Genomic DNA, 57,332 nt, shown 5'->3' with positions numbered 1-57,332 from the left:
CTTGGCGAACGCGGGGGTGGCGATGGTGCTGGCGAGGAGCAGGGCGGCGAACAGGGTGCGGGTCATGACGGGTCTCCGGGAACGGCCCAGCCCTATCGCGGCCCAAAGCGACATGAAAGTGAAAGCTGGAATTGTGGTGCGCAGCCAACTAAGTCCGCCTCCATGCTGTCTGTTGCCACCTGGAACATCAACTCGGCGCGCCTGCGCGTGGGCCTCATCGAAAAACTGCTCACCGAGGCCGCGCCCGACATCCTGTGCCTGCAGGAAATCAAGTGCGAGAGCCACCTCTTCCCGGCCGAGGCGCTTGCCAGCCTGGGCTACACCCATCAGGCGGTGAGCGGGCAGAAGGGCTATCACGGGGTCGCCACGGTGAGCCGCGTGCCGATCCGCGAAGTGACCCGCCACGACTGGCAGGACAATGGCGAGGCGCGGCATATCGGGGTCGAGGTGCTGGGCCGCGATCTGCTGGTCGAGAATGTCTATGTCCCCGCCGGCGGCGATGTGCCGGACCGCGAAGTGAACACAAAGTTCGGCCAGAAGCTCGATTTCCTCGGGCGGATGACGCGCTGGGCCGACACGCTTGATCGTCCCACGCTGATCGTCGGCGATTTCAACATCGCCCCGCTCGAAAGCGATGTGTGGAGCCACAAGCAGCTTCTGAAGGTCGTCAGCCATACGCCGATCGAGGTCGAAACGCTGGGCCGTTTTCAGGACGCCCACGGCTGGGTCGATCTCGGCCGCCAGTACATCCCCGCGCCGCAGCGCTACTATTCGTGGTGGAGCTATCGCAATCCCGCCTGGCAGGAGAACGACAAGGGCCGCCGCCTCGATCACATGTGGGCCTCGCCCGCAGTGGCGAAGCAGTCCCGCGCGCACCGCGTGCTGGAGGATGCCCGCGCGTGGGAGCAGCCGTCGGATCACGTGCCGCTGATCACGGAGTTTGACCTCTGACGCAGCCGCCATCCCCGTCACGCCGCGCCGCGCAGGCGGTGGATGCGCTGCGCCACGGCTGGCCGCTGGCGTTTGATGGCGGCCCGGTTCTGCTCCCGGTCGAGACCGCGATTGCGCAAGGAGCGGAAGCTGAGCGGATGCTGATCTCCGCCGCGCGCGCCGCCACGCTGAAGCTCGCCAACCAGCGCGAGGCGGCTGTTCCCCACGCTCCCGTCCTGATCGCAGGGGGCGAGGCCTTCACCCTGCGCGATGCGCTGCCGGTGGCCGACCCCGCGCTCGATCTCGGCAATCCGCTCAAAGGCCCGTTCAAGGCGGTGAGCCTCGAATGGGCCGAGACAGCTGCCGCCGCGCTCGAACTGGCGCGGATCGCGGGGATCCTGCCCGCGTTTCTGGTCGATCCGGTGGATGCGGGCGAGGCAGTGCCGGTCGCGGCGAGCGATCTCGCCGCCTATGCCGACGCGGGCGCCTTGCGCATCGTCACCCGCGCGCGCCTGCCGGTCTCGGCTTGCGAGGATGCCGAAATCGTCGCCTTCCGCTCGGCGGCGGACCTGCGCGAACATGTCGCGCTGATCATCGGCACGCAGTCAGGCGACCGCCAGCCGCTGGTGCGGCTCCATTCGGAGTGTCTGACGGGCGACATCCTCGGCAGCCTCAAATGCGACTGCGGCCCGCAACTCGACGCCGCGCTCCACGCCATGGCGCACGAGGCGCGGGACAGCGGCGGATGGGGCGTGCTGCTCTACATGCGGCAGGAGGGGCGCGGGATCGGTCTCGTCAACAAGTTGCGCGCCTACCGCCTGCAGGATCAGGGGTTCGATACAGTCGAGGCCAACCAGCGCTTGGGCCTGCCCGATGAAGCGCGCGATTTCCCGGTGGCGGCGCGGATGCTGGAGCTATTGGGGGCGGGCACGATCCGCCTGCTGACGAACAACCCGGCCAAGGTCTCGGCGCTGGAGGCGGCGGGGATCACGGTCAGCGAGCGCGTGCCGCACCAGCTCCCGGAGAACCCCCACAACGCCCGCTATCTGGCGACCAAGCGCGATCGGTCAGGGCATCTACTGTTGTGACCGCCGTCACCTTCCGCGAGGAACGCCCCGGCGACGAGGCGGCGATCCACGACATGGTGCGGCGCGCCTTTATCGGCCGCCCCTATGCCGACGGCGACGAGCAGGAGGTTGTCGACCGGCTGCGCGCCGACGGTGATCTGCTGCTATCGTTGGTGGCCGAACAGGACGGGGCGATCATCGGCCAGATCACCTATTCGCCCGCCTTGCTGGTGAACGGTGATCAAGGCTGGGTGGTGCTCGGGCCGGTCGCGGTCGATCCGGCCCATCAGGGGCGAGGGATTGGTCGCGCGCTGATCGACGCGGGCGAAGAGATCATGCGCGGGCGCGGCGCTGCGGGGATCACGGTGCTCGGCAATCCCGCGATCTACGGGCGCTTCGGGTTTGAACAGAACACGCCAATGTGGCTCGCCGGGGAGCTGGGCTGGGCGTTTCAGGTCAAGAGCTTGAACGGAACGATCCCCGCGACCGAACAGCGCTATGTCCGCGCTTTTGATCCCCCCGAGGCCTAACGCTTCTCGAACTGCGTGATCCCGCCCGCCAGCCGGTTGCCCTGCATCACCACGCGCTCGCCGGTCCAGTCGGCGAGGAAGGCGCTCTGGCGGCTGAGGCCGGGGACGAAGCGGGCTTCGTTGCTCTCGATCCTGAGGCCCGCCGAGGGGTGGAGGATGTCCTCCGCCCCCAGCGCGATAAAGGCGGCGTAGTTCTCCTTGTCGCGGCCCTGCACGAACCAGTTGTCGGCAATCCGGCCGCGCGATCCGGCGGGCAGATCGATCATGTAATTGGTGGTGCGCCCGTTCGCGTCGTCGAAGCTGTTGTTCTCGATGGTGACCTCGGCGGCGCGGGCCTTGAGGTAATGGCCGCCGGTGCCGCGCTCAAACCGGCTCTCGCGCACGGTGAGCGAGGCGATGTCGCCGATATAGAGCGAATGCGCGCAGCCCGCGTCGTTCTCGCAGGTGCCCAGCCCCGAGAAGGTCGAGCGGAGGATATAGACGCGGATCGAAGGATCGGCGGCGGTGAGGATGCCCTGCTGGCTGTTGGTGAAGCGCGCATAGGCGACATTGAGCATGCCCGCCTCCAGCCGGATGCCGGCACCATTGCCGTCATCGACATTGATGCCGGTGAAGCCGAGCCCGCGAATCTCCGCCCCCGTGCCGCGCAGCACCAGCGCCGCTTTGCCCTCGCAGGCGCGGCCCGCCAGCGTGGCACTGCCGGGTTCGGCGGCCTCGTAAACGATCACCCCCTGCTCCTGCACCGCACATTCGCGGTAGGTGCCGGGCGCGATGCGGATCGTGGCGCGGCTGTTGCCGACCGCGTCGATCGCGTCCTGCAGGCTCGAATACTCCCGCCCGGTTTCGACGACGGTGAAGGCAGCCGCAGCAGGCGCGGCAGGCTGGGCGACGAGGCTGGCCGAAGGCAGGGCGGTGGCCGCAATGAGGCCAAGGGCGGCGGCGGAAGTCAGGCGCTTGTTCATCATGGCTGCAATCATACCCGCGCCCGCCATGCCTCACCACCGCTTGTGGAGGAGGTGTGCCCATTTGACACTTGGCGTTGCCCCATCGGCTTGGTTATGGCTTGCAGGGAGCGGTTCGAACACCCGCCCGAGGAGAGAGTTTGCGATGACAAAGATTGCCCCCCTGGCTCTGGCTATCCCTGCGATGCTGTTGCTGGCCGCTTGCGGCAGCGCCGATGACGCATCGACCGAGGCGAGCGCCGACACGGTCGAAATGCCCGCCGATGAAGCGCTGGCTCCGGTGAACGAGACGCCCGCGGCCGATGCCGATGCGACCGCCACCGATGCGCCGGGTGCCGAAGAGACGCCGTCCGCCACCGCCTCGGATGCGGCCGATGCCGCCGCCGATGTCGCCGCAGAGGCAGCCGCGGCTGCCGAAACCGCCGGACAGTAAGCTTGCGCCGCGCCGCGCCCGTCCTGGTGATGCTTGCCGCCAGCGTTCTGCTGGCCGCTTGCAGCGATGGCGGCGCTGAAGCACCGGGCGGGGTAAGCGAGGGCGAGGCCAAGGCATTGGACGAGGCAGCCGAGATGCTCGACAAGCGCAGCCTGCCGCCCGAAGCGCTTCCGCCCGAAGCCGGCCCACCGCCTGCGCCTGCTGCCGAAATGACAGGCGACACGCCCGCCCCGTCCGGCCAGTGAACCGACCGACCCCCTAACGACCAGCGGCCCGCCGTGCCGGCAGGGTTGCACCCGCCAAGGACACCACACACATGAACGCCGCATCCGCGATTGCCGCGAGCCGTAACCCGGGAATGGACGAGGACAGTTTCGAGCAGTTCGCCGAGCAGCTCACCCGCTACGTCCGCGAACGCCTGATCCCTGCCGAAGCGCAGGTGATCGCCGATGATCGCATCCCCGAGGATATCATCGCGGAAATGCGCGAGATGGGCCTGTTCGGCCTCTCCGTGCCCGAGGAATATGGCGGCGCGGGGCTCAACATGACGCAATATGCCCGCGTCGTGAACATCATGGCCTATGCCGCTCCCGCCTATCGCTCGATCTTCTCGATCAATGTCGGCATGTTCGCGAGCGCGCTCAAGAACGGCGCGACCGAGGCCCAGAAGGCCGAATGGTATCCTAAGATCGCCGAGGGGCGCATCGCCTGCTTCGGCCTCACCGAGCCGGGTTCGGGCAGCGACAGCGCGGGCCTTGCGACCACCGCCGTGCCCGATCCGGACGGCAATGGCTGGATCCTCAACGGCACCAAGCGTTACATCACCAACGCCCCCCACGCCGATGTCGCGCTGATCATGGCGCGCACCAGCAAGGAGGCGCTGCCCAAGAACGCGCACGTCTCCGCTTTCCTCGTGCCGATGGACAGCGCAGGCGTCTCGCGCGGATCGCCGGACAAGAAGATGGGCCAGTCAGGCAGCCACATCTCCGACATCATGCTCGACGATGTGCGCGTGCCGGGCGATGCGCTGCTTGGCGGGGAGACCGGCAAGGGCTTTGTCTTCGCGATGAAGAGCCTCGACAACGGGCGCATTTCGGTGGGCGCAGCGGCGACCGGCTATGCCCGCCGCGCGCTCGATTCCGCGCTGCGCTATGCCAACGAGCGCAAAGCCTTTGGCGAACCCATCGCCAACTTCCAGCTGATCCAGCAGATGCTCGCCGACAGCGAGATCGAGATCTATGCTGCCGAAGCGATGATGAAGGACGTCACCGCCCGCGCCGATGCGGGGGAGAACATCCTCGTCAAGGCCGCCGCCTTCAAGGTCTTCGCCAGCGAGATGTGCGGCCGCGTGGTGGACCGCGTGGTGCAGATCTACGGCGGTGCCGGATATCTGGCCGAATATGACGCCGAACGCTTCTTCCGCGATGCGCGCATCTACCGCATCTACGAAGGCACGACGCAGATCCTCCAGCTCCAGATCGCCAAGCACATGCTGCGTGAGTGGAGGGATTCTTGATTTTCCGCACGCCCTCCGGCGCGCGAAATCCTCGCTCATGCGACCTGAAGGTCGCGTCGCTGCGGGCGCGCGTTCGCGCTTGCGGCCCGCAAGCGAGCCGGTTCCTGCGGCAAGCACGATAGGTTTCCAATTAGATGTACAACCTCCTCAATGACCTGAGCATCGTCGAAGTCTCCAGCTTCGTCGCATCGCCCACCGCAGGGCTCTATTGCGCGCAGATGGGGGCCGAGGTGATCCGCGTCGATCACAAGGCGGGCGGGCTCGATTACAACCGCTACATGCTGACGCGCGAGGGCCGCTCGCTCTCGTGGGAGAACTTGAACCGCGCCAAGAAATCGGTCGCGCTCGATCTGCAATCGGGCGAGGGGCGCGAGCTGCTGGTCGAGCTGGCGAGCGCGGTGGGCCAGTGCATCACCAACCTTCCGGAGCAGAGCTTCCTTAGCCATGCCGCGATGGCCGCCAGGCGCGCGGACATGATCAGCCTGCGTGTCATGGGCTGGCATGACGGGCGGCAGGCGATGGACTTCACTGTCAACGCTGCTGCTGGCTATCCGCTGATGACGGGGCCGGAGGACTGGGACGCGGCTACCGCGCCGCCCGTCAATCAGGTGCTGCCCGCGTGGGACTTCATCACCGGAGCCTATGGCGCCTTCGCCATGCTCGCTGCGCTCCACCACCGCACTCGCGCGGGCGAGGGCAGCGAGGTGCGCCTGCCCTTGGGAGACGTCGCGATCGGGACGATGGCGAACGCGGGGCTGATGGCCGAAGTGCTCTATCGCGGCGGCGACCGCGAGCGGCTCGGCAACGCGATCTGGGGCGCTTTCGGGCGCGACTTCAGGGCGAAGGACGGGGTGCGCTTCATGGTTGCCGCGCTCACGCCCAAGCAGTGGGGCGGGCTGGTCAAGGCTTTCGGCGTCGAAGCGGGCATCGCCGCGCTGGAAGCCGAGCATGGCGTGCGCTTTGCCGATGGGGATACCCCGCGCTTCAATCACCGCGCCGCGCTGTTCGATCTGTTCCAGCGCGCCGCCGAGACGATGGACTATGCCGCCCTCGAAGCGCGCATGGCGGCCGAGGCCTGCACTTTCGAGCGCTATCGCACCGCCTACGAGGCGGCGAATGACGCGCAGCTGGTGGCGAACAACCCGCTGTTCGGCCCCGCGCCCGCCAACCCTTCGGGCTTTGACTACCCCGCCACCCGCTCTTTCGCGAACCTGCCCGGTCGCGAGGCCGGCGATCCCGCGCCCGCACCCTATCTCGGCGAACATTCCGAGGAAGTGCTGGCCGAGAAGCTGGGCCTGTCATCCGGCGCGATCGGCAAGCTGGTCGACGCGGGGACTGTGGCGTTGAGCGACAAGTGACACCACATCCGTTCGTGTCGAGCGCAGTCGAGACACCTGCGCGAGGCCTCTCGACTACGCTCGAGGCGAACGGAGGTTTTGAAGGATTGAGAGAATGACCAGACGCGCCGCCATCTGCACCCCCTTGCGCACCCCGGTGGGCAAGTTCCTCGGCGGGCTTTCCAGCATGAACGCGGGCCAATTGGGCGCGGTGATCCTGAAGGCGCTGATGGAGCGTTCGGGCATCGACCCGGCGCGGGTGGACGACGTGGTGTTCTCCCAAGGCTACGGCAATGGCGAAGCGCCAGCGATCGGCCACTGGAGCTGGCTGGCGGCGGGCCTGCCCATCGAAGTCCCCGGCTTCCAGCTTGATCGCCGCTGCGGCTCGGGCGTGCAGGCGGTGGCGACGGCGGCGATGATGGTCGAGACCGGGATGGCCGATGTCGTCGTGGCAGGCGGCGTCGAGTCCATGTCGAACGTCGAACATTACACCCTCGCCGCGCGCGGGGGCGTGCGGATGGGCGACATGGTGCTGCATGACCGCCTTTCGCGCGGGCGCGTGATGAGCCAGCCGGTCGAGCGCTTCGGGGTCATCACCGGCATGATCGAGACCGCCGAGAACCTCGCCAAGGATTACGACATTTCTCGCGAAGACGCCGACGCCTTCGCGGTGCGCTCGCACCAGAACGCGGCAAAGGCCTGGGCCGAGAACCGCTTTGCCGAGCAGCTCGTCCCCGTCGCGATCCCGCAGCGGAAGGGCGATCCGGTGATCTTCGATCATGACGAGGGCTATCGCACGGATGCCTCGATGGAGACGCTGGGCAAACTCTCGCCGATCGATCTGAAGCGCGATCCAGCAGCCATCGTCACAGCGGGCAATGCCAGCCAGCAGAACGACGCGGCGGCGGCTTGTCTGGTGGTGGCGGAGGACAAGCTCGAGGAACTGGGCCTTGAGCCCATGCTGTGGTTCGGCGGCTGGGCGGCGGCGGGCTGCGATCCCTCGCGCATGGGCATCGGCCCGGTGCCCGCCGTGGAGCGCCTGTTCGAACGGCGCGGATATTCGTGGGACGATATCGGCATGGTCGAACTCAACGAAGCCTTCGCCCCGCAGGTGCTCGCGGTGCTCAAGGGCTGGGGCTGGTCGGCAGACGATAGCCGCCGCGAGATCCTCAACGTCAACGGATCGGGCATCAGCCTCGGCCACCCCATCGGCGCAACCGGCGGGCGCATCCTTGCCGACATGGCGCACGAGATGCACCGGCGCGGTGTGCGCTACGGGCTCGAGACCATGTGCATCGGTGGTGGTCAGGGCATCGCGGCGGTGTTCGAGCGGGCCGCATGACCGATTTCACCGCGTGGATCGGGCGCGAAGCCCGCGCCGCAGACCGGCTGGACGAAGCGCTCGCGGCCCGCTGGCTCGCCACCTTCGATCTGCCGCCCCCTCCGTCACGGATCATGCCGCAGGGCGTGCATCTGGCGCTGTGCACCCCGCAAGCACCCTCGGCTAGCCTCGGCGAGGACGGCCACCCTCAGCGAGACACCTCGCCGCAGAGCTTCCTGCCGCCCTTTCCCATGCCGCGCCGGATGTGGGCCTCATCGAGAATGCAGTTCGTCGCCCCGATCGCCATCGGGGCCGTGATCGAGCGCCGCAGCAAGGTTGCTTCGGTGAGCGAGAAGGAGGGCGGTTCGGGCCGGCTCGCTTTCGTCGACGTCGAACACACCACCACCGCCAATGGCACACCCTCGGTGATCGAGACACAGACGCTGGTCTACCGCGATGCCGCCGCGCCCGACGCCCCGCTCAGCCCGCCGCCGCGGGGCGAGGGTCGCTTCGATCCCGCAGGCTGGGAGGCGACCCGCACCATCACTCCCGATGCGCGGCTGCTGTTCCGCTATTCGGCGCTGACCTTCAACACCCACCGCATCCATTACGACGCGCCCTATGCCCGCGATGTCGAGCGCTATCGCGGGCTGGTGGTCCACGGCCCGCTCACGGCGAGCCTGCTGCTGCAACTGGCGGCGCAGGAGTTGGGCGAGAACCGGTTGCGCTCTTTTGCCTTCCGCGGCCTTTCCCCCGCCATCGCGGACGAACCGCTGCATCTGGTGATGAAGAAGGGCGAGAAGGGATATGACCTCGCCGCCTTCGCCGATGATGGCAGGCAGGTGACGCAGGCGAGCGCGGGGCTTTAATCGATCGGAAAATCGGGGATCGGCTTCAGCACCCCGAACCTTTCCTTCACCGGCTCCCGGCCCAGATCGGGGAAGTCGATCGCCTCGGGCTCGGCGTGGGTATCGGGGATGCGGCTCAGGAGATCGCGCAACAGCGTCAACCGCCCGCGCCGCTGATCATTGAAATCGACCAGCGTCCACGGCGCGTGCTTGGTGTGGGTCGCCTCCAGCATCGCCTCGCGCGCCTTGGTGTAGTCATCATATTTTGCCCGTGCGGCGAGATCGATGGGGGAAAGCTTCCAGCGCTTCAGCGGGTCCTCCAGCCGCTCGCGCAGGCGCTCTTCCTGCTCGGTCTGGTCGGCGGCGAGCCAGTATTTGAACAGCAGGATGCCATCATCCACCAGCAGCTTCTCGAAGGCGGGAACGGCCTTGAGGAAGGCCTTCACCTGCGCCTCGTCGGCATAGCCCATCACCTTTTCGACGCCTGCACGGTTGTACCATGAGCGGTCGAACAGCACGATCTCGCCGGCGGTCGGCAAGTGGGCGATGTAGCGCTGGAAATACCATTGCCCCATCTCCGCCTCGGTCGGCTTGAACAGGGCCACGGTGCGGCACTGGCGCGGGTTCAGCGCCTCGCGCACCGCGCCGATCGCTCCCCCCTTGCCCGCCGTGTCGCGTCCCTCGAACAGCACCACCACCCGCGCGTCCGTTGCCTTGACCCAGCGCGCCAAGCTGACCAGTTCGAGCGTCAGCGGCTTTAGCGCCTCTTCATAGGCTTCGCGCTTCATTCCCATGATTGCCTCCCCTTCGGTTGCCGCAGCCTGCGGGAGATAGTATCATCTGCAACGACATGGCGACACTTGCAGACCCCCAGCCCGACTTTGCCACCTTGCCAGACATGGCCGCAGATGTCTTCACCGCGCCGCTCGCGCGCCCCGCGCATGTCGGCGAGGATTGGCTCGAGCCCGCGCAGACCAATTACAGCGCCGATGATCACCGCGTATGGGACGATCTCTTCGCGCGCCAGATGGAGGTGCTCCCGGGGCGCGCGTGCTCGGCCTTCATGGCGGGGCTGGAGAAGCTCGATCTGTCGCGCGGGGGCATCCCCGAATTCGGCAAGCTGTCGGAAGAACTGGGCAGCCTCACCGGATGGAGCGTGGTGCCGGTGCCGATGCTGATCCCCGATCACGTGTTCTTCTGGCACCTTGCCAACCGCCGCTTTCCGGCGGGCAATTTCATCCGCACGCGCGAGACCTTCGACTATATCCAGGAGCCCGACGTCTTCCACGATGTGTTCGGCCACGTGCCGATGCTGACCGATCCGGTCTATGCCGATTACATGCAGGAATATGGCCGCGCCGGGTGGAAGGCGATGCGGTATAACCGGCTGAAGGCGCTCGGCGCGCTCTACTGGTACACGGTGGAATTCGGGCTGATCGAGGAGGCCCCGGGAGACGTGCGGGCCTATGGCGCCGGGATCCTGTCAGGCCCCACCGAGGCGCGCTTTGCGGTGGAGGCGGAGAGCCCCAACCGCATCATGCTCAATGTCGACCGCGTGATGCGCACCGATTACGTGATCAGCGATCTGCAGCCGACATATTTCGTGATCGAGAGCTTTGCAGATCTCTACCGCCAGACGGTGGAGCGCGATTTTGACCGGCTCTATCGCAGCCTTCCGGCGGGCTTCACCTATGCCAATTCGGCGGTGATCGATGTCGACAATGTGCTGCACCGGGGCACGCAGGAATATCATCTGCGCGGCGGCCGGGGCAGCGGAGCGGTGCCGGTCTAGGCCCTGACCCGGCGGCGGGCGACGGCATTGTAGAGCACCAGCGCGGCGCCCGTGGCCGCCAGCGCCACGCCGAGACTGAGGAAGGACAGGCTGCCGATCATCGTGCCGTCGTTGGCGATTTCACCGGCCACCACCGACACGGCAACGCCAAGGGCGATCTGGCGCAGAATCGTCCCCGGTGCCTCGCTGCGCGCGAGGATCGAGGCCATCCAGCCCATGGTTGCCCCCAACACAATCAGCACCAGTAACGCCATTATTTCCTGCAACTCCAGCTTTGCCGGCTGCGGCCGGTCCGACTCCCAAACCAGCGTGGAGGCAGGTGGTTCCGCGCGGGCGACGCTTATCGCAGCGAGAGCCACGCCAGCGCCGCGCCGCCGACAATGATGCGGTACCAGGCAAAGGGTGCAAAGCCGATGCGGGTCACCACCGCGACGAACAGCTTGACCACCACCAGCGCGGTCACGAAGCCGACCACCGAGCCAATCGCGATCAGCTCGAAATCGCGGGTGGTGAGCGCGGTTGCGTGCTTGGCCATCTGGTAGACCGTCGCCCCGCTCAAGGTCGGCACGGCGAGGAAGAAGCTGAATTCGGCGGCGGTCTTGCGGTCGACCCCGAAGGCCATCGCGCCGAGGATCGTCGCGCCCGAGCGGCTGACCCCGGGGATCATCGCAAGGCACTGCACCAGGCCGATCAGAACCGCAGTGCGCAGCGGCACCCCGGCAACCCCCGGGCCTTCGGCCGGCGGATTGGCCCAGCGTTCGATGGCCAGAATCGCAAAGCCGCCGATGATCAACGACCAGCACACCAGCACCGCATTGCCGAGCATCGCCTGAATGACATCGCCGAACGCGAGGCCCAGCAGCACCGCCGGGAAGAAGGCGACCAGCAGGTTGCCCACGAAGGACAGCGCGCCCTTCTCGAAGCCCAGCAGGCCTTTTGCCACATCCCAGAAGGTGCGCCAGTAAAGCACCACGATCGCGAGGATCGCGGCGGGCTGGATGGCGATGTTGAATACCTCCCAGTCATCCTGATTGAACCCGAGCAGTTCGGTGGCAAGGATCAGGTGCCCGGTCGAGGACACGGGCAGGAATTCGGTCAGCCCTTCAAGGATGCCGAGCAGGATCGCGGCTAAGGTATCGGTCATGGGCGCAGGGCTTTGACGAGTGAGGCGGCCAAGTCAAACCAAAAGGCCCGCTCCGGCAGGGGAGCGGGTCTTCCGAGAGATGTGCCGCCCGGCCCCGCCACAGGACGGGCCGCGAGCGCACGCGCGCGAGCCGCAGGTGCCCGGAGCGTAGCGGGAGAAACCCGGCCTCAAGCAGCGAAGCGGTAGGCCAACAAGGACTCACCGAGGACGGGGCCGCGGAGGCGGCCCCGCAATCAAAGGCTCCCTTACCAGATGCGCACGCGCTTTTCCGGCGGCAGGTAGAGCTTGTCGCCCGGCTGCACGTTGAAGGCCTTGTACCATTCGTCGAGGTTCCGCACGACGCCGTTGACCCGGTATTCCTCGGGGCTGTGGCTGTCGGTACGCAGGCGGTTGCGGTAGTTCTCCTCGCGCTGGGTCGAACGCCATACCTGCGCCCAGGCGAGGAAGAAGCGCTGATCACCGGTGAGGCCGTCGATCACCGGCACGTCCTTGCCCTTGGTGGCAAGCTTGTAGGCGCGGTAGGCCATCGAAAGCCCGCCGACGTCGCCGATATTCTCGCCCAGTGTCAGGCGGCCATTGACGCAGGTCTTGCCTTCATCAAGCGGGCAGAAGGCATTATACTGCGCCACCAGCGCATTGCCGAGCCCGTCAAAGGCCGCACGGTCGGCTTCAGTCCACCAGTTGCGCAGCGCGCCGCTGGCGTCGGACTTGGAGCCCTGATCGTCGAAGCCGTGGCCCATTTCATGGCCGATCACGCCGCCAATCGCGCCATAATTGACCGCGATGTCGTTGGTCAGCGCGAAGAACGGCTGCTGGAGGATCCCCGCCGGGAAGACGATCTCGTTCTTCACCGAGTTGTAATAGGCGTTCACCGTCTGCGGCAGCATGCCCCATTCGGTGCGGTCGATCGGCTGGCCAAGCTTGGCGACATTGTCGGCCTGACCCCACTTGGCCGCCGCCATGCGGTTGACAATCGGGTTGCCGGCGATGACTTCGAGGCCTTCATAGGTCTCGAGGTTCGGGCGATAGCCGATCTTGGGATCGAAGCTGGCGAGCTTGGCATGGGCCTGGGTCTTGGTCTCGGCGCCCATCCAGGTGATCTCGTCGATCGACTGGCCCAGAGCTACGCGCAGGTTCGCGACCAGCTCGTCCATCGCCACCTTGTTTTCGGGCGGGAAGTAGCGCGCGACATAGGCCTTGCCGATGAGCTCGCCCAAGAGGCCTTCGGACTCGCCGATGGCACGCTTCCAGCGCGGGCGCTGTTCGGGGGTGCCGCGCAGGGTCTTGCCGAAGAATTCGAAGCTCGCATCGTCGAACCGCTTGGGCAGCACCGCCGCGTTGGACGAGAGCATTTCCTTGACCATCCACGCCTTCAGCGTTTCCACCGGGGTTTCACCCAGCAGCGCGAGCATGCCCGGCACGCCGGTGCCGATCTTGGCGAGGGTGGCGGCATCGAGCTTGAGCGCAGCCACTTCCTCGGCCGTGGGCGGCATCAGGCTGACGACGAAGCCGGGGCTGCCGGCAATCCCGATCTTCTCCAGCATCGCGGTGACCGGCACCTTGCCGCTGATCGCAGCCAGTTCCTCTGCGGTGAGCAAGTTGTAGGTGAGATCACGGTTGCGGCGCACGGCGCGGTCCCACGCCACGGTGCGGGCGACCTTGTCCTCGAAGGCATAGATTTCCGCGGCCTGCGCCTCGGGATCTGCATAGCCCGCTTCGCCCAGCAGGAAGGCGAGATAGGACTTGTACTTGTTCTGGATCGCGACGCCCTTTTCCGAGGTGTCGAGATAGTAATCGCGGTCGGGCAGGCCGAGCCCGCCGAAGCCGACGCTGGCGATGTGGCGATCGGGCTGCTTGGCGTCGATCCCCACGCCGCCGCCGATCGGGCTGGCATAGCCGGGCTCGGCCCACAGCATGGCGAGATCATCGAGGCTCTTCGCGGCCATGATCCGGTCGAGATAGGGCTTGGCCGGGGCAAGGCCCGCAGCCTCGATGGCCGCGGTATCGAGATAGGCACTGTAAGCGTCGAGGATGCGACGCTCGTCGGCAGAGAGGGTGGCGGCGTCCTTTGCAGCCAGCTCGTCCATCAGCGCCTTGACGTCATAGGTGCTCTTTTCGCCGAGCAGCACGAAGGCGCCGATGCGGCTGAATTCGGGCGGCAGCGGGTTGGCATCGATCCAGCGCTGGTTGGCATAGGCGTTGAAATCGTCCCCCGGCTTCACATCGGCGGCCAGCAGAGCGGGATCGAAGCCCCAGCTGCCAAAGCTCATGGTCGGCAGGGACGAAGCGGCAGGCTCACCTTGGGCCAGCTGCGTCTCGGCAGCGTGATCATGGGCGTCGTCATTGGCGAAGGCAGGCGCAGCCAGCGCAAGCGCGAACAGGCTGGCGCCGATCAAGGCGGTCTTGTGGATCATGTGGTGTGTCCCCGAGAGCTGGTGCAGAAATCTGCGAGCAGCACTCCTAACGCCTCGTCCCACGAAAGGTTGCGCTTCGTCGAGCGTGGGTGCGGTTCGTCGATTAGGGGCGCAGGGAGGCGGGGCGGGAGGTCTGCGGTTCGCGCATGCGAACCCAGAAACTACGCCGCGTCGGCAGCGAACTGGAGGCGCGCCAGCCGCGCATAGAGACCGCCCGCCTTGCTCAGCACCTCATGCGTGCCCTGTTCGACGATCCGGCCTTCATCGAGCACCACGATCCGGTCAGCCGCGCGCACCGTGGCAAGGCGGTGGGCGATCACCAGCGTCGTGCGGTTCTGCATCAGGCCTTCGAGCGCCTGCTGGACAAGCTGCTCGCTCTCGGCATCCAAGGCGCTGGTCGCCTCGTCGAGCAGCAGGATCGGCGCATCGCGCAGCAGCGCGCGGGCAATCGCGACGCGCTGTTGCTGGCCGCCGGACAGCTGCGTCCCGCCCTCGCCCAGATAGGTGTCGAGACCCTGCGGCAGGGCGCGCAGGAAGCTCTCGGCATTGGCGGCGCGGGCGGCCTGCCAGATATCCTCGTCGCTGGCGTTCCACTGGCCGTAGCGCAGATTGTCGCGGGCATTGGCGCTGAACAGCACTCCGTCCTGTGGCACCAGCGCCAGACGGGCGCGGATATCGGCCGGATCGGCGCTGGTCAGCGGCACGCCGTCGAGACGGATGGTGCCGGCCTGCGGATCATAGAACCGCTCGACCAGCTGGAAGATCGTCGATTTGCCTGCCCCCGACGGGCCGACAATCGCGATGGTCTCGCCCGGCTCGATCTCCAGCGTGAAGTCCTTGAGCGCGGCGGTTTCAGGCCGCGCCGGATAGCGGAAGGTGACATTGCGGAAGGACAGGCTGCCGCGCGCGGGCTCGGGCAGGCGTTCGGGCCGAGCCGGGGGCGCAATCTCGGGCCTGGCTTCGAGCAGCTCGGCCAGTCGGCTCGCCGCGCCTGCACCGCGAAGCAAATCGCCATAGACTTCCGTCAATGCGCCCAGCGCGCCTGCCACCAGCACGCCGGTAAAGACGAAGAAGCCCATGTCGCCCGGGGTAATCGTGCCCTCGTTAACGGCCAGCGCGCCGCGCCACATCGCCAGCGTGATCGCACCGAACACAAGCACGATCACCACCGACGTCATCGCCGCGCGCAGGATGATGCGCCGCCGGGCGATGGCGAAGGTCTCCTCGACCACGCCTGCAAACCGCTCGCCCTCGCGCGTCTCCTGCCCGAAGCTCTGTACGATCTTCATCGCCGAGAGCACTTCGGTGACATAGGCGCCCACGTCCGCGATCCGGTCCTGGCTGGAGCGCGAGACTGCGCGGATCTTGCGGCCGAAAAACACGATCGGGGCAATCACGATCGGAATGCCGATCAGCAGCCCCAGCGTCAGCGAGGGCGCGAGAAAGATCAGCAGCCCGATGCCGCCGAGCGCGGTCAGCGAATTGCGCAGCGCCACCGAGACCGTGGTGCCCACCACATTCTCGATGATCGCGGTGTCGCTGGTCATCCGGCTGGAGATTTCCTTGGGGCTGTTGACCTCGTAGAACCCGGGCGAGAGGCGCAGCAGGTTCTCCTGCACCTTCAGGCGGATGTCGGCCACCACGCGCTCGCCCAGCCAGCTGACGAAATAGAACCTGAGCGCGGTGCCGAAGCCGAGGATCAGCACGATCATCAGCAGGTACTGGAAGGCATGGGCGATATCATCGGCGGTGGCGGACCCGCCGAAAGCCTCGTCGATGATGACCTTGAACCGGTAAGGGATCGCCAGCGTCGCCGCCGAGGTGATCACCAGCGCCAGCAGGGCAAAGGCTATCTCGCGCGGGTATTGCAGCGCCGTGCCGAACACCATGCGCAAGGGCGCAAGGCTACGCGACTTGGGCGCGGCGTCAGCCTCGCTTTCGCTCACGTCCGGAGTGTCGGCCAAAGCGCCTGCCGGTTCGTTCACCGGTTCGGGGCCATCGCCCGCCGGGCGCGTGTTTTCTGGGGTGTCGCCGTGCATGGTTGCGCCGCATTAGCCACGGTGCGCACGAATTTCACGTGCAAAAAGCAACAGAACGCTCCGCCGCGTGTGTGCCGCGCAATATTGTGCATTGCACAACGTAGCGCAAAGGCGCATCTGTCGCCTCAAGGTGCCCGCGGGATGAGGCGCCGGACATGTTCGTCGCTTCGAGGTCTTGTTGATGCTTTACCATGCCTACGAGCTGCAGCGCAGCTGGATGAACAGCGCCAGCGCGCTCGCTTCGATAAGCGCCAACATGCTGTCCAACCCCGCCAATCCGCTGAGCGCCTTCGGCATGGGCATGGGTCCGCTCGCCGCCAGCGCGCTCGATGTCTTCGCTCACGCAACCGCGCATTATGGCAAGCCCGAATTCGGCATCGACAGCGTCGAGATCGACGGCAAGCCCCATGCCGTCACCCAGAGCGTGGTGATGAAGCGCCCCTTCGGCGATCTCCTGCGCTTCCGCGTGGAAGGCACTCCGGCTGACCGCCCCCGCCTGCTGATCGTCGCTCCGATGAGCGGCCACTACGCCACGCTGCTGCGCGGTACGGTGGAGCGGATGCTCGAAAGCGCGGAGGTGTTCATCACCGACTGGGCCGATGCCAAGATGGTGCCGGCGAGCGCGGGGAAGTTCGATCTCGACGATTACATCGACTACCTGATGGACTTCGCAGAGCACATTCATGCGGAAGCCGGCGGCCAGCGCATCCACATGATGGCTGTGTGCCAGCCGAGCGTGCCCGCCTTTGCCGCGACCGCGCTGATGAACCTTCACAAGTCGCCCGCGACGCCCGCCACCCTCACCATGATGGGCGGCCCGATCGACACGCGTGAATGCCCGACGGTCGTCAACAACATGGCGATGCAGCGTCCGATCGCCTGGTTCCGCCAATCCGTGATCGCCACGGTGCCGATGAAATATGCCGGTGCCGGTCGCCGCGTCTATCCCGGCTTCATGCAGCTTTCGGCCTTCATGAGCATGAACCTTTCGAGCCACATGATGAGCCACTACGAGATGTTCAAACACCTCACCGTGGGCGATGATGCGAGCGCGCAGGCGACCAAGACCTTCTACGACGAATATCGCGCGGTGTGCGACATGACGGCGGAGTTCTATCTCCAGACCGTGGAAGAGGTGTTCCAGAAGCACTCGATCCCCAAGGGCGAGTTCCGCCACAAGGGCGAGGTGGTCGACCTGACCGCGATCACCGACACCGCGCTGCTGGCGATCGAAGGCGAGCGCGACGATATCTCAGGCCTCGGCCAGACCAAGGCGGCGCTCAAGCTGACCCCGAACCTCGCCGAGGACAAGAAGCGCTACTACATGGCCGAAGGCGCAGGCCACTACGGCATCTTCAACGGCAGCCGCTGGCGCACCAAGGTCGCCCCGGTGGTGGAGGAATGGATCGCCGCGAACGCCGGCTAAGGCAGGCGCGCCTCAGCCCTCTGCCGCGCCCTCACGCTTTTCAAGCCACGGGCGCAGCGGGAACAGCCACTGCTCCTTGATCGACAGCCGCTTGCGATCATCCTGTCCCACGACCTCGCTCTCGCCTTCCTTGAAGGTGCCGAACAGGCGGTCCCAGACAATCACCGAGTTGCCGTAATTGCAGCGCGTGTCTTCATAGCTCAGCGCGGTGTGGTGCAGGCTGTGGTGGCGGATGGTGGTGAAGAAGAAGCTGTACCAGATCGGCGGGTTGGCGCGGACATTGGCATGGGCATAGGTCGCGATCACACCGCCGCCGGTGATCGCGGCGAACAGGGCGTTCAGATCGACATCGAGCAGGGCGTTGATGCCGATGCTGATCAGGAACAGCTCGATCGGATTGCCGATGAAGCCCTTCATCGCGTTCAGCTGCGTCACGTGATGGCGCGGCGCATGGGTCAGCCACAGCGGCGTCCAGTTGTGCATCGCGCGGTGCATCCAGTACTGGCCGAGCTCGAAGGTGAACATCACCACCGCCACCTGCACAAGGAAGGGGCTGGCTTCGAGCCACGGGGTGGCGATCCCCCAGCTATCCTTCAGCGCGCGCAGCGGCGAATGGACCAGCGCCTCGCTGGCAAAGCCGACGGCGGTGTAGCCAAAGGCGACGTAGAACACGTCGGTCACCAGTTCCTGCCGGTTGATGCGCCAGCCCTCGTGGCGTTCGAACACCAGTTCGAGCAATTGCACGAAGGCGATCACCGCCAGCCCGACGATGGCGATGGTCCAGGGCGCCTCGACCCAGGCTGCCGGGGCAAGACCCCAGAACGCCACCACGGCTGCAAGCGTGGCGGGCGGAAGCAGATTGATCAGCGACTGTTTCACCGGACGATCCCCAGAGCGGTTGGCATGGCCATTCTCCCTGAATGGCGCGCGCGGCGCAAGAAATACGCCATCTTGCGCAGATCGTCGAGATCGCCTCAGCCAATGTCGGCGAGGAGGAAGGACAGGGCCACCGCCAGCATGATCACCGCAAACACCCGCCGCGCCCATACAGTCCGCCGGGGATTGGACAGCCAAGCATAGGCGCGGGCCCCTGCCAGCACGAGGGCGATGTGGATCACGGTCGCGATGGCCGTGCTCACCACCGCAAGCGTGACGGCATTGGCAAGGCTCAGCACCTCGCCGCCGAGGAATTGCGGGGCAACCACAAGGAAGAAGATATAGGCCTTGGGATTGAGCAGGTTGATCAGCGCGCCGGTGAGGAATGCGCGGCGGTGAAGGCCGTCCTGCGCCAGCCGGGGCTCCTTCCGCGGCGAACCCCGCCATGCCTCGATCGCCAGGAACACCATCATCACCGCCCCCGCCCATTGCAGGCCGCTCCACAATTGCGGCACCGCCTTGAGCAGCGCGGCAAGGCCGAGCGCGGCGAGCACGCCGTTGACCAGCAGGCCGAGCGCCACGCCTGCCACGGCCGACATTCCGGCCCGGCGGCCCTCGGTGGCGGCAAGGCCCGCGAGCCACGCCATATTGGGCCCGGGCGTCAGCTCGATCAGCAAAACGGCAAGAGCAAAGCCGACAAGATCCAAGGCGGCCTCCTACGGTTGCGCTTCACCCCCTGCCTAGCGCGGGCGGCGCATAAAGCAAACGGCGCGGGAGCCCGCCCCCGCGCCGCTGCATAACCAATGGGGTATTCCGGCTTAGAACACTTCGAACAGGCCGGCCGCGCCCATGCCGCCGCCCACGCACATGGTGACGACGACATACTTCGCCCCGCGGCGCTTGCCTTCGATCAGCGCGTGGCCGGTGCAGCGCGCGCCGGTCATGCCGTAGGGGTGGCCGATCGAGATCGAGCCGCCGTTGACGTTGAGGATGTCATTGTCGATGCCGAGCGTGTCGCGGCAATAGAGCACCTGCACCGCGAAAGCCTCGTTCAGCTCCCACAGGCCGATGTCGTCCATCTTGAGGCCGGTCTGCTTGAGCAGCTTCGGGATCGCGAAGACCGGGCCGATGCCCATTTCGTCGGGCTCGGTGCCGGCGACCGCCATGCCGACATAGCGGCCGAGCGGCTGGAGCCCGCGCTGTTCGGCGAGCTTGGCTTCCATCAGCACCGCAGCCGAGGATCCGTCCGACAGCTGCGAGGCGTTGCCGGCGGTGATGTTCATGCCCGGCCCCATCACCGGCTGGAGGCCCTGGAGGCCGGCAAGCGTGGTTTCGGGGCGGTTGCCTTCATCCTTGGTGAGGGTGAATTCGACCTGCGAAACTTCCTTCGTCTCCTTGTCCATCACGTTCATGGTGGTGGTGACGGGGACGATTTCGGCATCGAAAAGCCCGGCGGCCTGCGCGGCAGCGGTGCGCATCTGCGACTGGTAGGCGTATTCGTCCTGCGCCTCGCGGCTGACATTGTAGCGCTTGGCGACCGTCTCGGCGGTGCCGAGCATCGGCATGTAGACGTCCTTGTGCATCGCGATCAGCGAACGATCAGGGGCGACGCGCATCTCGGGGGTCTGCACCATCGAGATCGAGTCCTGCCCGCCGCCGACGACGATATCCATGTTGTCGACGATGATCTGCTTGGCCGCGGTGGCGATCGCCATCAGGCCCGAAGAGCACTGGCGGTCGATGGTCTGGGCCGAAACGCCCACCGGGCAGCCCGCGCGCAGCGCGACCTGACGGCCGATATTGCCCGACTGGGTGCCCTGGGTCAGCACCGCGCCCCACACCACGTCGTCGATCTGGCCGGCTTCGATACCGGCGCGCTCGATCGCGGGGGCAAGGCTCAGCGCGCCCAGCGTGGCGCCGGGGGTGGCATTGAAAGCGCCCTTGTATGCGCGCCCGATCGGCGTGCGGGCGGTGGAGACGATGACGGCGTCACGTGCCATGATGGGGGTATCCTTGTTATTGTGTTGCAGCCGTCATCCCGGCGAAAGCCGGGATCCAGTGACGACAAAAGCGGAGCTTGCGGCTCTGGGCCCCGGCCTGCGCCGGGATGACGATCAATCTAAAATCGCAATCAGATGAAGAACTGCGTGATCCACTCGCAGATCAGCGCGGGCTTTTCCTCGCCCTCGATCTCCATGGTGATTTCGCAGGTCTGCTGCCACTGGCCGGGGCGCTTCTCGACCATCTCGATCAGCTTCCAGTGGCCGCGGATGCGCTTGCCGGCGCGGACGGGCGCGATGAAGCGCGTCTTGTTGCCGCCGTAGTTGACGCCCATCTTCACGCCGTCGACCCGCGGTGCGCCGCCCTGGGCGCCGAGATAGGGGATCATCGACAAGGTCAGGAAGCCGTGCGCGATGGTCCCGCCGAACGGGGTCATCTTGGCCATCTCTTCGTTGATGTGGATGAACTGGTGGTCACCGGTCGCCTCGGCGAACTGGTTGATGCGTTCCTGGCTCATTTCGACCCAGTCGCTGGTGCCGATCACTTCGCCGACCTTGGCGGCCAATTCCTGTGCGTTCATGGGGCTCCTCCTCTTCATGCAGCCGGCGGGATCCCGTGCCCTCCGTGCGTCTGTGCGGGGCGCTTCATGGCGCATCATCAGGGGGAGCGCAACGGGCCAGAATCGCGGCGCGCTATGCCGCTACGGCACCGCCCATCTTGGTGGCGATCGCCTCGCGCCGCTTGCGGCTGCGCTCGCGCCCGGCGCGCACCGAATCGATCCGCGCGCAATAGGTGGCGAGCCCGATCTGCAGACCCACCAGCATCAGCATCACCGGTTGATAGCCGATCCCCTGGAACAGCGCGCCGACGAGATAGATCAGCGCGCCCATCTCCAGCGCGGCGGCCAGCGGCGAGATCCACGCTTCGGCCTCGTCCTTGGCACCCTTCCAGCGGCGGTAGATCCGTTCCATCTGCCACAGCCCGAGGCCATGCAGCGCCAGCCAGATGATCAGCCCCGGCCAGCCCTGTTCGCCCAGCAATTCGAAGATCGAGGAGTGGAAGGCGCGGCCCTTGTCCTCGACCTCCTGATAGGTGACCGTGGTGGTGTTCCCGTTCACCTGCTTGACCGGCATGACATAGGTGAAGCGGTTGGAGCGATAGGCATCGAACCCTCCGCCAAGGGGCTTCTGCGCGACGTAATCGAGCGTCCATTCCCACACCGCGACGCGGGTCGAGGCGCTTTCATCCCCGCCCGGTTCGGCAAGGGTGGCCATGCGCTGGTAATAGGACTGCGGCAGGAAGGGCAGAGCGGTGAGGCCCAGCACCCCTGCGCCGATCACGAACACCAACCGCCGCTTGGTATAGCGCAGCAGCAGCACGGCGAGCGCGGCGATGCACAAGAGGCCGGTGCGCGCCTCGGTGCCGATCGGCACCATCAGGCAGGCAAAGGTCAGAGCGACCGCAAAGGCGGTAACCGTCCAGTGCGGACGGAAGATCGTGCCGTGGCGCACGAGCCACCAGATCGTCGGGATCAGCCCGATCGCAACCGTCGCCAGCGTGGAGCTTTCATAGACGCCGCTATTGTCGTTCACGAAGAACTTGAGGTTCTGATAGCCGCCACCGCCCAGCACGGTCTTCATGCCGGTGCCGATCACGATCGTAGCAATCGCCAGCACCAGCATCAGCGCCAGCCCTTCGATCCGGGCGCGGGTGGTGAGTGTGAAGGGCAGGAAAATCGCGAAGAGCAGCGCCTTCCACACCCAGTCCCACTTGGTCGCCGCATCGGCCGGGAAATCGGCGTGGCCGGTGGTCCACCAGCAATAGACCAGCAGCGCCAGCATCAGCCCCTGCCGCACCGTGAAGCGCCCGCCCTCCTTGCGATCCAGCGCCAGCCAGCCGCCAAAGGCCGCAGCAAAGGCGATCAGCGAAACCGGCAGAGTGGCGATCAGCGAATAGCCGATCCGCTGGGGCGCGAGAATGTCGATATAGACATAGAGCAGCACCCACAGGAACGGACGCTTCAATCCGAGCAGCAGGACGTAGCCGATGAAGGCAAGGAAGACGAGATCGAGCATTTTTGTGCGCTACCGCTTCGCCACTTGAGCGCGGGGATCGCTCTCGTCTTCGTTTTCCGCTTCCTGCGTCCGCGCCCGGCGCGCGGCGTTGCGGCCGGCGGTGCTGGTGGCCATGCGGTCGGCGGCGATATCGGCTTTGAGCGTTTCGATCAGCGGATCGGCATCGCAATCCTCGCGCAGCACCAGCCGCAGCAGTGCGATGGCCATCAGGCCATGGCCGAGAGCAAGCGCGAAATAGTCGATCATCGAAACGGGGCTCCAAGGGGGCGCAGGCTGGCGTCATACGCCGCAGGCAGTTGACGCGGCGTTAAGCACGGCTGCGTTACAGCCTTGGCCCATGACCCGCGTTCTCCACGTCCTTGATCATTCGCTCCCGCTCCACAGCGGCTACACCTTCCGCACCCGCGCGATCCTGAAGGCGCAGGCGGGCCACGGGCTGGAGGTGCGCGGCATCACAGGCCAGCGGCACAACCTCGAAGCCCCCGCCGGTCCCTCGCCCGAGGAGGCCGACGGGCTTGTCTTCCACCGCACCCCCGGCCTGCCCGAAGGCCCCCCGCCTTTGCGCGAACTGGGCGAGATCGAGGCGCTGGATGCGGCGATCCACGCCCTCGCCCGCGAATGGCGGCCGGACATCATCCACGCCCACTCCCCCGCCCTGTGCGGCGCCGCCGCCAGCCGCGCCGCCCGCGCGCTGGGCGTGCCTTTCGTCTACGAGATCCGCGCCTTCTGGGAGGATGCGGCGGTCGGCAATCTGTCCGGCACGGAAGGCAGTCTCAAATACCGCCTGACCCGCGCGCTGGAGACGCGGGTGGTGCGGCAGGCCGATGCGGTGTTCACCATCTGCCACGGCCTCAAGGATGATCTGGTCGCCCGCGGCATTCCTGCCGATCGCATCGCAATCATGCCCAACGGCGTCGATCTGGAGCTGTTCGGCGAGCCGGTGAGCCGCGACGAGAACCTCGCACGCGACCTCGGCCTTGCCCATGGCGCTCCGGTGATCGGCTATATCGGCAGTTTCTATGCCTATGAGGGCATTGATGATCTGATCGCCGCCATGCCGCTCCTGCGCCAGTCGCACCCGGGGGCAAGGCTGCTGCTGGTGGGCGCGGGGCCGATGGACGCCGCCTGGCGCGCCGCCGCTGCCGCCCTGCCCGAGCCCGAGGCCGTGATCTTCACCGGCCGCGTGCCGCACACGCAGGTCGAGCGCTACTATTCGCTGGTGGATGTGCTCGCCTATCCGCGCAAAGGGCAGCGCCTTACCGATCTCGTCACGCCGCTGAAGCCGCTGGAAGCGATGGCCCACCGCCGCCTCGTCGCGGCATCGAGCGTCGGCGGACACCGCGAACTCATCACCGATGGCGAGACGGGCACGCTGTTCGCGCCTGATGATCCCGCCGCCTGCGCTGCCGCCCTTGGCCAGCTGATCGCCGCGCGCGAGGGCTGGGACGCGATGAAGGACCGCGCCGTGGCCCATGTCCGCACCCGCCATGACTGGGCAGCAAATGCGCGCGATTATCTGTCTGTTTACCATCTCTTGCTAGCCGGTGAGCATCGACGCAAAGCAGGATAGTGAGCCGATGGCATTCGGGCGGCAGAACAAGGAAGCACAGCAGAAGCGCGCCAAGGCGCCCGCACGTGTGCGCCAGCCGCTGCGCGCCCATCCGCTGTTCGGCACGGTTCTGGCCCTGTGGGGCGCAATGCTGGGCTTCTTCGTGACGATGGCGCTCCCGGTTGATCTGGTGCTCGATGCGGCCGCACGGATCGGCATGGGCAAACTTGGCGGCACGGGCCGCTTCGCGCTTGCAGGCCTCGCCGCCATGGTGGGGGGCATCGTCATGCTGGTGCTCGCCGGAACGATCAGCGTCAGTCGCCGCAACCCCAAGAACACGCCGTCGATCGCTGCCCGCGCGGTGCGCAAGGTGCGCACCATCGACCCTCTTACCGATCTCGGCAGCGCGAGCCTTGATGCGCCGGTCGAGACCATCCCCTTTGCCGCGTCCGAACCGCGCTTCCGCCCAGAATACGAAGCCGAAGCGGCATATGAGCGCGCAGCCGACGCCCCGCTTGAACTCGATCTCGCCGAATTCGGCGCGCTTCCGGGCCGCAATGCGGTGTGGGTGGAAGAGCCGGCCGAGGATGAGCCCGAGGCCGAGCTTGCTGCCCCGCCCGCGCAAGCCCCCGCTCCGGCTTTTGCCGTGGCACCCGCACCCGAGCCCGAGCCCGCGCCCCGGCCCGCCCCGCCTCCAGTGGCCGACCTGCGCCGCCCTGCGCCGCGTCCGCTCAACCCCAGCGCGATCGAGCGCCTGCGCGCCGTGCCGACCAGCGAACTCAGCATGATCCAGATGGTCGAGCGCTTCGCCGCCGCGCTGCACGAACACCAGTCGGCTGCGCCGGGCCAGACCGCCCAGCCGGTCGACCTCGCCGGCCGCGACGCCGCACTGGCCGAGGCGCTGAAGGCGCTCGCCGCCTTGAGCCGCGAGGGCGCAGGCGAAGGCCAGAGCGAACCGCTGCGCGCGGCGCTCAGCCGCTTGGCTGAACTGCGCGGGGCCGCCTGAGGCCCGCCTGATTCCCGCAAAACCTGCAAGTGGCTGGTTTAATTGATGCGGTGAGCGCAATCAATTGATAGTTTGAATACCTCTGCGAGAAATAATACTTCACCCAAACCCATTGCCAAAACCGCTTCCTGTCGGCATGAGGGGGCCGAAACCGGGCAAGGCAGGCCGCCTGCGGCGAGGCTTGTCCGGAATAATCGCCGCCTTGCGCCCGTTAGGCACGCGCCAGCATCGCGCTTGTCGGCATCTGACAGATCGGACTTTTGCCATGGGATACCCCGTCTCCCAGGGTCTTTATGACCCCCGTAACGAACACGATGCCTGCGGCGTCGGGATGGTCGCGCATATCAAGGGGGACAAAAGTCACGCGATCATCGCGCAGGCGCTCGAGATTCTCGACCGGCTCGATCACCGCGGCGCTGTCGGTTCCGATCCGCTGCTGGGCGATGGCGCCGGGATTCTCATCCAGATTCCCGATCCGCTGATCCGCCGCTGGGCGAAGGACGCGGGCCATGATCTGCCGCAGCCGGGCGACTATGCCGTGGCGATGTGCTTCCTGCCGCAGGACGAGGCCGCGCGCGTCTTCGTCAAGGAGCGGATGGAGACCTTCACCGCCAAGGAAGGCCAGCGCTTCATCGGCTGGCGCCTTGTGCCGACCACCAGCGAAGGCCTCGGCGCGGCGGTGATCGCCTCGATGCCGGTGATCGAGATGGCGGTGATCGCGCGCGGGACAAACTGCGCCGATCAGGACGCCTTCGAGCGCAAGATCCTCACCATCCGCAAGCAGGTGCAGAACCCGCTCGCGCAGCTGGCCGAAAAGCACGGCCTGCCGGGAGTGACGGAAACCTACATCCCCAGCTTCTCGACCCGCACGCTGGTCTACAAGGGCTTGCTGCTGGCGACACAGGTGGGCAGCTTCTACGACGATCTGCGCGATCCCGAATGCGTCTCGGCCCTGGGCCTCGTGCACCAGCGCTTCTCGACCAACACCTTCCCCAGCTGGAAGCTCGCCCACCCGTTCCGCTTCATCGCCCATAATGGCGAGATCAACACGGTGCGCGGCAACGTCAACTGGATGAACGCCCGCCGCCGCACGATGGAAAGCGAGCTGCTCGGGCCGGATCTCGACAAGATGTGGCCGATCATCCCGCACGGGCAATCGGACACGGCGTGCCTCGACAATGCCTTGGAACTGCTGATCGCGGGCGGATATTCCCTCGCCCACGCGATGATGATCCTCGTGCCCGAGGCCTGGGCCGGCAACCCGCTGATGGACCCTGCCCGGCGCGCCTTCTACGAGTATCACGCCGCGCTGATGGAGCCGTGGGACGGCCCGGCGGCGGTGTGCTTCACCGATGGCCGCCAGATCGGCGCGACGCTGGACCGCAACGGCCTGCGCCCCGCTCGCTTCTGCGTGACCAAGGATGATATCGTCTGCCTCGCATCGGAAAGCGGCGTGCTGCCGTTTGCCGAAGAGGACATCGTGCGCAAGTGGCGCCTCCAGCCCGGCAAGATGCTGCTGATCGACCTCGATCAGGGCCGCATCATCGAGGATGACGAGCTCAAGGCCGATCTCGCCAATGCCGAGCCCTATGCCGAATGGCTGCATCAGGCGCAGTACAAGCTCGAAGACATCACCGATGTCGTGCCCGAACTCGCCGCGATCCCGGCTGAGGAAGGCACGCTGCTCCAGCGCCAGCAGGCCTTCGGCTACACGCAGGAGGATATCACCCGCTTCCTTGAGCCCATGGCGGTCGAGGGGGACGATCCGATTGGCTCGATGGGCACCGACACGCCGCTCGCGGTGCTGTCTGACCGTTCGCGCCTGCTCTACGACTATTTCAAGCAGAACTTCGCGCAGGTCACCAACCCGCCGATCGATCCGATCCGCGAGGAACTGGTGATGAGCCTCACCAGCATGATCGGCCCGCGCCCCAATCTGCTGGGCCGCGATGCGGGCACGCACAAGCGGCTTGAAGTCGATCAGCCGATCCTCACCAATGCCGATCTGGCCAAGATCCGCTCGGTGGAGGAAGCGCTCGACGGCGCGTTCCGCTGCGCCACCATCGACATCACCTGGGACGCAAGCACCGGTGCAGAAGGCATCGCGCTCGCGATCAAGGAAATGTGCTGGGCGGCGACCGAAGCGGTGCTGCAGGATCACAACATCCTCGTCCTGTCCGATCGCGGGCAGAGCGAAGCCCGTGTGCCCATGCCCGCGCTGCTCGCCACCGCAGCGGTGCATCACCATCTCGTGCGGCAGGGCCTGCGGATGCAGACCGGCCTCGTGGTCGAAACCGGCGAAGCGCGCGAAGTCCACCACTTCTGCGTGCTGGCAGGCTATGGCGCCGAAGCGATCAACCCCTATCTCGCCTTCGAGACCATCGAAGCCCTGCGCGCCAAGCGTCACCCGGACATGCCGGCGGCCAAGGTGCAGCAGAACTTCATCAAGGGCGTGGGCAAGGGCATCCGCAAGGTCATGTCCAAGATGGGCATCTCGACCTACCAGTCCTATTGCGGTGCGCAGATCTTCGACGCGGTGGGCCTGTCCACCGCCTTCGTCGAGAAGTTCTTCACCGGCACCGCCACCACCATCGAAGGCATCGGCCTGACGGAAGTCGCCGAGGAAGCCCTGCGCCGCCACGGGCAGGCTTACGGCGACAACCCGCTTTATGACGGGATGCTCGATGTCGGCGGGATCTACCAGTATCGCCTGCGCGGCGAGGAGCACGCCTGGACGCCGCAGAACGTCGCCCAGCTCCAGCACGCGGTGCGCGGGAACGATCCCAAGAACTACGAAGAGTTCGCCAAGTCGATCAACGAGCAGTCCGAGCGCCTGCTGACGATCCGCGGCCTGCTCGAATTCAGGAAGGCCGACAAGCCGATCCCGCTTTCCGAAGTGGAACCGGCGAGCGAGATCGTGAAGCGCTTCTCCACCGGCGCGATGAGCCTCGGCTCGATCAGCCACGAGGCGCACTCGACCATGGCAATCGCGATGAACCGCATCGGCGGGCGTTCGAACACGGGTGAGGGCGGGGAGGAGCCGTTCCGCTTCAAGCCGATGGAAAACGGCGATTCGATGCGCAGCCGGATCAAGCAGGTTGCCTCGGGCCGCTTCGGCGTCACCACCGAATATCTCGTCAATTCGGACGATATCCAGATCAAGATGGCGCAGGGTGCCAAGCCCGGCGAGGGTGGCCAGCTGCCCGGGCACAAGGTCGACAAGCGCATCGGCGCGGTGCGGCACTCGACGCCCGGTGTGGGCCTCATCTCCCCGCCGCCGCACCACGACATCTATTCGATCGAAGACCTCGCTCAGCTGATCCACGATCTGAAGAACGTGAACCCGGTGGCGCGCATTTCGGTGAAGCTGGTGTCCGAAGTCGGCGTCGGCACGGTCGCGGCGGGCGTCTCCAAGGCGCGCGCGGACCATGTGACGATTGCAGGCTATGACGGCGGGACGGGCGCTTCGCCGCTCACCTCGCTGACCCATGCCGGTTCGCCCTGGGAAATCGGCCTGGCCGAAACCCAGCAGACCCTGCTGCTCAACGATCTGCGCGAGCGGATCGCGGTGCAGGTCGACGGCGGCCTGCGCACCGGGCGCGATGTCGCGATCGGCGCGCTGCTGGGCGCGGACGAGTTCGGCTTTGCCACCGCGCCTTTGATCGCGGCGGGCTGCATCATGATGCGCAAGTGCCACCTCAACACCTGCCCCGTCGGCGTCGCCACGCAGGATCCGGTGCTGCGCGCGCGCTTCACCGGTCAACCGGAGCACGTGGTCAACTACATGTTCTTCGTCGCCGAGGAACTGCGGCAGATCATGGCCGAGCTGGGTATCCGCACGGTCGCCGAGATGGTCGGCCGGGTTGACCTGCTCGACACCCACCGGATGGAGCGTCACTGGAAGGCGCGCGGCATTGATCTTGCCCGCATCCTCCACCGCGTGCCGCTGCGCGAAGGCGCATCGCTGCGCCAGATCGGCACGCAGGATCACGGGCTCGAAGGCGCGCTCGACAACCGGTTGATCGCCGATTGCCGCACCGCCATCGACACCAAGGCGCCGGTGCAGATCGCGCTGCCGATCCGCAATGTCCACCGCACGGTCGGCGCGATGCTCTCGGGCGAGATCGCCAAGGCGCACGGGCATGAAGGCCTGCCGACCGACACGGTCCGCATCAACCTGACCGGCGTGGCCGGACAGAGCTTCGGCGCGTGGCTCGCCCACGGGGTGACGCTTGATCTGGTGGGCGATGCCAACGACTATGTCGGCAAGGGGCTTTCGGGCGGGCGCATCATCGTGCGCCAGCCGGCGGAGGCTCCGCGCGCGGCGCAGGACAATATCATCGTCGGCAACACCGTGCTCTACGGCGCCATCGCGGGCGAGGCCTATTTGGGCGGCGTCGCGGGTGAACGCTTCGCGGTCCGCAATTCGGGCGCCATCGCGATTGTAGAAGGCACCGGCGATCACGGCTGCGAATACATGACCGGCGGCGTGGTGGTCGTGCTTGGCAAGACCGGGCGCAACTTCGCGGCGGGCATGAGCGGCGGGGTCGCCTATGTCTATGATCCGGACGGGGCCTTCACGAACCTCGTAAACCACGCGCAGGTCGATCTGCTGCCGATTTCGGCCGGGCCGGATGCCGAGGACGGGACGGGCCGCCCGGCCCAGCGTCCGCGCTCGGTGAACGACTTCGGCATGGGCGACATGCTGCGTCACGATGCCGAGCGGCTGCGCATCCTCGTCGAGCGCCACCAGCTCCACACCGGCTCCAAGCGCGCCGGCGAGCTGCTGGACGATTGGGACGCGGCGCTGACCCGCTTCGTCAAGGTGATGCCGCGCGACTACGCCAAGGCGCTGCAAAAGCTCGAAGCGGAACGCAACGAAGCCGCAAGCGTCGCAGCGGAATAAGACTTCAGGAACGAGACTGAGACATGGGCAAGGAAACCGGATTTCTCGAATTGGACCGCCGCGAGCGGGACTATCACGATCCGAAAGAGCGGCTGAAGAACTACCGCGAATTCGTCGTCCAGCCGGATGATGCGACGCTGACGGGGCAGGCCTCGCGCTGCATGAATTGCGGGATTCCCTACTGCCATAACGGCTGTCCGGTGAACAACCTCATCCCGGACTGGAACCACCTCGTCTACGAGGCGGACTGGAAGCGTGCGCTCGACATGCTCCATTCCACCAACAACTTCCCCGAATTCACCGGCCGCATCTGTCCCGCCCCGTGCGAGGCGGCGTGCACGCTCAACATTGTCGACCAGCCGGTGACCATCAAGTCGATCGAATGCGCCATCGTCGATCGCGGGTGGAAGGAAGGCTGGATCACGCCCAAGGTGCCCGAAACCAAGACCGGCAAGTCGGTCGCCGTCGTCGGCTCCGGCCCAGCGGGACTCGCCTGCGCGCAGCAGCTGGCGCGTGCGGGCCATTCGGTCACCGTCTTCGAAAAGTCCGACCGCGTCGGCGGGTTGCTGCGTTACGGCATCCCCGACTTCAAGATGGAAAAGCACCTCATCAACCGGCGCTGCGTCCAGATGGAAGCCGAAGGGGTGACCTTCAAAACCTCCAAGGAAGTCGGCGTCGACATCTCCTTCGCCTCGCTCAAGGAGAATTTCGACGCGGTGGTGCTGGCCGGCGGCGCGGAAGATGCGCGGCCGCTCTCGATCCCCGGCGCAGAGATGCAGGGCGTGCGCCTTGCGATGGAATTCCTCACCCAGCAGAACAAGCGTGTCGCAGGTGACGACGAACTGCGCGCCGCCCCGCGCGGCTCGCTGCTCGCCACCGGCAAGCACGTGGTGGTGATCGGCGGCGGCGATACGGGAAGCGACTGTGTCGGCACCTCGAACCGGCAGGGCGCCAAGAGCGTCACCCAGCTCGAAATCATGCCCAAGCCGCCCGAAAAGGAAGACAAGGCGCTGACCTGGCCCGATTGGCCGCTCAAGCTGCGCACCTCGTCGAGCCATCAGGAAGGCGTGGAGCGTGACTGGGCCGTGCTGACCAAGCGCGTGATCGGCGACGGCGAGACGGTGACCGGCCTCGAATGTGTGCGGGTCGAATGGATCGGCGGCCAGATGCAGGAAGTCGCGGGCAGCGAATTCACCATCCCGGCCGATCTGATCCTGCTCGCCATGGGCTTTGTCGGGCCGAAGAAGGCCGGGCTGCTCGAACAGGCAGGCGTGACGCTCAACGGGCGCGGCAATGTCGATGCCGACACGGAAAGCTACGCCACCAGCGAAGCCGGCGTCTTCGCCTGCGGTGATATGCGGCGCGGGCAGAGCCTCGTCGTCTGGGCGATCCGCGAGGGCCGCCAGTGTGCGCGCAGCGTCGATGAGGCGCTGATGGGGGTTAGCGAACTGCCGCGCTGAGGCATGTCCGCTCCGCCCCTTCCCAAGGCGCTCGCCTTCGACGTCTTCGGCACGGTCGTTGACTGGCGCACCAGCGTCACGCGCGAATCCGCAAGCTTTCTCGCGGCCATCGGACGGGGCGATATCGATGCGGCGGCCTTCGCCGATGCATGGCGGGCGCAATACATCGCGGCGATGATCGGGATGCGCAAATCGGGCCGCGCTTTCGAGGTGCTCGACGTACTCCACCGCGAGATGCTCGAAGCGGCCCTGCGCGAGCGCGATGTTGATCCGGCGGGCCTCGATGAGGATCTGCTGGCCGACTGGAACCGCGCGTGGCACCGGCTCGATCCGTGGCCCGACACGGTCGCGGGACTGACCCGGCTGAAGACGCGCCTGCCGATTGTCACGCTTTCCAACGGCAATATCGCGCTGCTGCTGGCGATGGCGCGGCGGGCGGGCCTGCCGTGGGATGCGATCCTCGGCGCGGAGGTGAGCGGGTTCTACAAGCCCGACCGCCAGGCCTATCTGCGCACCGCCGAAGTCCTCGGCATCGCGCCGGGCGAGCTATGCCTCGTCGCTGCGCATCACGGCGATCTTGCCGCCGCGCGCGCCTGCGGGCTTATGACTGCCTATGTTGACCGCCCGGACGAATATGGCGGCGCACCCGCACCCGATGCGCATCACGCGCAAACGTGGGAATGGTCAGCGACGAGCCTGACCGAGCTAGCCGACATGCTGGGCTGCTGAGGCCACGCGGCCTCGACTAGCTCAATCGTCCACCCGCTCGATATCCGCACCCACCAGCTGGAGCTTTTCCTCCAGCCGCTCGTAACCGCGGTCGAGGTGGTAGAGCCGGCGCACGGTCGTCTCGCCTTCCGCAGCCAGCGCGGCGATGACGAGGCTCATCGAAGCGCGCAGGTCGGTCGCCATGACTTCGGCGCCGGTCAGGCGGTCGACACCCTTCACGATCGCCGTGCGGCCTTCGGTGGTGATGTCTGCCCCCATGCGCGCCAGTTCCGGCACGTGCATGAAGCGGTTTTCGAAGATCGTCTCTTTCAGCACGCTCGCGCCCTCGGCCTTGCACAGCAGCGCCATCAGCTGCGCCTGCATGTCGGTGGCAAGGCCCGGATAGGGCGCGGTGGTGAGGTTGGTGGCCTTCAGCGGGCCGTTCGCAGCCACCGTGATGCTCTTGGCGTCCCACGTCACGTCGCAGCCGATGGCTTGCAGGGCGTGGATCGTCGCCATCATCTCGTCCGCGCGCGCGCCTTCGAGCCGCACTTCGCCGCCCGTGATCGCCGCCGCACAGGCGTAGGAGCCGGCCTCGATCCGGTCAGGCATGACACGGTAGGTCGCGCCGTGCAGGCGCTTCACGCCGTGGATGGTGAGGTTGGAGGTGCCGATCCCCTCGATCTCCGCGCCCATCGCGACGAGCATGTTGCACAGATCGACGATTTCCGGCTCGCGCGCGGCGTTGAACAACCGGCTGGTGCCATTCGCCAGCACGGCGGCCATCAGCGCATTCTCGGTCGCGCCGACGCTCACCACCGGGAAGTCGAAATCGCCACCCGGCATCCCGCCATCGGGCTGGATCGCCCGCACATAGCCTGCCGCCAGCTCGATCTTCGCGCCGAAGGCTTCGAGCGCCTTCAGGTGCAGGTCGATCGGGCGGTTGCCGATCGCGCAGCCGCCGGGCATCGAGACGGTCGCCTCGCCCGCGCGGGCCAGCATGGGCCCAAGCACAAGGATCGAAGCGCGCATCTTGCGCACCAGATCATAGGGCGCGACGTTGGAGGTGATGCGGGTCGCCTCAAGGCTCATCACCCGGCCGAAATCTTCAGGACGCGTGCCCTGGATCACCGTGGTGACCCCGAACTGGTTCATCAGGTGCTGGAACCCGTCGATATCCGCCAGCCGCGGCAGGTTGCGCAGCGTCAGCGGCTCCTCGGTCAAAAGCGCGCAGGGGATCAGCGTCAGGGCTGCGTTCTTGGCGCCGGAAATCGGGATCGAGCCGGAAAGGCGGTTGCCGCCGCGAATGATGAGTTTGTCCATCCCGCCAGCCTTAGCGAAAAGTGCCTTTCGCGCAACATGGCGCGCGCCAAGCGCCAACAAGCGATTGACCTTGCGCAGGCAGCGCGGCACGGGACGTTGCGCAAGCTCACAAGGATGTCGTGATGTCACCCCGCCCGATCCGCAAGGCCGTGTTTCCCGTCGCCGGTCTCGGCACGCGTTTCCTGCCCGCAACCAAGGTCGTGCCCAAGGAATTGCTCCCGGTGGTGGATCGCCCGCTGATCCAATACGCCGTGGACGAGGCGCGCGAGGCAGGGATCGAGCAGATGATCTTCGTCACGGGCCGCGGCAAGACGGGCATTGTCGAGCATTTCGACATCGCCTTCGAACTCGAACAGACCATGTCAGAGCGTGGGCGCGATCTCTCGGTGCTCGAATGCACCCGCGCCACGCCGGGCGATGTGATCGCGGTGCGCCAGCAGGTGCCATTGGGCCTCGGCCATGCGATCTGGTGCGCCCGCGCCATCGTCGGCGACGAGCCTTTCGCGATCTTCCTGCCCGACGAGCTGATGGTGGCGAAAGAAGGCGGCACCGGCTGCATGAAGCAGATGGTCGAGGCCTATAACGAAGTCGGCGGCAACCTCATCTCGGTGCTCGAAGTGCCGATGGAGCAGGTGCCGAGCTACGGCGTGATCGCGCCGGGCGAAAGTCGGGGCGCGCTCACCGAAGTGCGCGGGCTGGTCGAAAAGCCCAAGCTCGAAGACGCCCCCTCGAACAAGATCGTCTCGGGCCGCTACATCCTCCAGCCCGAGGTGATGCGCGTGCTCGAAGCCCAGGAGAAGGGCGCGGGCGGCGAAATCCAGCTAACCGATGCGATGGCCAAGATGATCGGCACCCAGCCGTTCCACGCCGTCACCTTCGATGGCGCGCGCTACGATTGCGGCAGCAAGACCGGCTTTGTCGAAGCGACGCTGGCGATCGCGCTGGCCCGCCCCGACATGGGCGATCAGGTCCGCGAAATCGCCCGCCGCCTGATCGGCGACTAGGCCGGCGTCACGCGCAGCGGCAGGCTCTTCAGCCCGCCGACAAAGGTGCTGCTGGCCCGCCGGGCCTCACCCGCAGGTTCCACCGCCGCCACGCGATCAAGGATCGCTTCGAACAGGATCTTCATCTCCAGCCGCGCCAGATGCAGGCCAAGGCACTGGTGCGCCCCGGCCCCGAAGGCAAGATGCCGGTTGGGCGAACGGGCGGCATCGAAACGGCGCGGCTCCGGGAATTGCGCGGGATCGTGGTTGGCCGCGACATAGTTGATCATCAGCCAGTCGCCTGCCTTGATCTGCTGCCCGCCCAGTTCGCAATCCTCCGCCGCGGTGCGCATGAAGTGCTGCACCGGGCTGGTCCACCGGATCGCCTCTTCAACGATACCGGGGAGCAACGAGCGATCGGCGCGCACGCGGGCAAATTGCTCGGGATCAAGGCTGAGCGCCTGCATCGCCCCTGCCGTGCTGGCCGAGGTGGTGTCATGCCCGGCGGTGGCGACGATGATGTAATAACCCGCCATGTCGCGCGGCGGCAGCGGCTTGCCGTCCACCAGCGCATTGGCAATCACGCTCGCCACATCATCGGTGGGATTACGGCGGCGATCCTCGGCGATCCCGGCGAAGTAATCCTCGAAGGTCTTCACCGCTCCGGCAACGATCTGGACGACCTGTTCGGGCGTCATCTGGTCCATGCCGGAGCCGGACAGGTCCTTGTCCTGTCCGCCGAACAGCTGCTGGGTGAGCATCTGCATCCGGAACTCGTCCTCCGGCGGCACGCCCAGAATTTGCATCACCACGCGCAAGGGATAGGGGCCGGAGACCTCCTTCACGAAATCGACCTCGCCCCCGCTCGCCTGCTCCAGCATCCGGTCGACCGTGCGGGCAGCCAGCGCGCGCAGCTCGCCTTCCAGCTGCGCGAGGTTGCGCGGCATGAACCATTCCTGCGTCAGCTTGCGATACTTGGGGTGGATCGGCGCATCGAACACCACCAGCGAATCGACCAGCATGTTCGAACCCGTCGCCGCGCGGCTGAATTCGATCGCCTGGTTGAAGCTGAACACCACCGGACGCGGGTTGTTGAGGAAGGCGGCATTGTCCTTCGAGATGCGCATCACATCGTCATAGCGGGTGACCAGCCAGAACGGCTCGAACAGCCCGGGCGTGTCGGGCTGCACCCGCGCAACCGGCGTGGTGGCGCGGATCGCGTCGAAGGTGTCCAGCAGCCCGTCCCATTGCGCATAGGCGTGGGGATCGATCACCCGGCGGGCAATATCGCCGGGCAGGACGGCCGCACCGCTCATGCCGCAGCGGCCTTGGCGGCATATTCGTCCCGCAACTCGCGCTTGTAGAGCTTACCATTGGCCTCGCGCGGCAGATCGGGGCGGAAGTCGAACAGCTTGGGCATCTTCACCTTCGACAGGCTGGGCGCGAGGAATTCACGCAGCTCCGCCTCCAGTGCGGGGCCGGCATCCGCCATGTCGCGCGGCTGCACCACGGCCACCACCTTCTCGCCCAGATCGGGGCAGGGCGCGCCGATCACGGCGGCGTCCATCACCTTGGGATGGGTGACGAGCAGGTTCTCGATCTCCTGCGGGTAGATGTTCACGCCCCCGCTGATGATCATGTGGCTCTTGCGGTCGGTCAGGAACAGGAAGCCGTCCTTGTCGAGGTGGCCGATATCGCCCAGCGTCATCCAGCCCTTGGGATGCATCGCCTCGGCGGTCTTTGCCGGATCATTGTGGTAGCTGGGCAGGTTGTCGTTCTCGAAGAAAATGAGGCCATCCTCGTCCGGCCCCAGCTCCTCGCCCTCGGGGCCGCAGACATGGATCTTGCCATAGGCCGGAAAGCCGACCGTGCCGGGCTTGGCAAGCCAGTGCTCGGACTTCACCAGCGTCATCCCGATCATCTCGGAGCCGGCGTAGTATTCGTTCACGATCGGGCCCCACCACTCGATCATCGCGCGCTTGATCGGCACCGGGCACGGCGCGGCGGCGTGAATCGCGCGCTGGTGGCTGGAGAGGTCGTATCGCTCACGCACCTCGGGTTCGAGCCGGAGGAAGCGCACGAAGTGGGTCGGCACCCACTGGCTGTCGGTGACCTTGTAGGTTTCGATCGCCTTCAATGCCTCTTCGGGATCGAACTTCTCCATCATCACCACCGTGCCGCCAAGGCGGTGCACGACCGAACACCAGCCGATCGGCGCGGCATGATAAAGCGGCGCGGGCGAGAGATAGACCATGCTGCCATCGGCGGGCATCCCCATGCCCATTGTCGCGAGGCCGAGCAGCGGCACGGGCGCTGCGGGATCGGGATCTTCGGGCGGCGCCGGGCGGATGCCCTTGGGCCGTCCGGTCGTGCCGGAGGAATAGAGCATCAGCATCCCGGCGCTCTGATCGGGGATCGGTGTGGCCGGCTGGGCGGCGAGGGCAGCGGCGAAATCCTCGGCATCCCCTGAATCCATCATCAGCACGTCAAGGCCCGGACACTCGGCGCGGATATCGCCGAGGATGGCGCTGAAATAGCCGCTGGTGATGAGCAGCTTCGCCTGGGCATCGCGGATGATATAGGCCGCCTCGGGCGCGGTGAGGCGCGAGGAGATCGGCACCAGCATCGTGCCGGCGCGCTGCGAGCCCCAGATCACGGTGAAATATTCGATCCGGTTTTCCAGCAGCACCGCGAAGGCATCGCCCGCGCCGATCCCGTGCGCGCGCAGCAGATGGGCGAAGCGGTTGGACTCCTTGTCCATCTCGCCAAAGGTGATCTGCTTGCCCGATCCGGTCATGATGACAGCGGGGTGATCCGGGCGGGTCGCGGCGTGCGCGATCGGGTGCATCGACATGATTTCTCTCCCATGCGGCGCGCTCCGTCAGGCAGGCGCGCCAGCTCTCTCGGGCTGGAAATCTAGCGGGAGCGGGACGGCCCGCAAGCAAAAACAGTATGGGAAATGCTACCGAATCTGCGGGTGTTCACACCAGCGTCACACGCGGCTGCGATGGAGAATCAGGGGGGCGTCGGACCACGAAAAAAGGCGGCGGGATAACCCGCCGCCATGTTCGGACACCCTCTCCAATGTCCGGCCCGCTTACAGCGGGCAATTTTCGTGCGTTACTCGCCGCCTTGACCGTTCAGAACCCGGTCACGGGCGAAGGCGAGCTGTGCTTCGCTCTCCACCATATACGGAATCGGATTGACTGCAAGCCCATCAATGCGAACTTCGTAATGGAGGTGCGGACCGGTCGAACGGCCGGTCGAACCGACGTAACCGATCAGGTCGCCCTTCTTCACGCTGTCCCCTACGGTCACGGCGACACGCGAGAGGTGGGCGTAACGGGTCTGCATCGAAGCGCCATGCTCGACGGCGATGTAGAGGCCATAGCTCGAATACCAGTCAGCGCGGCTCACCACGCCATCGGCGGTGGCATAGACCGGCGTGCCGGTCGGCGCGGCGAGATCGATGCCGGTGTGCTGGCGGCGGCCGCCGAGTACCGGGTGGGTGCGCATCCCGTAGCCGCTGGTCAGCGCAGCGCCTTCGAGCGGCATGCGCGAGGGCACCGAGACAGTCGGCTGGGCAAAGGGAGCCGAATAGGCGGTTTCAGCGAGGCTGCCGGCCTTGGGGCTGGTGCGCTCGATCGCGGTCCAGCTGGCGAACAGCGACTTGAAGCGCTGGTCCCCGCCGGCCAGCGGATCGATCTGCTCGCCCCGAACCGGCGCGGTCACATCGGCGGACGCGGTGGTGGTGGAGGTGGCAGCGGCGGAATTGGCAGTGTTGGCAAGGGCAGGGGCCGAGCCGGCGGAAACCAGAAGCGCCGCGCCAACAAGGGCGGCGAGCTTAGACATGGTGCGCACGGCGAAATTCATAACTGACCCGGTCCCCGATTTCGGCCCGCCGTTTCCGGTAAGCCGCTCGTGTGGTTGAGCGCATCTGATGCGCGCTCTTGATGAAACATCGTTATCCGGGTGAGTCGTTAATGCGCAATCTCTGCATAAAATTCGCGCGACAAACCGGCTGCAAGACGCGCTGAGTCGTTGAACGGAGGCTTAATCGCACCCCGAAAGTGCCGTTTTACGAGGTTCTGCCAATGCGTTTCGGGATTCGCCTGCGCCATTTCGGCACATCGCAAAAAGTGCTTGGTGCCAAACGCGACGTGCCGGATTTCGTCGTCAAGGATGCGTTTCAGAATTTTTGCGCCGCCCGTATCGCCCGCAGCTTCGACCCGTTCGAGCGTCGCCGGCGTGACGTCGAGCCCGCGCGCCTCGAGCACCATCGGCACCACCGCCAGCCGTGCCGCCACATCATCGCGGGTGGCGTGGGCGGCCTCCCACAATCCGGCATGGGCGGGCAGGGCGCCGTAATGGCTGCCGAGCGCCTCGAGCTTCCGTGCCAGCAGCGCGAAATGCATCGCCTCGTCTGCCGCAACGCTCAGGAAGTCGCCGACGAATTCCTCCCCCATCGCTTCCCCGAATCGCCCGGCCATGTCGAGCGCCAGATCGATCGCGACGAATTCGATATGGGCGAGGCTATGCCACAGGGCGATTCGCGCCCGCTCGGACCCGAACTTGCCGCGCTTGGGCATGCGCCCCGGCGGGAGCAGCTCGGGCGCGGCGGGCCATGCCGGAGCATCGGGCATGGTGACGTCAAAGCGCCAAGCCAACGCGCCGCGCCGCCACGCGCGCGCCACCTCGCGGGTGGCAAAGCACTTGGCGCGCGGCTCCGGCGTCAGCAGCGCTGCGCGGATCGCGGAGGCGACGGACTGCATCGCTTGCGGCGTCAGAGCGCCTTTGCGGCGGCCAGCACCTCTTCGGCGTGGCCGGCGACCTTCACCTTGTCCCAGATGCGCGCGATCTTGCCCGAGGTATCGACGAGATAGGTGGCGCGGACCATGCCCATGTAGGTCTTGCCGTACATCTGCTTTTCCGCCCACACGCCGAGCGCGTCCGACAGCCCGCCTGTTTCCGCGTCGGTGGCGAGCGGAGCGGTGAGGCCGTGCTTGGCGATGAACTTGGCGTGCTTCTTGGCCGGGTCTTTGCTCACCCCGAGCAGCTGGGTGCCGGCCGCTGCGAAATCGCCCTTCAGCGCGGAGAAATCCTTGTTCTCCGTGGTGCAGCCGGGGGTGTCGTCCTTGGGGTAGAAGAAGATCACCAGCTTGGAACCGGCGAAGTCCGAAGGCTTCACGCTGCCGCCCTCGGGGGTTTCCATCGCGATATCGGGAATGGCGTCACCGACGCCGGGGAAGTTGCTCATGATTGGGTCTCCTGTTCGTCTGCGAGAATGTCCGGCCCGAGAATTTGTTTCCATGCGGCCGCCACCTGCGCGCGCGCATCGGCGAAGGCAGCGAGCAGGCCCTCGTAACTCTCATGCCCGCAGGCCCGCGCCAGCGCCCTTGCGCCCGAGGGCGGGGGCGTGCTGCCATCGGGGGCGAGCATGCGTCCGGCCACCAGCATCCGGCTCATCAGCGCATGGGGAGCGGCCAGCCCCTCCGGCACCAGCCCCGCCGCCGCTAGCCCTGCGAGCGCCACGCCGAGATCGGGATCGAGCGCCTGCGGAACGCTCGCGGCAAGCGGGGTGCCGTCCGCCGTCTCGCCCCGCAGTTGCAGGTAATGGACGAGGAATTCGAGGTCGACCAGCCCGCCGCGCATCAGCTTGGCATCGATCGGCCCGCCCGGATGCTTGTGCCGCGCCATCTCGGCCCGCATCCCCAGCACCGCATCGCGCAGCGCCTCGCGGTCACGCGGAGCATGGAGCACTTGCGCCAGCACCGCCTCCAGCTCGGCGCGGGCCGCGGGCGAGCCGTAGAGCACCCGTGCGCGGGTGAGCGCCATGTGCTCCCACGTCCACGCCGCCTCGCGCTGATACTTGCCGAAAGCCTCGCAGCTGACCGCCAATGGCCCCTGATTGCCCTGCGGCCTCAGGCGCGTGTCGACCTCGTAGAGGGCCCCCTGTGCCGTCGGCACGGAGAGCGCGGCGCTGACCCGGCTGGCGAGGCGATTGTAATAAACCGTCCCGCCGAGGGGCCGCGCGCCATCGGATTGCGCGGCGAAATCGCCGGTGAAGAGGTAGACGATGTCGAGGTCTGACGCATGGGTCAGCGCACCGCCGCCCAGCCGCCCGAGCCCGAGGATCAGCAGCTCGCTGTCCGCAATCATCCCATGTTTGGACGCGAATTCCGCCACCGTCGCCTCGGCCGCAAGGGTGAGCGCGGCTTCGGCGGTGCGCGACAACGCGCGGGCAATCTCGAGCGGATCGGCCAGCCCCTCGATCAGCTGGATGCCGAGCGCAAAGCGGATTTCGCCGGTGATGACGCGGATCGCATCGAGCAGCGCCTCGTAATCATCGCGCACCGCTGCGCCGCGCATGCGCGCCATGATCGCCGCCCTGTCACCCGGCAGTTCGAGCGCGTCGCGGTCCACCAGCGTATCGAGCAGATCGGGCTTCCGCGCCAATTCGTCGGACAGCACCGGAGCCAGCGTCAACGCGGCGACCAGCCTGCGGGTCAGTTCGGGCCGCGCATCGAGCAGGCGGAAGGTGGTGATCGCGGATGGCACGCTTTCGACGATCCGCTCCCAGCGGGTGACGGCCCGCATCGGATCATCACTGGCGGCCATGGCGCGGATCAGCGCGGGCGCGAGCCGGTCCCAAGCGGCGACGGCCTGCGGGGAACGGATCGCGGCATGGCGCCCGTCGCGCCAGGATTCGATGCGTTCGGCAAGGGTCTCGGGCTCCTCGAAGCCGAGCGCGGCAAGCTCCTGCGCCAGATCGCTCGCTTCGGGCATAGGGGCGGGAGCTGAGGTGCGGGTGCAGATCAACTCGTCATAGATGCGCCCCGTGCGGCCCGTCAGCGCGGTGAGCTCCTCCACCAGCGCCGCCGCGTCCGCCAGCCCGTCGAGCCGCGCGACATTGTCCAGCGCGTCGCCCTCTGGCAGGCTGTGGGTCTGGCGGTCGTTCACCATCTGCAAGCGGTGCTCGATGGCGCGCAGGCGGTCATAGCCCTCGCCCAGCATTTGCGAATGTTCGGGCGCGATCCACCCCGCGCTGGCCAGCGCATCGAGCGCATGGCGCGTGCCGCGCACCCGCAGCGACAGGTCGCGCCCGCCGTGGATCAGCTGGTGGGTCTGGGCGTAGAATTCGATCTCGCGGATGCCGCCGCGCCCGCGCTTCACATCGAAATGGGGGCCGGGGATGGGCGGGCCGGAATGGCTGTCACGGATGCGCTGGGTGAGCGCGCTGATCTCCTCGATCGCGCCGAAATCGAGCTGGCTGCGCCACACAAAGGGCCGGATCGCGGCGAGGAAGTCCTCGCCCGCCGCCACATCCCCCGCAGCCGCCCGGGCGCGGGTGAAGGCGGCGCGCTCCCACGCCAGCGCCTGTCCCTGATAATGCGCCAGCGCTGCGCCCACCGGCACGGCGAGCGGGCTGATCTCGCTCTGCGGGCGCAGCCTGAGATCGACGCGCAGCGCGTAGCCTTCATCGCTGTTGCCCGAAAGCAGCGCCACCACCCGGCGGGCATAGCGCTGCGCCGCCTCGCCCGGATCATCGCTTGCCCGGCGCGGCAAGCGTTCGCGATCATAGAGCAGGATCGGATCAATATCGGAGGAGTAGTTGAGCTCGCCCGCGCCCTGCTTGCCCAGTGCCAGTGCGATGAAGCCGTCGGCGCGCTCCTCGCCGGTGCGTTCGGCAATCGCGGTGCGGATCGCGCGGTCGAGGGCGCGGTCGGCAAAACCGCTCAGTTCGCCCACCACCCGGGCGAGCGGGAAGGCGCCGGCGAGGTCGCCCACCGCCAGCGCCGCAGCCAGCGCCAGCCGCTCGCGCCGCAGCGCCACTTCGGTATCGGGATGCAAGCCTTGCGAGCGCGCCCAGGCGAGCGCCGCCTCGCCCTCGCCCGCCGCCAGCAGCGCGGCGAGTTCCGGCTGGCGATCGAGCGCGCGCGCCAGAAACGGCGCGTGGGCCCGGGCCCGCGCCAGCGCGCTGTCCCAGTCAGGCTTGCGGTTCTCTCCCATCGCCCGCTTCTCTGGCCCTGCTTGTGCTCGCGGGCAAGGGGTGTCTGGCGGCCCTCTCGCCCCGCCGCGTGCGGGCGCGCTTGCGCGCCGTGCGCCGCTCTGCAATTGAGGCGCGCACAAGGGGTCGCAGCCCGGGACACGAGGATGATCGCGATGACGAAACGGTTGACCATTTTGGGTGCGGTGCTGGCAGGGGCGCTGACGCTGACGGCATGCGACGCGATTCCGGGCTTCGGCTCCGGCAGTAGCGGTCCCAAGCTCGACATTCCCGACGTCCATCCCGGCGACATTTCCGAAGCCATCATGAAGGACGTCACCCGCCTGCTCGCCAGCGACGAATTCGAAGGCCGCATGCCCGGCAGCGCGGGCGAGGAAAAGACCATCGCGCTACTCACCGAACGCTTCAAGGCCGTCGGCCTGAAGCCCGGCAATGGGGACAGCTGGGTGCAGGAAGTCCCGCTGGTCGAGATCACCGGCAAGAATTACATGCCCCTCACCATCGCCGGAAAGGCCGGCACGCAGAGCCTCGCTTTCGGCAAGGACTGGGTCGGCGTGACCTATCGCGAGGAGGCGAAGACCAGCCTCAAGGACAGCGAGCTGGTGTTCGTCGGCTACGGCATCAACGCGCCGGAAAAGGGCTGGAACGACTACGCCGGGCTCGACGTGAAGGGCAAGACGGTGGTGATCCTCGTCAATGACCCCGACTGGCAGAACGAAGAGCTTGAAGGCACCTTCAACGGCAAGGCGATGACCTATTACGGCCGCTGGACCTACAAGTACGAAGAGGCCGCCCGGCAGGGCGCGGCGGGCGCGCTGATTATCCACCAGACTCAGCCTGCCGCCTATGGCTGGAACGTGGTCGAAAGCTCGTGGACCGGCCCGCAGGCCTATGCCCAGCGTGGGCCAAATGCCCCGCCGCTCACGCAGATGAACGGCTGGGTGACGGAAGGCGCAGCGCGCAGCCTGCTCAAGGCGGCCGGGCAGGATCTCGACGCCCTGACCAAGGCGGCGCAAAAGAAGGGCTTCAAGGCCGTGCCGCTCGGCATGAGCGCCTCGACCAGCTTTGAAAGCACCTTCCGCAGCTTCACCTCGCACAACGTGATCGGCATCCTGCCGGGCACCGAGGCGCCGGATGAATACGTGCTCCACACCGCGCACTGGGATCACCTCGGGCGCTGCACGCCAGCGCCGGACGGCGACGACATCTGCAACGGCGCGGTCGACAATGCCACCGGCACCGCCGCGCTGGTCGCGCTGGCCGAGGCCCACGTCAAGGCGGGCGCGCCGCGTCGCACGCTCGTGTTCCTGGCCGTGACGGCAGAGGAATCGGGCCTGCTCGGCGCCACCTACTATGCCTCCAACCCGGTCTTCCCGCTCGCCCAGACCGTGGGCGGGGTGAACATGGATGCGCTCCAGATGGCCGGCCGGGCGCGGGACGTGACTGCGGTGGGCTTCGGCAAGTCGGCGCTCGACCAGTTCCTCGAAATCGCCCTGCGGGCGGACGGCCGCAAGGTCACACCCGATCCCAAGCCCGAGAACGGCTATTACTACCGCTCGGACCACTTCGCCTTCGCCAAGCTCGGCGTGCCGATGCTCTATGTCGATGGCGGGCAGGATCTGCTCGAAGGCGGTCGCGAGGCGGGCGAGGCGGTCGCCGCGGACTACACCGACAAGCGCTATCACGGACCCAAGGACGAGTTCAACGAGAGCTGGGACTGGTCGGGCGTGATGGCCGATCTCCAGCTCTACTATCGCCTGGGCAGGATGATGGCGATCAGCACCAGCTGGCCGAACTGGAATGACGGCGACGAATTCCGCGCCATCCGCGATGCCAGCTGCAAGGCGAGCGAAAAGGGCTGCTGACCGCGTCATGACGATGATCATGCCCCCCGAATGGGCGCCGCAGGACTGGATCTGGATCGGCTTTCCGCACCTTGCCGAGGAGTGGCCGGGCTGGCTTGATCCGGCGCAGGTGCAGATGGCGGCCTTTGCCAGCGCCGTGGCGGAGAGCGGGCAAGAGGTGCGCCTTTTGGTGCGGGACGAGGCCAACGAGACCCGCGCGCGCCAGCTGGTCAGCAGCAAGGTCACGCTGGAGCGGCGCGTCTATGGCGATGTCTGGCTGCGCGACACCGGCCCGCTGGTGGTCCGCGCCGCCGATGGCACCCGCACTGCACGGCGCTTCGGCTTCAACGGCTGGGGCGGGAAATATCTGATGCCGGGCGATCAGGAGATTGGCGCGGAAATCGCGCGCGATGCGGGGCTGCCTGTCACCCAGGCCGCGATGATCCTCGAAGGCGGGGCGGTGGATGGTGACGGCACGGGCCTTGTCGCCACGACCGAGCAATGCCTGCTCAATCTCAACCGCAACCCGCACATGAGCCGCGCCGCCATCGAGGCGGAACTCGCCGCGCAGCTCGGTTTCACCCGCGTGCTGTGGCTGGGCGATGGCCTGATCAACGATCACACCGACGGGCATGTCGACAACCTCGCGCGGTTTGTCGGGCCGAACCGGCTGGTGGTGCCGCAGGCGACCGGTACGGATGATCCCAACGCGGCGATCTATGCCGATGCCGCCGCGCGGGCCGAGGCGGCAGGCGTGGAGGTGGTGCGCATCCCTTCGCCCGGCCTCTTGACCCGCGACGGGGTGATCGAACCGGCCAGCTATGTGAACTTCGCGATCACCTCGCACCTCGTGGTGGTGCCGACCTTCGGCAGCCCGCATGATGCAGAAGGGGTCGCCGCGATTGCCGCGCTGTTCCCTGACCGCGAGACCATCGGCCTGCCGGGCGAGGCAGTGCTGGCGGGCGGCGGCGGCTTCCACTGCGCCAGCCAGCAGATGCCGGCCGCTTAACGCTTCGTTAGGGTCTTGGGAGGATGGTGCGGCTCATGAACCGCGCCATCGCCCTCCCGCTCGCCGCCGCCGCCGCCAACCGCTTCGATGCGACCGAAGTGCTGCGCCAGCTGGTGGTGCTCGGCTGTGCTGCCGCGCTGATCCTCGCGCAGCACCCGCTGCCGTTCTGAATCCGATCAGCGGCGCATCAACGCCAAACTTCCGTTCGCATCGAGCGCAGTCGCAATGCCGCGCTATGGTGTCTCGACTGCGCTCGACACGAACGGCTGAGGCTTTTTAGGCCAGATCCGGCGGGGTGCCCTCGCCCTTCAGCATTGCGATTGCCTCCGCCAGCGGTATCACCTTCTGGTGCTCCGCGCCCAAAGTGCGCACGGCGACGGTGCCTTCCTCGGCCTCGCGCTTGCCGACCACCAGCAGGTGCGGGACCTTGGCGAGCGAGTGCTCGCGCACCTTGTAGTTGATCTTCTCGTTGCGGGTGTCGGTCTCGACGCGGATACCGGCGGCGCGCAGCTGGGCCGCGACATCCTCGGCATAGGGGTCAGCGTCGGACACGATGGTCGCCACCACCGCCTGCACCGGCGCGAGCCATGCGGGAAGCTTGCCGGCGAAATGCTCGATCAGGATGCCGATGAACCGCTCGTAGGAGCCGAAGATCGCGCGGTGGAGCATCACCGGGCGGTGCTTTTCGCCATCCTCACCGATGTAGTTCGCATCGAGACGCTCGGGCAAAACCCGGTCCGACTGGATCGTGCCGACCTGCCACGTGCGCCCGATCGCATCGGTGAGGTGCCATTCGAGCTTGGGCGCATAGAAAGCGCCCTCGCCCGGGAGTTCTTCCCACTCCAGCCCGTTCGCGGTCAGCGCGTCGCGCAATTCCTGCTCGGCCTTGTCCCAATCGGCCTCGCTGCCGAAGCGCTTTTCCGGGCGCAGGGCGAGCTTGATGTCATAGGTGAAGCCGAAGTCTCGATAGACCGAATCCGCCAGCGCGATGAAGGCCTGCACTTCGCCCACCACCTGGCCTTCGGTGCAGAAGATATGCGCGTCGTCCTGCGTGAACTGGCGCACGCGCATCAGGCCGTGGAGCGCGCCATGGGGTTCGTTGCGGTGGCAGCAGCCCATCTCGCCCAGCCGGATCGGCAGATCGCGGTAGGAGGTGATGCCCTGCTTGAACACCATCACGTGGGCCGGGCAGTTCATCGGCTTGATCGCCATCCACGCCGCATCATCGGCGACCTTGGGGGAGGCGACGCCGCTCTCCTCGTCCACATCGGGGACGATATCGGGCACGGCGAACATGTTCTGCGCATATTTTCCCCAGTGGCCCGACTGGGTCCACTGGCGCACGTCCATCAGCTGCGGGGTCTTGATCTCGCGGTAGCCGCCGCCGTCCATCTTGCGGCGCATATAGCTCTCGAGCTCGCGCCAGATGCGGTAGCCCTTGGGGTGCCAGAACACCGAGCCGTGCGCCTCTTCCTGCAAGTGGAACAGGTCCATCTCGCGGCCCAGCTTGCGGTGGTCGCGCTTGGCGGCTTCCTCAAGGCGCGTGAGGTGAGCGGAAAGCTGCTTCTTGTTGAGCCAGCCGGTGCCGTAGATCCGGGTGAGCTGCGCATTGTTCTGGTCGCCGCGCCAATAAGCGCCCGCGACGCGCATCAGCTTGAAGGCGTCGGGATCGAGCTTGCCGGTCGAGGGCAGGTGCGGCCCGCGGCACATGTCGAGCCAGTCCTTGCCGCTCCAGTAGACCGTCAGTTCCTCGCCCTCGGGCAGTTCCTTGGCCCATTCGGCCTTGAAGGTCTCGCCCTCGGCGGCCCACTTGGCGATCAGCGCCTCGCGGCTCCACACCTCGCGGGTGAGCGGCTTGTCGGCGCGGATGATCTCGCGCATCTTTTCCTCGATCGCGGGCAGATCATCCATGCCGAAGGGCTCGCGGGTCGCCGGGGCCTTCACGTCATAATAAAAGCCGTCATCGGTCGCAGGGCCGAAGGTGATCTGCGTGCCGGGGAACAGCGCCTGCACCGCTTCGGCAAGGACGTGAGCGTAATCGTGACGGGCGAGTTCGAGCGCATCGGCCTCGTCGCGGCTCGTCACCAGCGCCAGCTCGGCATCGCCATCGAAGGGCCGGCCAAGGTCGCGCAGCTCGCCGTTGACCCGCGCCGCGAGCGCCGCCTTGGCAAGGCCGGGGCCGATTGCTGCGGCGATATCCGCCGGGGTCGAGCCCTGCGGCACTTCGCGCACCGATCCATCGGGCAGGCTGATCTTGAGCAGTTCGGTCATCGTTTACATCCGTCTCGTTTGGAGCGGGCCTTAGGACAAAGGGCATCGCACCGGAAGAGCGGTGTTGAGCAGGTTACCGGTTCGGGAAGGACACCGCGCCGCCCCGATCCGGGCGGCGGTGCCTGAGCCTAAGCCGCAGCACCCCGCCCCCGGATAGTCCGGGTGGTGGTGGTGGTGGCAGTCGTGGTCAGCAGCTTGGCCATGGCGGGGGGCTATAGGCCGCCAAGGGTTAAAAGTCATCTCCAAGTTGATGGAAAGCGTCCTTGACATGGGCCACGACTCAGATGTAAAGCAAACTTGCCATTATGCAAACGGAGCTTTCCATGTCGTCCAAAGTCTATGCCCTGCTGATCGCGACCTTTGCGATCGCCACGGCCTTGCTGGCGATTTTCGACATCGTCCCTGCAACCGTCGCGCAGATGGTGCCGCTGATGGTGGTGCCCTTCGTGATCAGCCGCCGCGGCAATTGCGCCGTGCGGGAGTGCTGAGCGTGGAGGATACCGAAACCCCGGCCCACACCTCCGCCGGCCGCAGCCCGTGGTTCTGGGCCGGGAACTATTTCGCTTCGTCTGCCATCATCGTCGCGCTCAAGCTGACCGACGCGATTACGAGCACAGTCGCCATGATCCTGTTCGTCGGCGCGATGGGCCTGCTGATCCCGCTGGTGCGCGCGGGCGAGCGGCAGAATTGCGCCAGCCCGGTGATGGTGCGCTACAACCGCCGCATCCTCGCCGCGTCTTTCGGCTATGTCCTCGGCCTCGGCATCGCCATCGCATTGTGGAACAATTACGAGCTGTCCGGCCCGGTGGTCTTCGCCATCGCCCTGCTGCCGACCTTGCCGACCTTCGCGATGATCTGGGCGATGGGCCGCTACCTCGTCGAGGAGCAGGACGAATACCTGCGCTACCGCATGGTGCGCGCGGCGATCATGAGCCTTGGCGGGGTGCTCGCCATCGGCATCTTCTGGGGCTTTCTGGAGATGTTCGAGCTCGTCCCGCACATCTGGGCGTGGTGGGTGCTGCCGGTCTGGGCGGTGGGCCTTGGCCTCGCCCAGCTCTGGATGAAAGTGCGCGGCGAATGAACAACCGCCTCAAGGTGCTGCGCGCCGAACGCAGCTGGAGCCAGCAGGACCTCGCCGACCGGCTCGGCGTCTCCCGCCAGAGCGTCAACGCCATCGAGACCGGCCGCTACGACCCCTCGCTCCCGCTCGCCTTCAGCATTGCCGAGGTGTTCGGCCTGCCGATCGAGGCGATCTTCAGCCGCGACTAGACCGCCAGCTTGCCGCCGCCCTGCTCGCTGACGATCCGCTTGGTGCCCGCCAGCCGGGTCGAGCGCTGCTTGGGGCTGCCGGTGAAGCGATATTCGGTGGTGGCGCGGGCCTTGGTCAGTTCCACCACCATATAGCCGCGCTGCGACGTGTCGGCCCATTGGAGCTGCGGGTTCTCGGCCACCAGCGCGGCGGCCAGCGTGTCGGGCTTCACGAAGCTGAGGTAATTCTCGAACCCCGGCGAGCTGACCGAGCACACGCCCAGCTCCACGCCCACCTTCGCCCCGTCCTGCGCCAGTTCGAAGGCCCAGCCGTTATGCGTGTCGCCCGCCAGCACGAGGAGGTTGGCATCGGCCTTGAGCGCGGCCTTGAACACCCGCTCGCGCGCGGCGGGATAGCCGTCCCATGCATCCATGTTGAGCGGCAGTCCGGCCTTGCTCGCCATGCTGGCCGCTTTCAGGCGCTGGCTGACGAAATCGGGCAGGGCGCTGCCAAGCTGGTCCATCAGCGACTGCGGGCTCTTGAGATTGCCGATCAGCACCTGCTGCACCAGCACCTGCCACGGCGTGCCGCTGGCGGTGGAGGCGGCGAGCCCCTCGGCCAACCATGCTTCCTGGCGCTCCCCCAAAAGCTGGCGTTCGGGATTGGCCCAGTCGCCCTTGCGGAAGGCCTCCAGCACCGCCTGCGCGGCCTGCGGGTCCTTCTGCCCAGCCAACAGCTTTTCGAGGCTGAACTGCTGGTCGCGCCCTTCGAGCCGGGTATCGAGCCGGAACAGGGTGGCGAGGTCGCCGACCTGATAGGCGGCATAGGGCTCGTCCGAGACCGGCATCCATTCGCGATAGGCGCGCTTGGCGGCGGCCTTGCGCGATGCCCAGTCGCCCTCGGTGTCCGGCTGGTGGTTCTGCGCGCCGCCCGCATAGCTGTCGTTGGCGCTCTCGTGATCGTCCCACACCGCGATCATCGGCAGCACCTGATGCAGGCGCTGGCAATCGGGATCGGCGCGGTAGGTGGCATAGCGCAGGCGATAATCGGTCAGCGCGACGATTTCGGTGGCGGGTTCGAGCACCCGCTCGGCTAGCCCCTGTCCGGTGTTGGGATAGGTGCCCGCGCCATATTCGTAGATGTAGTCGCCCAGATGCACCGCGAGATCGCAGTCATTGGCGAGCGCCGCGTGGCCATAGGCGTTGAACCAGCCGAACCCGTAGTTCGAGCAGGAGAACACCGCCATGCGGAAGCTCGCTGCGGCGCCTGCTTCGGGCAGGGTGCGGGTGCGGCCCACGGGGGATTTGGTGCCGTCGGGCGCGATGAAGCGGTAGAAATACCAGCGCCCCGGCATGAGCCCGTCGGCCCAGGTCTTGACGCAGAAATCGCTATCCGGTCCGGCCGCCTTGCCGGTAGCGCCCTCGGCGACAAGACGGGCGAAATCCTCGGTCTCGCTCATCTCCCACGCGAGATAGGCGGGGGCGTCGGAGACATAGCGGGTCCACAGCATCACCTTGTCGGTGCCCGGCTCGCCGCTCGCGACATTATGGGTGAAGCCCTTGCCGAAGCCTTGCGCGGCGAGCGGCGCAGCGGCCACGGCAGCCGATGCGCCGGCAAGGGTGAACAGGCCGCGGCGGGTGAGCGCGGTGGGTGAAGCGGCCGGCTGGACGGCGGCAGTGTCGGTCTTGAACATGGCGGCGGCGTAACCCTCTCCCGTTGCGCTGGCATGACAATGCTTGCGCCCGTGCACATGCGCAAGGCATGGTGTGCGCCATGACCGACGTGATGCACCACACGCTCTATGATGGCCGCCGGATCGCCTTCCGGTTCACGCCGGGAGACGGGCCGACCCTCGTCTTCCTGCCCGGCTACATGTCCGACATGGCGGGCGGCAAGGCGACCGCGCTGTTCGCCGAGGCTGAGGCGCAGGGCCGCGCCTGCCTGCTGCTCGATTACTCCGGCTGCGGGCAGAGCGCGGGCGATTTCGCCGACGGCACCCTGTCGAAATGGCGGGACGAGGTGCTGGCGCTCGTCGCCTCCTATGTCAGCGGGCCGGTGCTGCTGGCAGGCTCCTCGATGGGCGGGTGGCTGATGCTGCTGGTGGCCGAGCATCTGAAGCACCGCCTCGCCGGGATGATCGGCATTGCGCCTGCGCCCGATTTCACCCGCTGGGGCTATACCCCTGAACAGCGCGCGACGCTCGCGGCGGGCGAGGTGCTTTACGAGCCCAACCCCTACGGCCCCGAGCCGACCCCGACCCACCCCGGGTTCTTTGCCGATGCCGAATGTCACCTGCGGCTGGAGCGGGGGATCGACATCTCCTGCCCGGTGCACCTGATCCACGGCAAGCAGGACGCCGATGTGCCGTGGGAGATCAGCCTGCAATTAAAGGCGGCCTTACGTTCGGACGACGTACAGGTTACGCTGGTAGAGGACGGCGACCACCGCCTCTCGCGGACAAGCGATATTGCCACCCTCAAGGCCATCGTGGCCGGATTTTACGGATAGAAATCGTGTCCCTGCTCCTCGCCCTGCTGCTTCAGGTTGGCCCCGATCCCATGGGCGGCGCGATGCGCGGCGATGATCTGGTGCGTGACCGGCCCCCGCGTCCCGGCACCGAGCAGGAGATTGTCGATCCCACCAGCGCGTGGCTGCAATCCTGCCTCGATGAAATCGGCACCGATGCTGCCCGCGCCCACACCATGGCGCAGATCCGCCGCACCCAGACCACCGGGACCGAGCGGGTGCTCGCCAACCACTGCCTTGGCACAGCATCAAGCGAGCTTGGCCTGTGGGACGATGCCCGCGCCGCCTTCATGGCCGCACATGACGAGACGCCCGAAGACGAGATCCGCGCCCGTGCGCGCTTCACCATGATGGCCGGCAATGCCGCGCTTGCAGGCGGGGATAGCGAGGGGGCGCTGGCGCTGCTGGAGCAGGCGGGCGCCGAAGCCCGCAGCGCGGCTGCCGCGCCCTTGCAGGCGATTGCCGCGATCGACCGCGCGCGCGCACTGGTGGCGCTGGACCGGCAGGACGAGGCGCTGGTGGCGCTCGACGAGGCGACCGGGTTCGCCCCGGAAAGCAGCGAGGGCTGGCTGCTCAAGGCCACGTTGCTGCGCCGGATGAACCGGCTGGATGCGGCGCAGATCGCGATCGAAGCCGCCGCAAAGCTCGCGCCCGCAAGCCCCGATATCGGGCTTGAAGCCGGCGTCATCGCCGTGCTCGCAGGGCGCGACGATGCCGCGCGGCAAAGCTGGCAATCAGTGATCGACCTTTCGGCAGACAGCCCCGCCGCCAGCCAGGCGCGCGACTATCTCGTCCAGCTTGGCCCGCCCGAGAGCGCGCCCGCCAACCCGCAGGAACCGCCCGCATGACGACCTTCTCCGTGCTCGATCTCGTCCCCGTCCGCGAAGGCGGGACCCTGAGCGAGGCCTTCGCTGCCACCGCCGATCTTGCCCGTGCGGCAGAGCGGGCGGGGTGCAAGCGCTTCTGGGTGGCAGAGCATCACGCGATGGACGGGATCGCGGGCGGGGCGACCAGCGTGGTGCTCGCCCATATCGGCAACGCCACCAGCACGATCCGCATCGGATCGGGCGGGATCATGCTGCCCAACCACACCCCGTTCCAGATTGCCGAGCAGTTCGGCACGCTGGATGCGCTGTTCCCCGGACGGGTCGATCTCGGTCTCGGCCGCGCACCGGGGGCAGGGCCGGAATTGCAGCGGGCCTTGCGCAAGAACCTCCATCAGGCGGCCGAATATTTCCCGCAAGACGTGGTCGAACTGCGCGCGCTCCTCACGGGCGATTTCGATCTGCCGATCACCGCCACCCCCGGCATGGGCGCCAAGGTGGAACTGTGGATGCTGGGATCGAGCCTGTTCGGCGCGCAACTGGCCGCGAAGCTGGGCCTGCCCTATGCCTTCGCCGCACATTTCGCGCCCGATCACCTCGATGCCGCGCTGACGCTCTACCGCCGCGATTTCCAGCCGTCCGAGGCTTTGGAAAAGCCGCATGTGATGGTCGCGATGAACGTCTTTGCCGCCGCAACCGAGGCCGAGGCGCGGCTGCTCGCCTCCAGCCAGCAGCAAAGCTTTGTGCGCCTTCGCAGCGGCAACCCCGGCAAGCTGCCGCCGCCGATTGCCGATTACACCGACACGCTGCCTGCCCCTGCGCAGGCGATGCTCGCCCATGTCGGCCAGGCCGCCGCCGTCGGCACGCCGGCACAGGTGCGCGAAGGGATCGCCGCCTTCGTGCAGCGCACCGGCGCGGACGAGATCATGCTGTCAGGCGCGACCTATGATCCCGAGGCGCGCATCCGCAGCCTCGAAATGACGATGGAGGCCTGCGAAAAGGCGCTCGTCACTTAACCCTACGTCATCAACACGCTTGGCACAGCGCGGGTAAAGGCGTATCGCGGCGAAACACGATAACAACAAACCGGCACAATAATGTTGCGCATGAAGCGCAGGCCGGACGCAGGATGGGCAGGAGCCGAATATGGGGTCTAAGACCGCTGCTGGAGCGGCGCAGAACGCGTGGAACAAGGCGCTGCGCCTCAATCTCGAAGCCTCGCTGCTGCCAAGCGATGCCCAGGCCGATCGCCCCGTGCTCGATGATGCCGCGCAGTTCCTGATCAAGGCCGCCGCCACGCGCCAGCCCGGCGAATCGCTGATCCAAATCGAATCCGACACCGGCGAGCGCCGCTTGCGCATCGCGCTGGTGAATGACGACATGCCGTTTCTGGTCGATTCGATTGCGGCCACCATGGCTGCGCTCGGCATTGCGATTGACCGCCTGCTGCACCCCGTCGCCCCCGTCACCCGCGACGCGAAGGGCGCGCTGACCGCCATCGCCAAGCCCGAGGAAAAGGCCCCCGGCGCCGCTCGCGAATCACTGATCTATGTCGAGACCCCGCGGGTCGATGCCCGCCTGCGCCGCGAGCTCCACGAAGCGCTCGAACTGACGCTGGCCGATGTCCGCGCTGCCGTGGGTGACTGGCCGGCAATGCAGGCCGCGATGGCCGGTGATGCACAGGCCGCCGCTGCCGTCGACGCGGAAGCCGCCGCGCTGCTCGAATGGCTGGGCGGCGGGATGCTGACCCAGCTCGGCCACCTCACCCGCTATCGCGACGGGCGCGAAGACGCGATGCTCGGCATCTGCCGCGGCTCGGCGCGCGAATTGCTGGCCGAAGTCTCGATGCAGCGCGCCTTCGACTGGTTCGACGCCCAGGAGGCCGAGGGCACTCCGCGCGCCCTGCTGGTGATCAAGTCCAACGTCCACGCCCGCGTCCACCGCGCCAGCCCGCTCGATCTGTTCATTGCCCCGGTGCGCGAGGGCGGTAAGGTCGTCGCCCTGTCGCTCCACGCGGGCCTGTGGACCTCGGCTGCGCTCAACGCCCGCCCGCATGAAGTGCCGGTGGTGCGCCAGCGGCTGGCAGCCCTGACCGACCGGCTCGGCTATGATCCCGCCGGGCACAACGGCAAGGCGCTGGTGCACGCCTTCACTTCGCTGCCCAATGATCTGCTGATCGCCTTCGGGCGCGAGCGCGTGGCCGAGCTTGCGACCACCAAGATGGCGCTGATCGATCGCCCGCGGGTGCGCATGGTGATGGTGCCCTCCACGCTCGAACGTCACCTGTTCGCCTTCGTCTGGCTCCCGCGTGACCAGATGTCGACCGATGTGCGCCTGCAAATCCAGGCGATGCTGCTCGCTGCGCCGGGGGCCGCGCTGCTCGACTGGAGCCTTGAGGTCGAAGGCAGCACGCTCGCCCTGCTGCGCTTCCTGATTGATGTGCGCGGCTGCGATGGTCTGCCCGATCCGGCCGGGATCGAAGCCCAGCTGGTCGATCTGCTGCGCGGCTGGAACGAGGCGGTCGAAACCCACCTTTCCACCCACGAGGATGATGGCCGCGCCGCCATGCTCGCGGCGCGCTATGCCCCAGCCTTCCCCACCGCCTATCGCCTTGCCAATGGCCCGGCCGAAGCGGCGCGCGACATCGCGAGGCTGCGCACCCTTGCCCACGCCGAGCATGAGGACGCCGCCGCCACCGCCCGCCCCGATCGCGCCACCCGGCTCTATCATGTCGAAGGTGACGGGCCAGACGCGCTGCGGCTCAAGATCTATTGCGCCCGCCGCCGCCTCGCCCTGTCGGACGCGGTGCCTGCGCTCGAACATTTCGGCTTCCGCGTCGCCGCCGAAGTGCCGACCTTCCTCACCGACACCGCGCTCGGATCGATCCACGACTTCCAGCTCACTGTCCCCGCCGGGCTCGACGCGAAGAGCCTGATCGCGCGGGCCGGACTGATCGAGGCGGCGCTGGCGGACGTGCTCAATGGCGCTGGCGAGGATGATCCCTTCAACCGCCTCGTCACCGCCATCGGCCTCACCCCGCAAGAGGCGAACTGGATGCGCGCGATCTATCGCTATCTGCGCCAGACCGGGGTGAGCTACACGATCTACACCGTGGTCGATGCGCTGGCGAGTGCGCCGCAGGTGACCGCGGCGATGATCGATCTGTTCGCCGCGCGCCACGATCCGGCCTTCAAGGGTAACCGCGAGGAAGCGATTGCCGCGGCCCACGGCGCCTTCACCCGCGGCCTTGCCAAGGTCACCGCGATCAATGACGACCGCCTGCTGCGGCTTTACCGCGCGGTGATCGACGCGGTGCTGCGCACCAATGCCTTCGCGCCCGCCGCCGCCGAGGCGCTGGCGTTCAAGATCGATTCCGCCCTCGTCCCGAACCTGCCCAAGCCGGTGCCGTGGCGCGAAATCTTCGTCTATTCGCGCCGCGTCGAGGGCATCCACTTGCGTTCGGGCGCAGTGGCGCGCGGGGGCCTGCGCTGGTCTGACCGGCGCGACGACTTCCGCACCGAAATCCTCGGGCTGATGAAGGCCCAGCGGGTCAAGAACGCGGTGATCGTGCCGACTGGCGCCAAGGGCGGGTTCTATCCCAAGCAGCTTCCCTCCCCCGCGCTTGACCGCGAAGGCTGGGCGGCAGAGGGGCGCGGCGCATACGAGGCCTTCATCCGCACGCTGCTGTCGGTCACCGACAATATCGTCGGCGGCAAGGTGGTCCACCCCGAGGCCGTGCAGGTGCTCGACGGGCAGGACCCCTATTTCGTGGTCGCCGCCGACAAGGGCACCGCGACCTTCTCCGACATCGCCAACGGCATCGCCCAATCGCGCGACTTCTGGCTCGACGACGCCTTCGCCAGCGGCGGCTCGAACGGCTATGATCACAAGGCGATGGGCATCACCGCGCGCGGCGCCTGGGTGAGCGTCCAGCGCCACTTCCGCGAGATGGGGATCGACGTGCAGACCGATGCCGTCACCGTGGCAGGCTGCGGCGACATGTCGGGCGATGTGTTCGGCAACGGGATGCTGCTGTCGAAGGCAATCAAGCTCGTCGCCGCCTTCGATCACCGCCACATCTTCATCGATCCCACCCCCGATCCGCTTGCCAGCTGGAAAGAGCGCAAGCGGATGTTCGAACTGCCGCGTTCGAGCTGGGAGGATTATGATCCCGCGCTGATTTCCAAGGGCGGCGGGGTGTTCAGCCGCTCGCTGAAGCGCATCAAGCTGACCAAGGAAATGCGCGCGCTGCTCGACATTGCCGAGAAGGAGATCGAGCCCGAAGCGCTGATCTCGGCAATCCTGCGCGCGCGGGTGGATCTGATGTGGTTCGGCGGGATCGGCACCTATGTGAAGGCGCCGCAGGAAAACCACATCCAGGTCGGCGATCCGGCCAATGATGCCCTGCGCGTGGATGCGGGCGAGGTGCGGGCAAAAGTGATCGGCGAGGGCGCGAACCTCGGCGTCACGCAGGCCGGGCGCATCGCCTATTCGCTCGGAGGCGGGCGCATCAACACCGACTTCATCGACAACTCCGCGGGCGTCGATTGCTCGGACAACGAGGTCAACATCAAGATCGCGCTGGCCGCGGTGAGCGCCTCGGGCAAGCTCAGCGCGAAAAAGCGCAACACGCTGCTCGCCGCGATGACCGACGAGGTCGGCACCATCGTGCTCGAAGACAACCGCTTGCAGGCCCTCGCCCTGTCGGTGGCCGAGGCGGGCGGGCCGGGGGCAAGCGCCGCTTACGTGCGCCTGATCGAGCGGCTCGAGGATATCGGCGGCTTCGATCGCCGCACCGAAGGCCTTGCCGATGGCGAGACCCTGCTGCGCCGCGCCGCCGACGGGCAGGGGCTCACCCGCCCCGAACTTGCGGTGCTGCTGTCCTCGGCCAAGCTCGCGCTTCAGGATGCGCTGGAGGCGAGCACGCTGGTCGATGATCCGGTGAATGATGCGCT

At 67.0% G+C, this 57,332-nt stretch carries 49 protein-coding genes (2 of these 49 running past the window's edge); 27 read left to right on the top strand and 22 right to left on the bottom strand.

From position 1 onward, the window contains the following. A protein-coding gene (locus tag RSE14_RS10920) for an alkaline phosphatase (protein ID WP_324073587.1) crosses the window boundary here: on the bottom strand, positions 1-66 show its 5' end (the start). It extends 1,332 nt beyond the left edge of the window; only the first 66 of its 1,398 coding nucleotides appear in the window; its start codon is at positions 64-66; its stop codon lies off the left edge, out of view. 96 nt (positions 67-162) lie between these two features. Here RSE14_RS10920 and RSE14_RS10915 point away from each other — a divergent pair, with 96 nt between their 5' ends. Genes RSE14_RS10915 through RSE14_RS10905 form a run of 3 tightly spaced genes read left to right on the top strand, consistent with a single transcriptional unit; the run spans position 163 to position 2,527 of the window. Beyond that, positions 163-951, top strand: a complete 789-nt coding sequence (locus RSE14_RS10915) for an exodeoxyribonuclease III (RefSeq protein WP_324073585.1) — start codon at positions 163-165, stop codon at positions 949-951. A gap of 38 nt (positions 952-989) precedes the next feature. Beyond that, a complete protein-coding gene (gene ribA, locus RSE14_RS10910) occupies positions 990-2,018 on the top strand; it encodes a GTP cyclohydrolase II (protein WP_324073583.1) in 1,029 nt (342 codons plus the stop codon). Further along, positions 2,015-2,527: a GNAT family N-acetyltransferase gene (locus tag RSE14_RS10905; protein WP_324073581.1), complete on the top strand. Its 513-nt coding sequence runs from the start codon at positions 2,015-2,017 to the stop codon at positions 2,525-2,527. Before ribA ends, RSE14_RS10905 begins: the two co-directional genes overlap by 4 nt. On the opposite strand, the gene RSE14_RS10900 is transcribed toward RSE14_RS10905, so the two are convergent. Further along, positions 2,524-3,492, bottom strand: coding sequence for a right-handed parallel beta-helix repeat-containing protein (locus tag RSE14_RS10900; protein ID WP_324073579.1), 969 nt, complete (start codon positions 3,490-3,492; stop codon positions 2,524-2,526). The genes RSE14_RS10905 and RSE14_RS10900 overlap by 4 nt on opposite strands. A 142-nt stretch (positions 3,493-3,634) precedes the next feature. Here RSE14_RS10900 and RSE14_RS10895 point away from each other — a divergent pair, with 142 nt between their 5' ends. The 6 genes from RSE14_RS10895 (at position 3,635) to RSE14_RS10870 (ending at position 8,965) form a co-directional block, all read left to right on the top strand. Then, positions 3,635-3,922, top strand: a complete 288-nt coding sequence (locus RSE14_RS10895; RefSeq protein WP_324073577.1) for a hypothetical protein — start codon at positions 3,635-3,637, stop codon at positions 3,920-3,922. Positions 3,923-3,924: 2 nt separating this feature from the next. After that, complete coding sequence (locus RSE14_RS10890; protein WP_324073575.1) at positions 3,925-4,167, top strand: hypothetical protein; 243 nt, start codon at positions 3,925-3,927, stop codon at positions 4,165-4,167. Positions 4,168-4,238: 71 nt separating this feature from the next. Continuing rightward, the gene (locus RSE14_RS10885; protein WP_324073573.1) at positions 4,239-5,438 is read left to right on the top strand and encodes an acyl-CoA dehydrogenase family protein; all 1,200 of its coding nucleotides are present in this window, start codon (positions 4,239-4,241) and stop codon (positions 5,436-5,438) included. 134 nt (positions 5,439-5,572) lie between these two features. Next, entirely contained in the window at positions 5,573-6,796 is a 1,224-nt protein-coding gene (locus RSE14_RS10880; protein WP_324073571.1) for a CoA transferase, read from the top strand. A gap of 94 nt (positions 6,797-6,890) precedes the next feature. Then, positions 6,891-8,117, top strand: coding sequence for an acetyl-CoA C-acetyltransferase (locus RSE14_RS10875; protein WP_324073568.1), 1,227 nt, complete (start codon positions 6,891-6,893; stop codon positions 8,115-8,117). Next, entirely contained in the window at positions 8,114-8,965 is an 852-nt protein-coding gene (locus RSE14_RS10870; protein ID WP_324073566.1) for an HTD2 family dehydratase, read from the top strand. The genes RSE14_RS10875 and RSE14_RS10870 overlap by 4 nt, the downstream gene beginning before the upstream one ends. On the opposite strand, the gene ppk2 is transcribed toward RSE14_RS10870, so the two are convergent. Next, on the bottom strand, positions 8,962-9,738 hold the full coding sequence (ppk2, locus tag RSE14_RS10865) for a polyphosphate kinase 2 (RefSeq protein ID WP_324073564.1): 777 nt from the start codon (positions 9,736-9,738) through the stop codon (positions 8,962-8,964). The genes RSE14_RS10870 and ppk2 overlap by 4 nt on opposite strands. A 56-nt stretch (positions 9,739-9,794) precedes the next feature. Here ppk2 and phhA point away from each other — a divergent pair, with 56 nt between their 5' ends. Beyond that, complete coding sequence (gene phhA / locus RSE14_RS10860) at positions 9,795-10,736, top strand: phenylalanine 4-monooxygenase (protein ID WP_324073562.1); 942 nt, start codon at positions 9,795-9,797, stop codon at positions 10,734-10,736. Here phhA and RSE14_RS10855 read toward each other — a convergent pair. The 4 genes from RSE14_RS10855 to RSE14_RS10840 form a co-directional block, all read right to left on the bottom strand. After that, positions 10,733-10,978, bottom strand: a complete 246-nt coding sequence (locus RSE14_RS10855) for a hypothetical protein (protein WP_324073561.1) — start codon at positions 10,976-10,978, stop codon at positions 10,733-10,735. The genes phhA and RSE14_RS10855 overlap by 4 nt on opposite strands. A 98-nt stretch (positions 10,979-11,076) precedes the next feature. Beyond that, positions 11,077-11,880, bottom strand: a complete 804-nt coding sequence (locus RSE14_RS10850) for an undecaprenyl-diphosphate phosphatase (RefSeq protein ID WP_324073559.1) — start codon at positions 11,878-11,880, stop codon at positions 11,077-11,079. A gap of 245 nt (positions 11,881-12,125) precedes the next feature. Beyond that, positions 12,126-14,294: a M13 family metallopeptidase gene (locus tag RSE14_RS10845; protein ID WP_324073558.1), complete on the bottom strand. Its 2,169-nt coding sequence runs from the start codon at positions 14,292-14,294 to the stop codon at positions 12,126-12,128. A gap of 161 nt (positions 14,295-14,455) precedes the next feature. Further along, positions 14,456-16,333 carry an ABC transporter transmembrane domain-containing protein gene (locus tag RSE14_RS10840; protein WP_324073557.1) on the bottom strand — a complete coding sequence of 626 codons (1,878 nt, stop codon included), beginning with the start codon at positions 16,331-16,333 and terminating at the stop codon, positions 14,456-14,458. Between the two features lie 181 nt (positions 16,334-16,514). On the opposite strand from RSE14_RS10840, the gene RSE14_RS10835 reads away from it, so the two are divergent. After that, positions 16,515-17,759, top strand: coding sequence for a polyhydroxyalkanoate depolymerase (locus RSE14_RS10835; protein WP_324073556.1), 1,245 nt, complete (start codon positions 16,515-16,517; stop codon positions 17,757-17,759). A 12-nt stretch (positions 17,760-17,771) separates the two neighbouring features. On the opposite strand, the gene RSE14_RS10830 is transcribed toward RSE14_RS10835, so the two are convergent. The 6 genes from RSE14_RS10830 to RSE14_RS10805 form a co-directional block, all read right to left on the bottom strand. Beyond that, on the bottom strand, positions 17,772-18,638 hold the full coding sequence (locus RSE14_RS10830) for a sterol desaturase family protein (protein WP_324073555.1): 867 nt from the start codon (positions 18,636-18,638) through the stop codon (positions 17,772-17,774). Between the two features lie 95 nt (positions 18,639-18,733). Next, positions 18,734-19,342 (bottom strand): LysE family translocator, encoded by a 609-nt coding sequence (locus tag RSE14_RS10825; RefSeq protein WP_324073554.1) that lies wholly within the window; start codon positions 19,340-19,342, stop codon positions 18,734-18,736. A 111-nt stretch (positions 19,343-19,453) separates the two neighbouring features. Then, positions 19,454-20,635: an acetyl-CoA C-acyltransferase gene (locus tag RSE14_RS10820; RefSeq protein WP_324073553.1), complete on the bottom strand. Its 1,182-nt coding sequence runs from the start codon at positions 20,633-20,635 to the stop codon at positions 19,454-19,456. 131 nt (positions 20,636-20,766) lie between these two features. Further along, positions 20,767-21,216 (bottom strand): MaoC family dehydratase, encoded by a 450-nt coding sequence (locus RSE14_RS10815; RefSeq protein ID WP_324073552.1) that lies wholly within the window; start codon positions 21,214-21,216, stop codon positions 20,767-20,769. 112 nt (positions 21,217-21,328) lie between these two features. Next, positions 21,329-22,711 carry a DUF5935 domain-containing protein gene (locus tag RSE14_RS10810; RefSeq protein WP_324073551.1) on the bottom strand — a complete coding sequence of 461 codons (1,383 nt, stop codon included), beginning with the start codon at positions 22,709-22,711 and terminating at the stop codon, positions 21,329-21,331. Positions 22,712-22,720: 9 nt separating this feature from the next. Continuing rightward, on the bottom strand, positions 22,721-22,957 hold the full coding sequence (locus RSE14_RS10805; protein ID WP_324073550.1) for a hypothetical protein: 237 nt from the start codon (positions 22,955-22,957) through the stop codon (positions 22,721-22,723). Positions 22,958-23,048: 91 nt separating this feature from the next. On the opposite strand from RSE14_RS10805, the gene RSE14_RS10800 reads away from it, so the two are divergent. The 5 genes from RSE14_RS10800 to RSE14_RS10780 all read left to right on the top strand — a co-directional run bounded on the left by RSE14_RS10800 (position 23,049) and on the right by RSE14_RS10780 (position 32,361). Beyond that, positions 23,049-24,281: a TIGR04063 family PEP-CTERM/XrtA system glycosyltransferase gene (locus RSE14_RS10800; protein ID WP_324073549.1), complete on the top strand. Its 1,233-nt coding sequence runs from the start codon at positions 23,049-23,051 to the stop codon at positions 24,279-24,281. 7 nt (positions 24,282-24,288) lie between these two features. Further along, positions 24,289-25,266, top strand: coding sequence for a hypothetical protein (locus RSE14_RS10795; RefSeq protein ID WP_324073548.1), 978 nt, complete (start codon positions 24,289-24,291; stop codon positions 25,264-25,266). A gap of 265 nt (positions 25,267-25,531) precedes the next feature. After that, positions 25,532-30,172: a glutamate synthase large subunit gene (gene gltB, locus RSE14_RS10790; protein WP_324073546.1), complete on the top strand. Its 4,641-nt coding sequence runs from the start codon at positions 25,532-25,534 to the stop codon at positions 30,170-30,172. A 23-nt stretch (positions 30,173-30,195) separates the two neighbouring features. Continuing rightward, positions 30,196-31,632 (top strand): glutamate synthase subunit beta, encoded by a 1,437-nt coding sequence (locus RSE14_RS10785; protein WP_324073544.1) that lies wholly within the window; start codon positions 30,196-30,198, stop codon positions 31,630-31,632. Between the two features lie 3 nt (positions 31,633-31,635). Then, the gene (locus RSE14_RS10780) at positions 31,636-32,361 is read left to right on the top strand and encodes a haloacid dehalogenase type II (RefSeq protein ID WP_324073542.1); all 726 of its coding nucleotides are present in this window, start codon (positions 31,636-31,638) and stop codon (positions 32,359-32,361) included. Positions 32,362-32,382: 21 nt separating this feature from the next. Here RSE14_RS10780 and murA read toward each other — a convergent pair whose 3' ends face one another. Continuing rightward, positions 32,383-33,663: a UDP-N-acetylglucosamine 1-carboxyvinyltransferase gene (gene murA, locus RSE14_RS10775; RefSeq protein ID WP_324073540.1), complete on the bottom strand. Its 1,281-nt coding sequence runs from the start codon at positions 33,661-33,663 to the stop codon at positions 32,383-32,385. Between the two features lie 122 nt (positions 33,664-33,785). Between murA and RSE14_RS10770 the strand changes: the two genes are divergently transcribed. Continuing rightward, a complete protein-coding gene (locus RSE14_RS10770) occupies positions 33,786-34,667 on the top strand; it encodes a UTP--glucose-1-phosphate uridylyltransferase (protein WP_324073539.1) in 882 nt (293 codons plus the stop codon). On the opposite strand, the gene RSE14_RS10765 is transcribed toward RSE14_RS10770, so the two are convergent. From RSE14_RS10765 to glnE, 6 genes are all read right to left on the bottom strand, one after another. Further along, positions 34,664-35,962 carry a cytochrome P450 gene (locus tag RSE14_RS10765; RefSeq protein WP_324073537.1) on the bottom strand — a complete coding sequence of 433 codons (1,299 nt, stop codon included), beginning with the start codon at positions 35,960-35,962 and terminating at the stop codon, positions 34,664-34,666. The two genes, RSE14_RS10770 and RSE14_RS10765, sit on opposite strands and share 4 nt — an antisense overlap. Continuing rightward, complete coding sequence (locus tag RSE14_RS10760; protein ID WP_416379345.1) at positions 35,959-37,500, bottom strand: acyl-CoA synthetase; 1,542 nt, start codon at positions 37,498-37,500, stop codon at positions 35,959-35,961. The genes RSE14_RS10765 and RSE14_RS10760 overlap by 4 nt, the downstream gene beginning before the upstream one ends. A gap of 266 nt (positions 37,501-37,766) precedes the next feature. Continuing rightward, positions 37,767-38,498, bottom strand: coding sequence for a M23 family metallopeptidase (locus tag RSE14_RS10755; RefSeq protein ID WP_324076903.1), 732 nt, complete (start codon positions 38,496-38,498; stop codon positions 37,767-37,769). A gap of 128 nt (positions 38,499-38,626) precedes the next feature. Next, on the bottom strand, positions 38,627-39,418 hold the full coding sequence (locus tag RSE14_RS10750) for a ferritin-like domain-containing protein (RefSeq protein ID WP_324073535.1): 792 nt from the start codon (positions 39,416-39,418) through the stop codon (positions 38,627-38,629). A gap of 11 nt (positions 39,419-39,429) precedes the next feature. Further along, positions 39,430-39,903 carry a peroxiredoxin gene (locus RSE14_RS10745; RefSeq protein WP_324073533.1) on the bottom strand — a complete coding sequence of 158 codons (474 nt, stop codon included), beginning with the start codon at positions 39,901-39,903 and terminating at the stop codon, positions 39,430-39,432. Further along, complete coding sequence (glnE, locus tag RSE14_RS10740) at positions 39,900-42,656, bottom strand: bifunctional [glutamate--ammonia ligase]-adenylyl-L-tyrosine phosphorylase/[glutamate--ammonia-ligase] adenylyltransferase (protein ID WP_324073532.1); 2,757 nt, start codon at positions 42,654-42,656, stop codon at positions 39,900-39,902. The genes RSE14_RS10745 and glnE overlap by 4 nt, the downstream gene beginning before the upstream one ends. Before the next feature lie 153 nt (positions 42,657-42,809). On the opposite strand from glnE, the gene RSE14_RS10735 reads away from it, so the two are divergent. Genes RSE14_RS10735 through RSE14_RS10725 form a run of 3 tightly spaced genes read left to right on the top strand, consistent with a single transcriptional unit; the run spans position 42,810 to position 45,677 of the window. Continuing rightward, on the top strand, positions 42,810-44,519 hold the full coding sequence (locus tag RSE14_RS10735) for a M28 family metallopeptidase (RefSeq protein WP_324073529.1): 1,710 nt from the start codon (positions 42,810-42,812) through the stop codon (positions 44,517-44,519). Between the two features lie 7 nt (positions 44,520-44,526). Continuing rightward, the gene (locus RSE14_RS10730; RefSeq protein WP_324073527.1) at positions 44,527-45,507 is read left to right on the top strand and encodes an agmatine deiminase family protein; all 981 of its coding nucleotides are present in this window, start codon (positions 44,527-44,529) and stop codon (positions 45,505-45,507) included. A gap of 35 nt (positions 45,508-45,542) precedes the next feature. Beyond that, complete coding sequence (locus tag RSE14_RS10725) at positions 45,543-45,677, top strand: hypothetical protein (protein WP_324073525.1); 135 nt, start codon at positions 45,543-45,545, stop codon at positions 45,675-45,677. Positions 45,678-45,783: 106 nt separating this feature from the next. Here RSE14_RS10725 and thrS read toward each other — a convergent pair whose 3' ends face one another. Continuing rightward, the gene (thrS, locus tag RSE14_RS10720) at positions 45,784-47,778 is read right to left on the bottom strand and encodes a threonine--tRNA ligase (RefSeq protein ID WP_324073524.1); all 1,995 of its coding nucleotides are present in this window, start codon (positions 47,776-47,778) and stop codon (positions 45,784-45,786) included. Positions 47,779-48,101: 323 nt separating this feature from the next. On the opposite strand from thrS, the gene RSE14_RS10715 reads away from it, so the two are divergent. Genes RSE14_RS10715 through RSE14_RS10705 form a run of 3 tightly spaced genes read left to right on the top strand, consistent with a single transcriptional unit; the run spans position 48,102 to position 49,047 of the window. Beyond that, on the top strand, positions 48,102-48,266 hold the full coding sequence (locus tag RSE14_RS10715; RefSeq protein WP_324073522.1) for a hypothetical protein: 165 nt from the start codon (positions 48,102-48,104) through the stop codon (positions 48,264-48,266). 2 nt (positions 48,267-48,268) lie between these two features. After that, complete coding sequence (locus RSE14_RS10710; RefSeq protein ID WP_324073520.1) at positions 48,269-48,859, top strand: hypothetical protein; 591 nt, start codon at positions 48,269-48,271, stop codon at positions 48,857-48,859. Beyond that, positions 48,856-49,047 (top strand): helix-turn-helix transcriptional regulator, encoded by a 192-nt coding sequence (locus tag RSE14_RS10705; protein WP_141457606.1) that lies wholly within the window; start codon positions 48,856-48,858, stop codon positions 49,045-49,047. Before RSE14_RS10710 ends, RSE14_RS10705 begins: the two co-directional genes overlap by 4 nt. Here RSE14_RS10705 and RSE14_RS10700 read toward each other — a convergent pair. Further along, positions 49,044-50,720 (bottom strand): alkaline phosphatase D family protein, encoded by a 1,677-nt coding sequence (locus tag RSE14_RS10700; RefSeq protein ID WP_324073518.1) that lies wholly within the window; start codon positions 50,718-50,720, stop codon positions 49,044-49,046. The genes RSE14_RS10705 and RSE14_RS10700 overlap by 4 nt on opposite strands. An 80-nt stretch (positions 50,721-50,800) precedes the next feature. Here RSE14_RS10700 and RSE14_RS10695 point away from each other — a divergent pair, with 80 nt between their 5' ends. The 4 genes from RSE14_RS10695 to RSE14_RS10680 all read left to right on the top strand — a co-directional run. Then, complete coding sequence (locus tag RSE14_RS10695; RefSeq protein ID WP_324073516.1) at positions 50,801-51,535, top strand: alpha/beta fold hydrolase; 735 nt, start codon at positions 50,801-50,803, stop codon at positions 51,533-51,535. Between the two features lie 5 nt (positions 51,536-51,540). After that, positions 51,541-52,401: a tetratricopeptide repeat protein gene (locus RSE14_RS10690; protein WP_324073515.1), complete on the top strand. Its 861-nt coding sequence runs from the start codon at positions 51,541-51,543 to the stop codon at positions 52,399-52,401. Further along, positions 52,398-53,393 carry an LLM class flavin-dependent oxidoreductase gene (locus tag RSE14_RS10685; RefSeq protein ID WP_324073513.1) on the top strand — a complete coding sequence of 332 codons (996 nt, stop codon included), beginning with the start codon at positions 52,398-52,400 and terminating at the stop codon, positions 53,391-53,393. Before RSE14_RS10690 ends, RSE14_RS10685 begins: the two co-directional genes overlap by 4 nt. A gap of 130 nt (positions 53,394-53,523) precedes the next feature. After that, positions 53,524-57,332, top strand: partial view of an NAD-glutamate dehydrogenase domain-containing protein gene (locus RSE14_RS10680; RefSeq protein ID WP_324073511.1) — the 5' portion only. It continues 913 nt past the right edge of the window; only the first 3,809 of its 4,722 coding nucleotides appear in the window; it begins with the start codon at positions 53,524-53,526; the stop codon falls past the right edge of the window.

The sequence above is a fragment of the Erythrobacter sp. genome (genome assembly GCF_035194505.1).
In the GTDB taxonomy this organism is placed as follows: domain Bacteria; phylum Pseudomonadota; class Alphaproteobacteria; order Sphingomonadales; family Sphingomonadaceae; genus Erythrobacter.
Note: the sequence above shows the minus strand (reverse complement) of the source record. Positions and strands in the feature narration are given on the sequence as shown.

What these genes read in the sequence shown, in the direction of transcription:
- RSE14_RS10900 (WP_324073579.1), bottom strand. Translation starts at nt 3,492, where the DNA reads ATGATGAACAAGCGCCTGACTTCCGCCGCCGCCCTTGGCCTCATTGCG.
- murA (WP_324073540.1), bottom strand. Translation starts at nt 33,663, where the DNA reads ATGGACAAACTCATCATTCGCGGCGGCAACCGCCTTTCCGGCTCGATC.
- RSE14_RS10785 (WP_324073544.1), top strand. Translation starts at nt 30,196, where the DNA reads ATGGGCAAGGAAACCGGATTTCTCGAATTGGACCGCCGCGAGCGGGAC.
- phhA (WP_324073562.1), top strand. Translation starts at nt 9,795, where the DNA reads ATGGCGACACTTGCAGACCCCCAGCCCGACTTTGCCACCTTGCCAGAC.
- thrS (WP_324073524.1), bottom strand. Translation starts at nt 47,778, where the DNA reads ATGACCGAACTGCTCAAGATCAGCCTGCCCGATGGATCGGTGCGCGAA.
- RSE14_RS10845 (WP_324073558.1), bottom strand. Translation starts at nt 14,294, where the DNA reads ATGATCCACAAGACCGCCTTGATCGGCGCCAGCCTGTTCGCGCTTGCG.
- RSE14_RS10715 (WP_324073522.1), top strand. Translation starts at nt 48,102, where the DNA reads ATGTCGTCCAAAGTCTATGCCCTGCTGATCGCGACCTTTGCGATCGCC.
- RSE14_RS10815 (WP_324073552.1), bottom strand. Translation starts at nt 21,216, where the DNA reads ATGAACGCACAGGAATTGGCCGCCAAGGTCGGCGAAGTGATCGGCACC.
- RSE14_RS10805 (WP_324073550.1), bottom strand. Translation starts at nt 22,957, where the DNA reads ATGATCGACTATTTCGCGCTTGCTCTCGGCCATGGCCTGATGGCCATC.
- RSE14_RS10735 (WP_324073529.1), top strand. Translation starts at nt 42,810, where the DNA reads ATGACGAAACGGTTGACCATTTTGGGTGCGGTGCTGGCAGGGGCGCTG.
- RSE14_RS10750 (WP_324073535.1), bottom strand. Translation starts at nt 39,418, where the DNA reads ATGCAGTCCGTCGCCTCCGCGATCCGCGCAGCGCTGCTGACGCCGGAG.
- glnE (WP_324073532.1), bottom strand. Translation starts at nt 42,656, where the DNA reads ATGGGAGAGAACCGCAAGCCTGACTGGGACAGCGCGCTGGCGCGGGCC.
- RSE14_RS10880 (WP_324073571.1), top strand. Translation starts at nt 5,573, where the DNA reads ATGTACAACCTCCTCAATGACCTGAGCATCGTCGAAGTCTCCAGCTTC.
- ppk2 (WP_324073564.1), bottom strand. Translation starts at nt 9,738, where the DNA reads ATGGGAATGAAGCGCGAAGCCTATGAAGAGGCGCTAAAGCCGCTGACG.
- RSE14_RS10885 (WP_324073573.1), top strand. Translation starts at nt 4,239, where the DNA reads ATGAACGCCGCATCCGCGATTGCCGCGAGCCGTAACCCGGGAATGGAC.
- gltB (WP_324073546.1), top strand. Translation starts at nt 25,532, where the DNA reads ATGGGATACCCCGTCTCCCAGGGTCTTTATGACCCCCGTAACGAACAC.
- RSE14_RS10820 (WP_324073553.1), bottom strand. Translation starts at nt 20,635, where the DNA reads ATGGCACGTGACGCCGTCATCGTCTCCACCGCCCGCACGCCGATCGGG.
- RSE14_RS10875 (WP_324073568.1), top strand. Translation starts at nt 6,891, where the DNA reads ATGACCAGACGCGCCGCCATCTGCACCCCCTTGCGCACCCCGGTGGGC.
- RSE14_RS10770 (WP_324073539.1), top strand. Translation starts at nt 33,786, where the DNA reads ATGTCACCCCGCCCGATCCGCAAGGCCGTGTTTCCCGTCGCCGGTCTC.
- RSE14_RS10870 (WP_324073566.1), top strand. Translation starts at nt 8,114, where the DNA reads ATGACCGATTTCACCGCGTGGATCGGGCGCGAAGCCCGCGCCGCAGAC.
- RSE14_RS10765 (WP_324073537.1), bottom strand. Translation starts at nt 35,962, where the DNA reads ATGAGCGGTGCGGCCGTCCTGCCCGGCGATATTGCCCGCCGGGTGATC.
- RSE14_RS10705 (WP_141457606.1), top strand. Translation starts at nt 48,856, where the DNA reads ATGAACAACCGCCTCAAGGTGCTGCGCGCCGAACGCAGCTGGAGCCAG.
- RSE14_RS10840 (WP_324073557.1), bottom strand. Translation starts at nt 16,333, where the DNA reads ATGCACGGCGACACCCCAGAAAACACGCGCCCGGCGGGCGATGGCCCC.
- RSE14_RS10695 (WP_324073516.1), top strand. Translation starts at nt 50,801, where the DNA reads ATGACCGACGTGATGCACCACACGCTCTATGATGGCCGCCGGATCGCC.
- RSE14_RS10760 (WP_416379345.1), bottom strand. Translation starts at nt 37,500, where the DNA reads ATGTCGATGCACCCGATCGCGCACGCCGCGACCCGCCCGGATCACCCC.
- RSE14_RS10810 (WP_324073551.1), bottom strand. Translation starts at nt 22,711, where the DNA reads ATGCTCGATCTCGTCTTCCTTGCCTTCATCGGCTACGTCCTGCTGCTC.
- RSE14_RS10685 (WP_324073513.1), top strand. Translation starts at nt 52,398, where the DNA reads ATGACGACCTTCTCCGTGCTCGATCTCGTCCCCGTCCGCGAAGGCGGG.
- RSE14_RS10700 (WP_324073518.1), bottom strand. Translation starts at nt 50,720, where the DNA reads ATGTTCAAGACCGACACTGCCGCCGTCCAGCCGGCCGCTTCACCCACC.
- RSE14_RS10795 (WP_324073548.1), top strand. Translation starts at nt 24,289, where the DNA reads ATGGCATTCGGGCGGCAGAACAAGGAAGCACAGCAGAAGCGCGCCAAG.
- RSE14_RS10780 (WP_324073542.1), top strand. Translation starts at nt 31,636, where the DNA reads ATGTCCGCTCCGCCCCTTCCCAAGGCGCTCGCCTTCGACGTCTTCGGC.
- RSE14_RS10850 (WP_324073559.1), bottom strand. Translation starts at nt 11,880, where the DNA reads ATGACCGATACCTTAGCCGCGATCCTGCTCGGCATCCTTGAAGGGCTG.
- RSE14_RS10755 (WP_324076903.1), bottom strand. Translation starts at nt 38,498, where the DNA reads ATGTCTAAGCTCGCCGCCCTTGTTGGCGCGGCGCTTCTGGTTTCCGCC.
- RSE14_RS10800 (WP_324073549.1), top strand. Translation starts at nt 23,049, where the DNA reads ATGACCCGCGTTCTCCACGTCCTTGATCATTCGCTCCCGCTCCACAGC.
- RSE14_RS10895 (WP_324073577.1), top strand. Translation starts at nt 3,635, where the DNA reads ATGACAAAGATTGCCCCCCTGGCTCTGGCTATCCCTGCGATGCTGTTG.
- RSE14_RS10725 (WP_324073525.1), top strand. Translation starts at nt 45,543, where the DNA reads ATGAACCGCGCCATCGCCCTCCCGCTCGCCGCCGCCGCCGCCAACCGC.
- RSE14_RS10835 (WP_324073556.1), top strand. Translation starts at nt 16,515, where the DNA reads ATGCTTTACCATGCCTACGAGCTGCAGCGCAGCTGGATGAACAGCGCC.
- RSE14_RS10730 (WP_324073527.1), top strand. Translation starts at nt 44,527, where the DNA reads ATGACGATGATCATGCCCCCCGAATGGGCGCCGCAGGACTGGATCTGG.
- RSE14_RS10745 (WP_324073533.1), bottom strand. Translation starts at nt 39,903, where the DNA reads ATGAGCAACTTCCCCGGCGTCGGTGACGCCATTCCCGATATCGCGATG.
- RSE14_RS10915 (WP_324073585.1), top strand. Translation starts at nt 163, where the DNA reads ATGCTGTCTGTTGCCACCTGGAACATCAACTCGGCGCGCCTGCGCGTG.